Source organism: Streptomyces sp. NPDC107562, assembly GCF_055657325.1.
This window is the reverse complement of sequence record NZ_JBVKBE010000002.1, coordinates 1-55,001: the sequence shown is the minus strand read 5'-3', so window position 1 is coordinate 55,001 and position 55,001 is coordinate 1. Positions and strand designations below refer to the sequence as shown.

The window sequence follows — 55,001 nt, the reverse complement described above, 5'->3', positions numbered from 1 at the left end:
GCTCGGCGGCCCCGTCCGCGTCGCCCCCTACGCGACCTACGGCACGGACGAGTTGGCCGAGAACATGCTCCGCGCGCTGGCCGGCCGCTCCGGCTGCCTCCTCCAGAACCACGGCACCGTCACCTACGGCGCCTCCCTCGCCCAGGCCTACGACCGCACGGCCCAGCTGGAATGGATGTGCCGCCTGTGGCTGACGGCGTCCGCCGTGCCGGGCCGCACGCCGTCCCTGCTGTCCCAGGAGCAGCTGGCGGAAGCGACCGCGCGGCTGCGGGCATACGGTCAGCGCGGCTGACGGAACCCGGGGCGCTCGCCCGTACCACCCGGGGCGCTCCCTTGCGTGCGCCACGTCGCCTCACCCCGTCCCGCCGTTCCGCTGGCCGCCGGACGGGCGGGACAGGACACTGGACGCGTGCGCACTGTCAGAGCTACGGCCGCTGCCGTCACCGCCGTGACGGTGGCCGGGGCCGCAGCGGTGGCCGCCGGCCGGTTCGCCAGTGACGCGGCGCTGAAGGCGCCGCCCGGCCGACCGCTGCCCACCGAGCCCCGGCTCACCGTGCACGGCACGGCCGCGGGCCGCGTCACCCTCACCCGCACCCTCGCCTCGCTGCGCCCCGGCAGCTACGGCCTCGCGGGCAACGGCTCCCACGCGGTGGTCGGCCCCGTCCTGGACCAGGTCCCGCACCCGCCCGACTCCGTCGTACGCCGCCTGGAACGCGTCACCCACGGCACCCTGGAGCCCGGCGACAAGGTCCGGCTCACCCCGAGCCTGCACATCGGCGACCCCCGCACCGCGCTCGGCCTGGACTGCACCGACGTCGAGATCCCCGGCGAACTCGGGTCGCTGCCCGCCTGGTTCGTGCCAGGAGCCCGGGACACCTGGATCATCACGGTGCACGGCCTGGGCGCCGGCCGGGAACTCCCTATGAACATCATGGCGTTCCTGCACGGCCTGCGCTTCCCGGTGCTCGACCTCGCCTACCGCGGAGACCCCGGCGCTCCCCGCCCCCCGGACGGCCTGAACCATCTCGGCGAGACCGAGTGGCGCGACCTGGACGCCGCCGTCCGCCACGCGACGGCCCACGGCGCCGAGCGCGTCGTCCTGTACGGCTGGTCCACCGGCGCCACCATGGCCCTGCGTGCCGCCGCGCACTCCTCGGCACGGGACCGCGTCAGCGGGCTCGTCCTGGACTCCCCGGTGCTCAACTGGGAGGCGACCCTGCGCGCCCTCGCCGCCGCCCGGCGCACCCCGAGCCCCCTCCTGCCGCTGGCGGTCCGCGCCGCCCAGGGCCGCACCGGTCTCTACGGCGACCGTATCGACGAGGCCGCCCACCCCGAGCGCCTGACGCTCCCGGCCCTGATCCTGCACGGTCCCGACGACCTGGTGGCTCCCTGGGCCTACTCCCGCCGCCTCGCCGAGCACCGTCCCGACCTGGTCACCCTCCACACCGCCGAGCAGGCCCCGCACAACGCCATGTGGAACGTGGACCCCAGCGGCTACGAAGAGGCGCTGCGCCGCTTCCTGACCCCCCTGATGTGACGCCGCGGCACCGTCCCGGCGGGCCGGTGGGCCGGACCGCCCCACCGGCCCGGCCCGCGGTTCCGTTTAACGCCGTACCACTGTCCGGATTCCGGCCGGCACCCCCTCCTCGGTGCCGTCCCTTGGCCACTCCCGTCGCCGCCCGTGACATTCCGTTTGGGTTTTCGGACCGTCAACCGGAAGACTGCACCCGTGACGTCCCGTATCCCGCGCGACTCCAGGCTCCGACTCGTCCGCCCGCGACCCCTGGCCGCCGCCCCCCGAGCGATGAACCAGCAGCGCTCGCGCCGCCCCGCCCCCCGCCCGCCGGAGGGCACCCCGGCCCCCGCGGAGCTGGCCGGAATGGCACGCTCCCGGTTGGCGGGCGCGGCCCGCGTCGCCCTCTGGGCCGATGCCGCCCTGCGCCCCGGCAACGCGACCTCCGACGGCAAGGCCACCCTCGCCGACGCGACCGCCCAACGGGCCGCGCACGAACTGGGCCTGACGCCGGCCCAGATCCGCGCGGAGTGGGACACCGCCCGACTCGCCGGGCTCGTCGAGGTGCACGGCGACAGCGCCCGCCCCGGCTGGCGGCTGCGCGCCTGGAACCGCGACGACACCGCGGTCCTGCGCGGCTGGGTCGCCTTCTTCGACGCCTGGTCGCTCGCCCACCCGGAACCCGCCCACCAGGAGCCGGCCTCGGTCGCCGAGGTCGTCTCGGCGATGCCGCAGGTGCTCTCCTTCCTCCAGCTCTCGGCCGGCCCGGTCCCCGTCGAGCAGCTCCTCGACCTGCTCCAGCAGCGGGTCACGGAACTGCGCACCGAACGCTGCGAGGTCCCCTACGGCCCCCAGCGCGAACCGGCGAGCCCCCCACCCCCCGGCACGGCGGACGTCGACGCCGCGCCCGAGGACACCGAGCTCGCCCCCCTCCTCGACTGGGCCCTGCACGCCCTCGCCTCGGTCGGCGCCCTCACCTACGGAGAAGGGCAGGCCACCCTCACCCCCCTGGGCAGCTGGGCGGTCTGGGTCAAGCTGGAGCAGATCTGCGTCGCCGCGCAGAGCCCCGCCGGGAACATCGAGGCCGTCGCCGAGGACATGCTGCGCGGCTGCGCCCAGCTGCGGCCCAACGCCGCCCGCGCCGAGTACCGCGCATGGCTCGCGGCCCGGCCCGTCGGCAGCGCCGTCACCGAACTCCTCGACGCCGCCCGCGGCGAGGACGCCCTGCTGCGCGGCCTGGCCTTCGAGGCGCTGCGCGTCGTCGGCGCGCCCGCCGAGCCCGACGTGCGCGGGGTGGTCGACGAGCCGACGCTGCGGCCGTACGCGCTGCTCTGGCTCGCCGAGCACGACGGCGCCGATCCCGAGGACGCCCACGAGGTGCTCACCCGGGAGGAGGCCACCTGGCTGTGGGTCGACACGGCCGCCGCCGTCGCCGACCACGGCGAGGCGCCCCTCCTGGTACGGCACCTGGAGTCCGCCGTGCAGCCGACCGTGCCCGCCCTGCTCGACGAGGTGCGCGCCGTGGGCCATCCGCGCACCGTGCAGGTCCTGGTCGCGCTGGCCGCCGCGCACCCCGACCCCGCGCTGGCCAAGGCCGTGCGCCGCGCGGCCTTCCAGGTGCACACCGGGGGCAGCTGAGGCCGCGCGGTCAGTCGGTCGTGCGCGGCGCGTAGGTGCCGAAGCTCCAGACGTTGCCCTCGGCGTCCCGGGCCATGTAGTCCCGTGAGCCGTAGTCCTGGTCCGTCGGGGGCATCAGGATCTCCACGCCGTGGTCCACGGCCTGCTGATGGTGCGCGTCGACGTCGTCCACGACGACGTACACCCCGGCGGGGCCCGCGTCCTTCATCACCGTGTCGAAGAGGCCGCCGCGGCCCTTGGAGCCGATCATCACCCCGCCGTTGCCCTGCACCAGCTCGGCGTGCGTCACCGTGCCGCCCTCGCCCTCGTACACGGCAAGCTCCGTGAAACCGAGGCCCTCCGTGAGCTGTCGGATCGCCGCTTTCGCGTCCGCGTACAGCAAGGTCGGGTAGATGCTCGGACCGCCACCGCTCGTGCCTGCCATGCCGATCACTCCTTCGTGCGTCGGGGCTGTGCGCCGGTGCCGCGGTCGCCGTACGGGGACCGCGGCCGGTGCCCTCATCCTGGCACCCGCCACCGACAACGCCGCCCGGTACGCCCGAAAGCCGCCGTCCTGTGGCCGGTCACGGCGAGACCGGCCGAAATCGCCCCGTGCCGCGCCGAGTCGGCGGGCACGGCTCAGCCGAAGGTGTTGCACCGGGCCATGTCCCCGGTCCGGTAGCCCTGCTCGAACCACGCCTGCCGCTGCTGCGCCGACCCGTGCGTCCACGTCTCCGGCGTCACCCGTCCCTGGTACCGCTCCTGGATCCGGTCGTCGCCGACGGCCGCCGCCGCGTCCAGGCCGTCCCGGATGTCGGCCTCGGTGAGGCTGGTGATCAGCGGCCGCCCGGTCGACTCGTCCGGGGTCGTCGTGGCGTGGTGCGCCCAGACCCCGGCGTAGCAGTCCGCCTGGAGCTCCACCTTCACCGCGTTGCTGTTCGCGCCCGTGCCGCCGTCCTGCGCGCGGCCGAGGGTGCCCATCAGGTCCTGCACGTGGTGCCCGTACTCGTGGGCCACGACGTACGCCTGCGCGAACGGCCCGCCGCTGGAGCCGAACTTCGTCCGCAGCTCGTCGAAGAACCCCAGGTCCAAGTAGACCTTCCGGTCGCCGGGGCAGTAGAACGGCCCGACCGCCGAGGTCGCCGCGCCGCACGCGGTGCCGACCCGCTGGCTGAAGAAGACGGTGGGGGAGCGCGAGTAGGTGCCCCTGCGCCGCTGGAACTCCTCGTCCCAGAAGTCCTGCACGCTGTTGACGACGGCCACCATCCGGCAGTCGTCCTTGGTGTTCGCGTCCTGCCCGGTACGGCAGTTCTGCTGCACCTGCGCCAGCGAGGACGACGTGGGCACCGGCTGCGCGCTCCCGTCGGTCAGGCCCAGCTGGTCCGGCCCGACACCGAAGAAGAGGCCGAGGAGCAGCGCCAGCAGACCGGCGAGGCCACCGCCGACGGTCGCCCTGCCACCGGGGATCCGGCTGCCGCGCACGTCCTGCACCTCGGACGTGTCCAGCCTGGCGTCGTCGTCGAACTGCATGAACGCACCACCCTCTGCCGCGCAGTCCCCCTGACGCCATCCTCACGGGCCCCGGGCCTCCCGGCGCCGGACGGACGTCCGAACGGGCGACGTGCCCACCGCGGGCCCGGCACCTCCCGGGGGCACCCGGCACCCCTGGTTACGCTTTTGCGCCTGTCCGCGAGCACGGCCGACGAAGGGAGCCCGGTGGCCGTCCTGCCGGCCGTGGCGAAGCCGACCGATCCCCTCACCCCGGACACGGCACCCTCCCCACCCCCGCCCCCGCGACGCGCACCCCGCCGCCTCCCGGCAGCCGTCGCCGCCCTCCTGCTCACGGCCCCGCTCCTGGCGGCCGCCCACCAGGCCCGACCGGCCCCCTACGGCGACCGCCTCGTCGTGCACGCGCGCGTGCAGCACCCTCCGGCGGAGCTGCGGCTGCGCGGGGGAGCCGTCGAGGCGTACGAGCGGGCCACGGAGCGGGTGCGCTGGCGCTACACCCGTGACGGAGCCCGGCCCCTGACCGTGCTGCCCGCGCGCGGGGAGGCGATCACGCTGTGGGACGACGGACTCGTCACCGACACCCGCACCGACGGCACCGGCGTCCGCTGGCACCGCGCGCTCCCGGCCGCCGCCGGGTGGCTCTCCGCACACGGCGGCGGAGGCGTCCTGCGTCCGCTGGGCCGCGGCATCCTCGCCGTCGTCACCCCGGGCCGCGTCGCGGCGTACCGCACCGCCGACGGCGACCTGCGCTGGGTACTGCCCGCCCGCCCAGGGTGCGCGTTCCGGCCGGAACGCGCGCTGCGCCGGGGCGGCGCCCTGCTGCTCGCCCAGCCCTGCGCCCGCGCCGCCTGGACCACCCAGCTCGTCGCCGTCGACGACCTCGGCCGGATCGCCCCCGAGGGCCCGGGACGGTGAGGAGGAGACCCCGCACCCGCCGCGGGAACGGACGCAGCCGCCGAAACGGGTTGCATCGCCCCGTTAGACTGGCCCCATGGCCATTCTCCTCGCGCATTAGACGGCGGGAAACGTCCTCAGCCGCCCATCCCGCCAACCACCCGCCCCAGGAGTCTGTCCGTGATCTCCGCCTCCGGCATCGAGCTGCGCGCCGGCGCTCGCGTCCTCATCGAATCCGCCACCTTCCGTGTCGCCAAGGGCGACCGCATCGGCCTGGTCGGCCGCAACGGCGCCGGCAAGACCACCCTGACCAAGGTCCTCGCAGGCGAGGGCCAGCCCGCCGGCGGCACGGTCACCCGCTCCGGCGAGGTGGGCTACCTCCCCCAGGACCCGCGCACCGGCGACCTCGACGTGCTCGCCCGCGACCGCGTCCTGTCCGCGCGCGGCCTCGACGTGCTGATCCGCAAGATGCGCGACAACGAGCAGCGCATCGCCAACGGCAAGGGCGCCACCCGCGACAAGGCGATGAAGCAGTACGAGCGCCAGGAGACGGAGTTCCTGACCAAGGGCGGGTACGCCGCCGAGGCCGAGGCCGCCACCATCGCCGCCGCGCTGAACCTGCCCGACCGGGTGCTCGGGCAGCCCCTGCACACGCTCTCCGGCGGTCAGCGCCGCCGGATCGAGCTCGCCAGGATCCTGTTCTCGGACGCCGACACCCTGCTGCTCGACGAGCCCACCAACCACCTCGACGCGGACTCGATCATCTGGCTGCGGGACTACCTCAAGACCTACCGCGGCGGCTTCATCGTCATCTCCCACGACGTCGACCTGGTCGAAACGGTCGTCAACAAGGTGTTCTACCTGGACGCCAACCGCTCCCAGATCGACGTCTACAACATGGGCTGGAAGCTCTACCAGCAGCAGCGCGAGGCCGACGAGAAGCGCCGCAAGCGCGAGCGGCAGAACGCGGAGAAGAAGGCCGCCGCGCTGCACTCGCAGGCCGACAAGATGCGCGCCAAGGCCACCAAGACGGTCGCCGCGCAGAACATGGCCCGCCGCGCGGACAAGCTGCTCAGCGGCCTGGAGGCCGTCCGGCAGTCCGACAAGGTCGCCAAGCTCCGCTTCCCCGAGCCCTCGCCGTGCGGCAAGACGCCGCTCACTGCCGAGGGACTGTCGAAGTCGTACGGCTCGCTGGAGATCTTCACCGACGTCGACCTGGCGATCGACAAGGGCTCCCGGGTCGTCATCCTCGGCCTCAACGGCGCCGGCAAGACCACCCTGCTGCGGCTCCTCGGCGGGGTGGAGAAGCCGGACACCGGACAGGTGATCGAGGGACACGGCCTGAAGCTCGGCTACTACGCGCAGGAGCACGAGACCCTCGACCCCGAGCGCACGGTCCTGGAGAACATGCGCTCCGCCAACCCCGACCTCGACCTCGTCGAGGTCCGCAAGACGCTCGGCTCCTTCCTGTTCTCCGGCGACGACGTCGACAAGCCGGCCGGGGTCCTCTCCGGCGGCGAGAAGACCCGTCTCGCCCTGGCGACCCTCGTGGTGTCCTCGGCGAACGTGCTGCTCCTCGACGAGCCCACCAACAACCTCGACCCGGCCAGCCGCGAGGAGATCCTCGGCGCGCTGCGCACCTACAAGGGCGCGGTCGTGCTCGTCACCCACGACGAGGGCGCCGTCGAGGCGCTCCAGCCGGAGCGGATCATCCTGCTGCCCGACGGCGTGGAGGACCTGTGGGGCGCGGACTACGCGGATCTGGTCGCCCTCGCCTGACCGCCCCGCCCGTTCGATGACCGATCGGTCGCTCGACCGATCGGTCAGTTCCGCTTGACCGAATGGTTGATCCACTGCCTATGGATCATTCGGCCTAGCCGTGATCCATCATCTGTGTGAGATCTCCTCGTACCCCGGTGTGTCCTACACCGATTTCCCGCCGCATCCCTTTATCGACAAGGGCTTGGCGGCGCCGCGGGCCTGACCTGGCACTTCACGGAACAACCCGTTCGGCTGCATGCGCACCGCGCGGCGGAACCATGAATTCCTCTTGTGGGGATGTGCTCCTGTCGTCACCACCCTCATCCACGGACCTTGCCGAATGGGTGGCCATGAGGGCCCGGAGGGGTGATCATGAGGGGACCAGAGCGCACTTCCCATGAGGAGGCACGGGTGGCCGAGACTCTGAAGAAGGGCAGCCGGGTGACCGGCGCCGCGCGCGACAAGCTCGCGGCAGACCTGAAGAAGAAGTACGACGCCGGTGCGAGCATCCGGGCATTGGCCGAGGAGACCGGCCGCTCGTATGGCTTTGTGCACCGCATGCTCAGCGAGTCGGGCGTCACGCTTCGTGGGCGTGGCGGGGCGACCCGGGGCAAGAAGGCCGCTTCGGCCTGACGCCCGGGTGTTCCCTCGACTTCGATGGTGACCACCCGGTCGGTCCGGTGATCGGCCGGGTGGTTACTGTGCAGTCACTTAGGAGTGCCTCGGTACGGCACTCACGATGACCGCATCCATCGGAGGCGCCCCATGGCTTCGCTCGACCCGGTACTCGACAAGGACGGCGTACGGCTCACCGTCGACGACGCGCTCGCGACGGTGACGCTGACCAACCCGGCCAAGCGCAACGCGCAGAGCCCCGCTCTGTGGCGGGCGTTGGCCGAGGCGGGCCGGCTGCTGCCGGGCACCGTCCGCGTGGTCGTGCTGCGCGCCGAGGGCAAGTCGTTCTCGGCGGGCCTCGACCGGCAGGCCTTCACTCCCGAGGGCTTCGACGGCGAGCCGTCCTTCATCGACCTCGCGCGCGGCGACGACGCGGAGCTGGACGCGACCATCGCCGAGTACCAGGACGGGTTCACCTGGTGGCGGCGCAGTGACATCATCTCCGTCGCCGCCGTGCAGGGGCACGCCATCGGCGCGGGTTTCCAACTCGCCCTCGCCTGTGACCTGCGCGTCGTCGCCGACGACGTGCAGTTCGCCATGCGCGAGACCAGCCTGGGCCTGGTCCCCGACCTGACCGGCACGCATCCGCTCGTCGGGCTCGTCGGGTACGCCCGCGCGCTCGAGATCTGCGTCACGGGACGCTCCGTGCAGGCGGACGAGGCCGTGCAGACGGGCCTGGCGAACGTCGCCGTGCCGGGGGCCGAGCTCGATGGCGCCGTCCGTGACCTGGCGGCGGCGCTCCTGGCTGCGCCGCGCGACGCGGTGATCGAGACCAAGGCGCTGCTGCGGGCCGCGGGCGGCCGGAGCTACGAGGAGCAGCGCGTCGCCGAACGCGCGGCGCAGGCACGGAGGTTGCGCGACCTCGCGGGGCTCGGCGAGTGACGCCTCAGCCGAGCACGACCGCCGTGACCAGCACGGCCACCGTCGGATGATCCGACAGGGCGATGCCCACCCTGGTGCGGACCTTCCGGGCCACCTCCAGGGCCCGGTGGTCCGCGTCGACGGCCAGTTCCACGCGGACGTGCCGGCGCGCTGACGCGGCATCCCCCGGACCGTCGCCGATGTGCACCGCACGGCCCGTCCCGCCCAGCACGCCGGTCAGGCAGGACACCCCCGGCACCGCCAGCGCCGCGGCGGCCGCGGCCCCTGCCTCGCCGTCCACGGGCAGGCGGGCCCGCTGCGGCTGCGGCTGCGGTGGCGGTGCCTCGGATTCCGTCTCCTCGTCGACCAGGGCGTCGACGAGCCCGGTGACCCGCAGGTCGACCTCCGCCACCGTCAGCCCGAGCCGCTGCTCCGCCGCCGCCGACAGGGCCGTGCGCAACCGGTCGGCCGTGGTCGGCAGCGGCTCGGCGGCCGTGGCCGCGAAGTCGGCCGTCACCCGGAGCGGTCCGGGCGGCAGGGCGCTCGGCGGCGCGGGAACGGAGGGCGCGGGCGCGGCGTCCGGATCCCCGAGCGTGAGCCGGAGCGCCCCCGGACGTACCCCCGGCACCGCGTTCGCCGCGCGGCGCAGGACCGCCCCGGCCGCGTCCTCCGTGATCCACGCGCCGTCGCTCGGCCCGCCCAGCGGGAGCAGTCTGCCGAGGTTCAGCTGCTGTCGTACTGCCTGCGTCCATCGGTCCGCCGTCATTGCTCCAGCCTGCCGTATTCCCGGCGCGGGCCGGTGAAGCCTCACTTACGGTGGCCGCATGACTACGGAAGGACGCGCGGCGATGACCGACATGGACCGGGACCGGACGCAGACCTCCGAAGGGGAGGTCGAGTCGACGGCGCAGACCCGCAGGCCCGTCAGGCGCGGCGGCGGGGACCCCGGGAGCCGGGGCAGGACCACCATCGCCGACGGCGTCGTGGAGAAGATCGCCGGACTCGCCGCCCGGGACGTCGTGGGCGTCCACGCGATGGGCAGCGGACTGAGCCGCACGCTGGGGGCCGTGCGGGACCGGGTGCCCGGCGGGTCGAAGTCGGTGACGCGGGGCGTGAAGGCCGAGGTCGGCGAGGTGCAGACCGCGCTCGACCTGGAGATCGTCGTCGACTACGGGGTGTCGATCGCGGACGTCGCGCGCGCCGTCCGGGAGAACGTGGTCGCGGCCGTGGAGCGGATGACGGGCCTGGAGGTCGTCGAGGTCAACATCGCGGTGAGCGACGTCAAGCTGCCGGACGAGGAGGACGAGGAACCGGAGCCACGGATCCAGTGACGTACCGTCACGCCGCGACCGGAATGCACCACAATGGCAGGGAAAGCATCTCTACGGGCCCGAACGACCCGCACGGCTACGAGCTGAGGAGCGCACGATGAGCAGGGCCGTGGTCGGCATGATCGCCGGAATGGCGCTGGGCTTCGCCGGATACTTCGGCGGGTTCGGCGCGTTCGTGCTGGTGGCGGCGCTGGGCGCCGTCGGGTTCGTCGTCGGCCGGTTCCTGGAAGGGGATCTGGAAGTCGGCGACTTCTTCCGTACTCGCGACCGGCGGCGGTGACGTCCGTGAGCGGCGGGCCGGACGAACCCCGCGGGGCGAGCGGCGTCACCCCGGCGGGTGAACGCGGGCAGACGACGATCGCCGACCGGGTGGTCGCGAAGATCGCCGCCCAGGCCGCCCGCGAGGCGCTCGGGCCGCTGCCGCAGGAGGCCGCCCGTCCACAGGCGACGGTCGTGGTGCGCCCCCAGCCCCACGGCGCCGCCGGACCGGCGGGAACGCCCGCCGACACCGCCCGGGTCCGGGTCCATCTCGAACTGGACTACCCGAGCGACATCGGTTCCCGGTGCGCCGGGGTGCGTCGTCATGTGGTCGAGCGGGTAGGCGCGTTGGTGGGAATGGAGGTTCCGGAGGTCGCGGTCCAGGTGGAGCGGCTGCACCTGGCGGCGGCACACGCGGCGCAGGGGAGGACCCGATGAGCGAGCCCGAGGGCTCCGAGGGCACCACACAGAGACTGCCGGTCATCGAGAAGGCCGAGCCGGCGCTGGGCCAGTCCGCGTCGGCCGCCGCCTACGAACCCCGGCCCGGCGCCGACGGCGAGGACGGCAGGACGCGCCGCTTCTGGTCGGCCCGCCGTGTCCCCGCGGCCCTCACCGCCACCCTGATCCTGGTCCTGGCGGGCGCCTTCCTCTACGACGTCGCGGCCGTACGGGCCGGACGGCAGGCCATGTGGTGGCGTCGCGAACTGGCCCGGCAGCTCGCCGCACGCCCCCTCGACGACATCTGGGTCCTGGTCGGCGCGGGTGTCGCCGCCGCCCTCGGCCTCTGGCTGCTCGTGCTCGCGGCGACACCCGGACTGCGCGCCGTCCTGCCCATGCGGCGCACCCATCCCGACGTCCGCGCCGTGCTGGACCGCGCCGCCGCCGCGACCGTCCTGCGTGACCGGGCCCTGGAGGTCTCCGGCGTGCAGTCGGCGCGGGTGCGGATGGGCCGCAGGCGCGCCGACGTCCGCGCGGTGTCGCACTTCCGTGAACTCGACGACGTACGCGCCGACCTGGACGCCGTGCTCGCCGACGCGATCCGGGCCCTGGGCCTGTCCCGGAGCCCCGCGCTGTCGGTGCACGTCCGCCGGCCCGGCCGGAAGGGGTGAGGGGAATGCTCGGGACCGTCAACCGGGTACTGCTCGGCGTCGTGGGACTCGTGCTGCTCGTGCTGGGCGGTGCGGTGCTGGCCGTCGGGCTCGGGGTGGAGGCACCGTCCTGGTGGATCCACACCGGCCGGGACGACGTACTGCTGGCCGACGCCGAACGGACCCGCTGGCGGGAGGCGGGCTGGTGGTGGCCGGCCGTCCTCGCCGCGCTCGCGGTGCTGTTCCTGCTCGCCCTGTGGTGGCTGGTCGCGGCGGTGCGAAGGCGCCGGCTCGCCGAGGTGCTCGTGGACACCGGCGACGGGGAGGGCGCCCTGCTGCGCGGGCGGGCCCTGGAGGACGTGCTCGCCGCCGAGGCGACCACCCTGGACGGTGTGGCCCGCGCGCACGTCCGCCTCAGGGGCCGTCGCACCGCTCCCGAGGCCCGCGCCAGGCTCCTGCTGGAACCCGACGTGGACCCGGGGGAGGCGCTGCACCACCTGACGACCCGTGCGCTCACCCACGCCCGGAACTCGGCGGGGCTGGCGTCGCTGCCGGCGAAGGTCCGGCTGAAGGGCGTCAGGCACCGTGCGGAAAGGGTCAGTTGACGGCCTCAGAAGCCGTGCCGGGCGCCGCCGTCCACCGACACCATGACCCCGGTCACGTACGACGCGGCCGGCGACAGCAGGAAGGCCGCCGTCCGTCCGAACTCCTGCGGGGTTCCGTAGCGCCGCAGCGGAATCCGCGACTCCGCGGCCGCCCGGGTGGCCTCCGGGTCGGCCGACAGCGAGTCCAGCTCCCGCACCCGGTCGGTGTCGATCCGCCCCGGCAGCACGCCCACCACCCGCACGCCCCGCGGCCCCAGCTCGTCCGACAGCGACTTGGCGAACCCGGCCAGCCCCGGCCGCAGGGCGTTCGAGATCGTCAGCGCCGGAATCGGCTCGTACACCGAGCCCGAGAGCACGAACCCGACGACACCCCCGCCCTCCAGCTCCGCCGCCGCCGCGCGGGCCAGCCGCACCGCCCCGAGGAACACCGACTCGAAAGCGGTCTGCCACTGCTCGTCGGTGACGTCGGCGGCGAACCCCGCGGGCGGACCGCCCACGCTGACGAGAATCCCGTCGAACCCGCCGAACCGCTCCCGCGCCGCGCCGATCAGCCGTGCCGCCGCCTGCGGGTCGGCGTTGTCCACGGCCACGCCGTGGGCGTTCGGCCCCAGCTCGGCCGCCGCGTCGGCGACGCGCTTCTCGTCCCGCCCCGTCACGACGACCTTCGCACCCTCGGCCACCAGTTCACGCGCGGAGGCGTTGCCCAGTCCGCGGGTGGCCCCGGTGACGACGTACACCCGGTCCTTCAGTCCAAGATCCATGCGCCCTATCCTGCCTCCTCGTCCCCGAACAGGGCGAGGGCCGTGTTCACCAGACCGATGTGGCTGAACGCCTGCGGGAAGTTGCCGAGCTGGCGGCCGGCCACGGGGTCGTACTCCTCCGCCAGCAGCCCCACGTCGTTGGTCAGCCCCACCAGTTGCTCGAACAACTCCCGGGCCTCCTGTGTGCGGCCCGTCATGTGCAGCGCGTCCGCGAGCCAGAACGAGCACACCAGGAAGGTGCCCTCACCGCCGGGCAGCCCGTCGACGGCCGTGCGCTCGGCGCTGTAGCGGTGCAGGAAGCCGCCCTGGCACAGCTCGGCGCGGACCGCGTCGATAGTGCCCGTCACCCGCGGATCGTCCGGCGGCAGGAAGCCCACGCGCGGGATGAGCAGCGTGGCGGCGTCCAGTTCGCGCGAGCCGTAGTACTGCGTGAAGGTGTTGCGCTCCGGGTCGTAGCCCTGCTCGCACACCTCCCGGTGCACCTCCTCGCGGAACTCCCGCCAGCCCTCCAGATCACCCTTCAGCTCAGGATCGCGCTCCATGGTGCGCACCGCGCGGTCCGCGGCCACCCACACCATCACCTTGGAGTGCACGAACTGCTTGCGGCCGCCGCGCACCTCCCACAGGCCCTCGTCCGGCTGCCGCCACGCGGAGCGCAGGAACTCCATCAGGGCGCACTCCAGTTGCCACATGTGCGGCTTGACGGTCATTCCCGAGATCCGTGCCAGCGACAGCGAGTCCATCACCTGGCCGTACACGTCCAGCTGCAACTGCAGCACGGCGTCGTTGCCGATGCGCACCGGGGCGGAACCGGCGAATCCGGCGAGCCAGGGCAGCTCGGCCTCGGGAAGGCGTCGCTCACCCGCCAGCCCGTACATGATCTGCATGTCCGCGGGGGCGCCCGCCACCGCGCGCACCAGCCAGTCGCGCCACGCCTCCGCCTCCTCGTGGTACCCGGCGGCCAGCAGCGCGCCCAGGGTGAGGGTGGAGTCGCGCAGCCAGCAGTACCGGTAGTCCCAGTTGCGCACGCCGCCGAGCTCCTCGGGGAGGGAGGTGGTGGCGGCGGCGACGATGCCACCGGTCGGCGCGTAGGTGAGGGCCTTCAGAGTGATCAGCGAGCGGAGCACGGCGTCCCGGTGCGGGCCCCGGTAGCGGCAGCGGGCCGACCACGCCTCCCAGTCCGCGACGCTGTGGCGCAGCGACTCGTAGGGGTCGACGAGGGGCGGGCGCGGCTCGTGCGAGGGGTGCCAGGTGAGCACGAACGCGACCTTCTCGCCCGCGCCGATGGTGAACTCCGAGTGCGTGCCGAAGTCCTCGCCCCAGGTGGGCACATGCGGCTCGCTGCGCAGCCACGCCGAGTCCGGGCCCGCGACGGCGACCCGGTGCCCGTCCGTGCGGCGCATCCACGGCACGATCGAGCCGTAGTCGAAGCGCAGCCGCAGGGTGCTGCGGACGGTCACCCGGCCGCTGAGCCCCTCCACGATCCGGACGACGTCGGGGGCTCGGTCGCGCTGCGGCATCAGGTCGGTGACACGGATCGATCCCTCGGGGGTGTCCCATTCGGTGTCCAGCACCAGCGTGCCGGGGCGGTAGGCGCGGCGGGCGCAGGTGGGCCGCGTGCTGGCGGTGCCGTCGGATTCCGCGGCGGCGACGGGGGCGATGCGCCAGTGGCCGTTGTCCTCGTCGCCGAGCAGCCGGGCGAAGCAGGCGGCCGAGTCGAAGCGGGGCAGGCACAGCCAGTCGATGGAGCCGTCCGTGCCGACGAGCGCGGCGGTCTGTTCGTCACCGATGAGGGCGTAGTCCTCGATGCGGCGGTCGGTGATGTCCTCGGCGGGTTCTCTGGTGGGCGGGTGCACGGAGTGCGGGTTCCCGGGGGAACCGCGGGGCAATCCGGGTCCTCGCGGGCCACGGCCGGGCAGGGCGGTGCGCGCCGGCGCGGACCGCTCGGGCGCGGGTCACACCGGCGCGGGCACGGTCTCCTCCTGCCGCTCCCCGGCCGCCGCCTGCGCGCGGTCCCGGGCCTCGCGGCGGGCGAGGATCACCCAGCCGACGGGGACGCCCGCCGAGAACAGCCACCACTGGACGGCGTACGCCATGTGGTTGCCGATGCCGTCGTGGTCCGGGGCGGGGATCAGCTCGGGTGTGTCGCCCTTCGGCTCGGGCGCGGTCAGTTCGACGTAACCGCCGAGGACCTGCTTGCCGAGGCGCTCGGCCTCCCGCGCGCTGTCGATCAGCATGATCTGGCGGTCCGGCAGGCCCCGCACGTTCTTGATGCCGCTCTCGGCGGTGGTCTGGTCGGGCATCAGGCGCCCGGTGACCGTCGTCTCACCCGCCGGGGGCGCGGGAAGCTTCGGGAACGCCGTCTGGCTCAGCCCGTCCGTGGGCACCCAGCCCCGGTTGACGAGCAGCACCTTGCCGTCGTCCAGGACGAAGGGGGTGAGGACGTGGTAGCCGACCTCGTCGTCCGCGTTGGTGCGGCGGCGTACGACGACCTCGTGCGCGGTGTCGAACTGTCCCCGCGCGGTGACGCGCCGGTACAGGTCGGCGTCGTCGACCTCGGCTCCGGGCGCGGTCAGGGACTCGACGGGGACCGGTGCGGCGGCCAGCGACGCGGCGATCACACCGTTCAGCGCCACCCTGCGCTCGTGCCGGTGCAGCTGCCAGAAGCCCAGCTCGATCATCGTCGGGATGAGGGCGAGGGCGACAAGGGTGAGGATCACCCACTGCCGGGACAACAGGAAGCGGTACACCCCACGACCGTACATCTCGGGCCGTGGGGTGCGGTGCGTGGGGTGCGGGGAGGCGGGGTGGAGGTGGGCGCGGGAGGGCTCCCGGGGCTCAGACGCGGTCGACGATGCCCACCCTCCCCTCCGCGCGGGCGCAGTGCGCACCGCAGTACCAGTGGCCCTCGACCTCGACGCCCTGGCCGATGATCTGTACCCGGCAGTGCTCGCAGATGGGTGCCATGCGGTGGATCGCGCAGGCGAAGCAGTCGAAGACGTGCACCGCGCCCTGCGCGTGGACCTCGAAGGTCATTCCGTAGCTGTTGCCGCAAACTTCGCAATTCGCCATGCGCCACAGGGTGAGCCGTCCCCGGGGCACGGGCGAGCGGGCGCCGGGCGAGTCGCCCACTAATCACCCGTCCGTACGGTCACCCCTCCGGGGCCGCTTCCACGTCCCCGAGAAGCTGCCCGAAGGCCGCCTCGTCGACCACGGGTGTGCCGTACTGCCGGGCCTTGACGACCTTCGACGTGCCCGAGTCCGGGTCGTTGGTGACGAGCAGGCTGGTCAGCCGGGACAGGCTCGTGGCGACGTGCAGCCCCGCTTCGACGGCGCGGTCCTCCAGCAGCTCGCGCTCGACCGAGGTGTCCCCGGAGAAGGCGATGCGCATGCCCTGCTGGAGGCGCTTGCCCTCCTCGTACCGCCCCGGGTTGGGGTAGGGGCAGGCGGGCCGTTTGCGGGACGGGCGCCAACTGCCCGGCCGGTAGCCGCCGTAGCCGCCCCCTCCGGTCGCCTGCTGCCCGATGAGGGCCGAGGGCCGCTCGACCCACTCCGTCAGTGGCCGGCACTCGTGCAGCGGCAGCCGTACGCCGCCCTCGGCCGCGGCCCGCAGGCTCGGCCGGAACGCCTCCGCGAGCACGCGGGCGTCGTCCAGCGCGTGGTGCGCCCGCTGCTGCACGACGCCGTAGTGCGCGGCCAGCGACTCCAGCTTGTGGTTGGGCAGCGGAAGCTCCAGCGCCTTGGACAGGGCGATGGTGCACAGCCGCTGACGCACCGGCGCCTCGCGCCGCACGCGCGCGTACTCGCGGGCGATCATCTGCCAGTCGAAGACGGCGTTGTGCGCGACGAGCACCCGGCCCTCCAGCCGGCTCGCGAACTCCTCGGCGATGTCACCGAAGAGCGGCGCCCCTTCGAGCGCCTCGCTCGTCAGGCCGTGGATCCACACGGGGCCGGGGTCGCGCTCCGGGTTGACCGTCGTGTACCAGTGGTCCTCGACCTCGCCGCGCCCGTCCAGCCGGTAGACGGCCGCGGAGATGATCCGGTCGTCCCGGGCCAGGCCGGTGGTCTCCACGTCAACGACCGCGTATCCCAGGGGATACGCGGTCGGCCAGACTGCCGGGGAGGACGCTGCGGTCGCACGGTCTTCGAGCATGGTCATTGAGGATACGGGCCCGGACCGACATCCCTGTCCGTCAGGACTCCGGCCCCGGCGGCCCGTTGGCGGTACTTGTGGGTAACAACCCCTAGCCGTGCCCCTCCCGGGGTCCTACGGTGCACCCATGCCGAACCTGCCCGACGTCGTGCTCTGGTCCATACCGGCCTTCGTGCTGCTCGCCCTCGTCGAGATGATCAGCGTCCGTCTCCATCCCGACGAGGACGCGGCCGGATACGAGGCCAAGGACGCCGCCACGAGCGTCACCATGGGACTCGGCAGCCTGTTCTTCGACCTGATCTGGAAGATCCCGGTCGTCGCCCTCTACACCGCCCTGTACGAGCTGACGCCGCTCCGGGTGCCCGTGCTGTGGTGGACCGTCGTGCTGATGCTGCTCACGCAGGACTTCTTCTACTACTGGTCGCACCGCGGCCACCACGTCATCCGCGTCCTGTGGGCCTGTCACGTGGTGCACCACTCGAGCGAGAAGTTCAACCTCACCACCGCGCTGCGCCAGCCGTGGACGTCCTTGACCGGCTGGCCGTTCTACGTCCCCCTGATCGTCGCCGGGGTGCACCCGGCCGCGCTGGCCTTCTGCTCGTCCGCGAACCTCGTCTACCAGTTCTGGATCCACACCGAGCGGATCGACAAGATGCCCCGCTGGTTCGAGTACGCCCTCAACACGCCGTCCCACCACCGGGTGCACCACGCGTCCCAAGGCGGCTACCTCGACCGCAACTTCGGCGGCATCCTCATCGTCTGGGACCGCCTCTTCGGCACCTTCGTCGCCGAGACGGAACGGCCGGTGTACGGGCTGACCAAGAACATCGGCACGTACAACCCGCTGCGGGTCGCCACCCACGAGTACGCCGCCATCGCCAGGGACCTGAAGGCGGCGCGCGGTTGGCGCGAGCGCGCCGGTCGGCTCTTCCGCGGCCCCGGCTGGCAGCCGGCCCCGGCCCCAGCACCCGCGGCGACGGAACCGGCCGGCGAGAGCGCCACCGCGTGAGCACCTCGCGTGCCCGCCCCGCCCCATCCGTCCCGCCGGTCGCCGTGCTCGCCGTCGTCGCCGCCGTCGACCTCGTCTCGCTCGCCGTCGGCTTCGAGCCCGGCCACACCGTCGCCAAGCCGCTCCTGATGCCGCTGCTCGCCGTCCGGGCCCACCTGAGCGGTGCGCCCCGGCTGCTCGTCGCGGCCCTGCTGTGCGGCTGGGGCGGGGACGTGCTACTGCTGTCGGACGCGGAGCCCGCCTTCCTGGCAGGCATGGGCTCCTTCGCCCTGGGACACGTGTGCTACCTCGCCCTGTTCGCTGCGCACGGCCGGCCGCACCCCGTCCCACGCGCGCGTGCGGGCCTCGTCGCCCTCGGCTACGCCGCCGTCCTCACCGGCGCCGCCGTCCTGCTCCTGCCCGATCTGCCGGCCGGACTGCGCCTGCCCGTGGCCGCCTACAGCGCGCTGCTCACCGCCATGGCGTACGGCGCCCGCACCCGGCTCGGTCCCGTCGCCGGGTGCGGCGGCGCGCTGTTCCTGCTGTCCGACACGCTCATCGCCTCCGGCCTCGCCGACTGGCCGCAGCCGCCCGCGGCGGACTTCTGGATCATGCTCACGTACCTCGCGGCGCAGTCCCTGCTGACGTGGGGCACGCTCGCCGCGGGGCGCGCACCGACGTCGGACGGCAGTGGCGGGGGCCCCGGCTGGGGCGCCCGCCACTCGGCTCCGCTCGACCGGGCCTGAGCCCTACCGGGTCACCGCGTCCAGCGCGTCCGCGGTGCCCCAGCCGTAGAAGCCGTTGTAGTTCTTCGGCCCCTCGCACACCGCGTCGACCTTGCCGTCACCGTTGATGTCGTACGGGTCCGTGCACGCCGTGCCGTCCGCCTCGGCGTACAGCAGCGCCTTCACCAGCGCCGGCGGGGCGTACGGGTGCGTCGACTTGATCAGGGCGGCGACACCCGCGACGTGCGGCGACGCCATCGACGTACCCGCCATGTAGCCCCACTTGCCGCCGGGCAGCGTGCCCAGGATCAGACCGCTGGTCGCGGGCGGCGCCGGCGTCTGATAGGCCGTCGAGTCGCCGCCGGGCGCGGCGATGTCGATGACGCCCAGACCGTGGTTCGAGAAGGACGACTTCAGACCCTTGGCGCCGGTGGCGGCGACCGTCACGATGCCCGGCAGCTGGGTCGGTATGTCATAGCACTCGGACGGGTCGATCACCCGCTCCGTGGGCGTGGAGTCGTTGGGGGAGACCGGGTCGGTGATCTCGTCGGCCGCGAGGTCGTAGTTCTCGTTGCCGGCCGCGGCGACGTTGACCGCGCCCTTCCTCTCCGCGTACTTCGACGCCCGGGTGATGGCCTCCACGAGCGCCTTCTGGTCCGGGTCGTTCTTGCAGTTGAAGTACCAGGGGTCGGTGTAATAGCTGTTGTTCGTGACGTCCACGCCGTGCTCGGCCGCCCAGACGAAGCCGCAGACGACGGCCTCGGTGTAGAAGAAGCCGGCGGTCGTGGAGACCTTGATGCCGGACACCTTCACGCCCGGCGCCACGCCCGTCATGCCGACGCCGTTCTTGGCGGCCGCGATCTCCCCGGCCACGTGCGTCCCGTGCGGGCTCTCCGCCGCGCTCGGCCGCCAGGCGCCGTCGGTGGTGTCCGGCTTGCCGGTGACGCAGTTGACCGAGGCCTTGCGGTCGAAGTTCGGCGCGATGTCCGGGTGGGTGTCGTCCACACCGGTGTCGATCACGGCGACGGTCACCCTGTCGCTGCCGAGCGACTTCTCGTGCGCCTTGTCCGCCTTGATCGCCGGCAGGTCCCACTGCAGCGGCTGGAGCGGGTCCTGGCCCTGGACGGCCTCGACGTCGGCGAGGTCGTCGGCCGTGAGCACCTTCGGCGTGCCGACGTCGGTGGTCGACTGCGCGGGCAGCGGCGCCGTCCGGGTGGCGCCGGCCGACTGCACGCCGCGTACCTTGCGGATCGTCGGGGCGAAGTCGGCGTTCGCCGAGTGCACCACGATCACGCCGATCTGCTGGTACGACATGACGACCGTGCCGCCGGCCTTGGCGATCGCCTTCTTCACCTGCCCCGAGTCGCTTCCGGGGCGGACGTTGACGACATAGCTGAGCGAGGTCGCGTCGGCCGTGACCGGCGCGGGGGCGGGGGCCGCGGACGCGGTGGCGCCCGGCAGGAAGGCGAGAGAGGTCGCCATGGCCATCCCGACCGGGATCACCAGGGCACGGCGGTAACGGGGGTGAGGCACTGTCATGGTGAGCATGTCTCCAGTTCGTTCGCGAGAGAGGCGGTACGAGCGGACGTGCGGGGAGTTCGACGTGGGGGAGTCCGACGTGCGGGGACGACCGCGGCGGCGCCCGGCTGCCCGGCCGCCGCCGCGACAGATGCGGCTACTTGACCGCGCGCAGCGCGTCGACGATGCCGTGTCCGTAGAAACCGTTGACGCGTGTGCCGCCCTCGCACACCGCGTCCTGCGTGCCGTCACCGTTCTGGTCGTACGACTCGGGACAGGCCGTCTTGTCCGCCTGGGCCTTGAGCAGCCACTGCAGCTGCGCCGGGCTCGCCCAGGGGTGCTCGGACTTCAGCAGCGCGGCGACGCCCGCGGCGTGCGGCGAGGCCATCGAGGTGCCCTGCAGGAAGCCGTACTGGTTGTTCGGCATGGTGGACAGGATGCGGCCGTTCTTCGACGGCGTGTCCGGGATCTGGTAGAGCCGGTCGCCGCCGGGCGCCGCGACGTCGACGACGCCCTCGCCGTACGAGGAGTAGTACGACTTGAGGTTCTGCACGCCCGTGGCGCTGACCGTGACGATCCCCGGGAGCTGCGTCGGCACGTCGAAGCACTCGTGCGGGTCGACGGTGCGCTCGACCGGGGTGGAGTCGTCAGGGCTGCTGCTGTCGACGATGGCGTCCGAGTCCAGGTCGTGGTTCGAGTTGCCGGCCGACGCCAGGTGCAGGGTGCCCTTCTTCTGGGCGTACAGCTGGGCCCGGTTGACCGCGTCGACGATCGCGCGCTGGTCCGGGTCGTCCATGCAGTTGTAGAGCCAGGGGTCGACGTAGTAGCTGTTGTTCGTGATCTCGACGCCGTGGTCGGCGGCGAACACGAACGCGCACACGACGTTCTCCGGGTAGAAGAGCCCGTTGTGCGGGTCGCTCACCTTGATGCCGGCGACCTTCACACCCGGCGCCACGCCGGCCACGCCGATCCCGTTGCGGGCCGCCGCGATCTCACCGGCGACATGCGTGCCGTGGTAGTCGTCCGCGGTGTAGGGCCGCCAGGCGCCCTCGCTGGTGTCCGCGACACCGCCGACACAGTTGGCGGACTGGCTCGCCGAGAAGTTGGGGGCGAGGTCGGGGTGGGTGTCGTCGACGCCGGTGTCGATCACGGCGACGGTGACCCGGCTGCTGCCCGGGTTGATCCGCGCGGCCTTGTCGGCGCCTATCGCGCGCAGGTCCCACTGGTCGGCCTCCAGGGGCTCGCTCCCGGGCGTGGCGGCCGCCTTCACCTTCGCCGCCTCCGCGCCGGTCAGGTAGTCCGCGGCGCCCTCGTCGGTGGTGCCCGCGGCGACGAGCGGGGCGGTACGGGTGGCACCCGCCGACTGCACGCCGCGGGCCTTGCGTATCTGCGCGCCGAAGTCCGGGTTCGCCGAGTGCGCGACGATGACGCCGATCTTGTCGTACGTGGTGACGACGGTTCCGCCGGCCGCGGCGATGGCCCTGCGTACCGACGCGAGCGTGTGACGGTCCGTCTTGGTGTTGACGACGTACGCCAGCTGGGGCGAGTCCGCGGCCTGCACGGCGGGCTCCGCGCGCGGGGCGGCCGTGGCGGACGCGGGCAGGAAGCCGAGCGAGGCGGTCAGCGACAGCACGACGGGCACGGCGAGGGCGAGCCGGCGTCTGGAACGCAGATGAGCCATGGGGTCTCCACATCATCCGGAAACGAAACCGGCCCGAGACACAGGTGGCGCTCGGGCAGGTACATGACGGGTGGTGCAGGGTGAAGCTATCTCCCGACCTCGCTGGCCAGCAATCACTTCCGGGGATGACTTCGGAGTTTTCCGCCGATGACTTCCGAAAGAACGCAGGGCGGTTGAACCGGTTCTCGCGTGGCGCCGTGACGTTGAACAGGGAGCCCGAGCACGATCGAGGCGGCCCCCTGTCGGATCACGCACCCGGCCACTACCATCGCCGCCCGGTTCACGTGATCCACATCACTGGCAACAGCACAGCAGCCGCAACACGAGGAGACTCCGTGTCTACCGAAGCACCGCCACCCTCGAAGGAAACAGAACATCGACTCCCCTCGACCGAGGAGTTCGTCGAGGTGCAAAGCAGCGCGGAGTTCGGCGATCTGCGCCGCTCCTACCGTTCCTTCGCCTTCCCGCTGACCGTCGGCTTCATCGCCTGGTACCTGCTGTACGTCCTGCTGTCCAACTACGCGGGCGGCTTCATGGGCACCGAGCTGTTCGGCAACATCAACGTCGCCTTCGTCTTCGGTATCGCCCAGTTCGTCACCACGTTCCTCATCGCCTGGTGGTACTCGCGGCACGCCGCCGCGAAGCTCGACCCCAAGGCCGAGGCCATCAAGACCCGGATGGAGGGCGGCGCGTGAGCCCCGTTCAGCAGACCGTTCTCGCGGCCAACGAGGCCAGCGAACACCGCCCGCTCATCATCACGCTGTTCGGACTGTTCGTCGTCGCGACCCTCGTCATCACCATCTGGGCGGGCCGCCAGACCAAGGACGCGGCCGACTTCTACGCGGGCGGCCGCCAGTTCAGCGCCTTCCAGAACGGCCTCGCCGTCTCCGGCGACTACATGTCCGCCGCGTCGTTCCTCGGCATCGCCGGCGCGATCGCCCTGTTCGGCTACGACGGCTTCCTGTACTCCATCGGCTTCCTGGTGGCCTGGCTGGTCGCCCTGCTCCTGGTGGCCGAGCCGCTGCGGAACTCCGGCCGCTACACCATGGGTGACGTGCTCGCGTACCGCATGCGCCAGCGCCCGGTCCGCACCGCGGCCGGTACCTCGACGATCGTCGTGTCGATCTTCTACCTGCTGGCCCAGATGGCGGGCGCCGGCGTCCTTGTCTCCCTGCTCCTCGGCATCACCTCGGACGCGGGCAAGGTCGCCATCGTGGCGCTGGTCGGCATCCTGATGATCGTCTACGTCTCCATCGGCGGCATGAAGGGCACCACCTGGGTCCAGATGATCAAGGCCGTGCTGCTGATCGGCGGCACGCTCCTGATCACCTTCCTGGTACTGCTGAAGTTCAACTTCAACATCTCCGACCTGCTGGGCTCGGCCGCCGAGAACAGCGGCAAGGGCGCCGCCTTCCTGGAGCCGGGCCTCCAGTACGGCGCCACAAGCACCTCCAAGCTGGACTTCGTCTCCCTCGGCATCGCGCTCGTCCTCGGCACCGCCGGCCTGCCGCACATCCTGATCCGCTTCTACACGGTCCCGAACGCCAAGGCCGCCCGTAAGTCCGTGAACTGGGCGATCGGCATCATCGGCGGCTTCTACCTGATGACCATCGCGCTCGGCTTCGGTGCCGCCGCGCTGATCTCCCAGGACGAGATCATCGAGTCCAACCCGTCCGGCAACACGGCGGCCCCGCTGCTCGCCCTGCACCTCGGCGGCGTCGACTCGGCATGGGGCGCGATCCTGCTGGCCACGATCTCGGCGGTGGCCTTCGCCACGATCCTCGCCGTGGTCGCCGGTCTGACCCTGGCGTCCTCGTCGTCCTTCGCGCACGACATCTACGCCAACGTCATCCGCAAGGGCAAGGCCACCGGCGCGGAGGAGGTCCGCGCGGCCCGCTGGGCGACCGTCTTCATCGGCATCGTCTCCATCGGCCTCGGCGCCCTCGCCCGCGACCTGAACGTCGCGGGACTGGTCGCCCTCGCCTTCGCGGTCGCCGCCTCCGCCAACCTGCCGACCATCCTCTACAGCCTGTTCTGGAAGCGCTTCACCACCCAGGGCGCGCTGTGGTCGATCTACGGCGGTCTGATCGTCGCCGTCGGCCTGGTGCTGTTCTCGCCCGTGGTCTCCGGCGACCCCAAGGCGATGTTCCCCGACGTCGACTTCGCCTGGTTCCCGCTGAAGAACCCCGGCATCATCTCGATCCCGTTCGGCTTCCTGATGGGCTGGCTCGGCACCGTCCTGTCGAAGGAGGGGCCGGACACCGGCAAGTACGCGGAGCTGGAGGTCAGGTCCCTGACCGGCACCGGCGCCCACTGAGCGAGCGCCTCACAGCGGCCGCGTCGCGGTGCCCCCTGTGGGTCCCTACGACGCGGCCGCGTCCCACCTCGTGGGATCAGGCCTTAGCCGTTGTCGGTGAGGTCACGTAGGCTCACAGGTGTCGGAGAAAGTTGTGCTTGTGCTCCGCTGCGTGTGATCCACCACGAGGGAGGGGGCCACGTGCTCATCGACACCTACGGCCGGGTGGCCACCGATCTGAGGGTCTCGCTGACCGACCGCTGCAACCTGCGTTGCACGTACTGCATGCCCGAGGAGGGCCTGCAGTGGCTGGCGAAACCCGATCTGCTCACCGACGACGAGATCGTCCGGCTCATCGACATCGCGGTCACCACCCTCGGTGTCGACGAGGTCCGCTTCACCGGCGGCGAGCCCCTGCTGCGCCCCGGCCTGGTCGGGATCGTGGAGCGCGTGGCCGCCCTCGAACCCCGCCCGCAGATGTCCCTCACCACCAACGGCATCGGCCTCAAGCGCACGGCCGCGGCCCTGAAGTCCGCGGGCCTGGACCGGGTCAACGTCTCCCTGGACACCCTGCGCCCCGAGGTCTTCAAGACCCTCACCCGGCGCGACCGCCACCACGACGTCATAGCGGGCCTGGACGCCGCCCGTGAGGCCGGCCTGACCCCGGTGAAGGTCAATTCGGTGCTGATGCCGGGCCTGAACGACGACGAGGCGCCCGACCTGCTGGCCTGGGCCGTCGAGCACGACTACGAGCTGCGCTTCATCGAGCAGATGCCCCTGGACGCCCAGCACGGCTGGAAACGCGACGGCATGATCACCGCGGGCGACATCCTGACCTCCCTGCGCACCCGCTTCGACCTCACCCCCGAGGGCGACGAGGCGCGCGGCTCGGCCCCCGCCGAGCGCTGGCTGGTCGACGGCGGCCCGCACCGCGTGGGCGTCATCGCCTCCGTCACCCGCCCGTTCTGCGCCGCCTGCGACCGCACCCGTCTGACGGCCGACGGGCAGGTGCGCACCTGCCTGTTCGCCCGTGAGGAGACCGACCTGCGCGCGGCCCTGCGCTCGGGCGCCCCGGACGAGGAGATCGCCCGTATCTGGCGCCTGGCGATGTGGGGCAAGAAGGCGGGCGCCGGTCTCGACGACCCGACGTTCGTCCAGCCGGACCGCCCGATGTCCGCCATCGGCGGCTGACAGCCAGGGGGTGGGAGGCCTGATCAGGCCTCCTGCTCCTGCCACTCCTGGAGGAGGACGACGTCCTTCAGGAACCCGCGCACCCCGAGGAACTGCGACAGATGCTCCCGATGCTCCTCGCACGCGAGCCAGGTCTTGCGCCGCTCCGGCGTGTGGATCTTCGGGTTGTTCCACGCCAGCACCCACACGGCGGCGACGCGGCAGCCCTTGGCGGAGCAGATCGGGGTCTCGTCACTCACAGGTTCGTCTCACCACTGCACGGAAAAGGCGACGCCGAGCAGCCACGGGGGGAGCTGCCCGGCGTCGGTCTGTCGCTCCGACGGGGGATGCGGAGCGCCTACGAAGTATGTCACGCGTAACCCGTCACCGGGCACCGGAACAACATGATTGATCCGGGCTTTTCCGCAGTCTGTACAGGGCCTTGATGCGGAGGACCGACGTCCTATTCGGACCGCCCCTTCGCATGATCACCCACCCTGTCCTCCGGTACGGATTCCGTGAAACGGTCACCCTCCGCACGCGGTGGCGCGATCTCCCGCACCGGGGGCGGTGCGACCACGAAGGTCGACGGGAGCGACGGCACGTTCTCCCGGCCCGCGTTGGCGATCACCACCGCGATGTAGGGAAGCAGCACGCCCAGCACCAGCGCCACGATCGCGACGTGCCGTTCCACGTTCCACAAGGTCGCCGCGAGGATCACCGAGAGCGTGCGGACCGACATCGAGATGACATAGCGGCGCTGCCGGCCGCGGACGTCGTCCTGAAGGCCCTGCCGGGCTCCGGTGATCCGGAAAACCTGGCCGTTGCCGTCACCGTGCCTGTTCCGCATCGCATTCCACCATCCGCCCGCCTCGGGACCCTCCCGGCCCTTCCAGCTCCACACCCGGCCCCACCGGTACCGGACACCGTCCACGGTACGCCGCCGTGGCTCCGCCCACGAGACCGGGTCCGCGTCCTGCCTGGGCGAACGCCGTCGGACGTAGCGCGTACGGCGGCACCCGACATGCGCCGTACGGGGTACGCCCCGACACTGGGCGTAATGCTCACGTCGAGCCGTACGAGGAGGCAGCCATGGGCTGGTTGTGGGCGATCATCGTGGGATTCGTGCTGGGCCTGATCGCCAAGGCGATCATCCCCGGCAAGCAGCACATGCCCCTCTGGCTGACCACCATCCTGGGCATGATCGGCGCCATCGCCGGCAACGCCATCGCCCGGGGCTTCGGGGTCGCCGAGACGCCCGGCATCGACTGGAGCCGCCACATCTTCCAGCTGGTGGCCGCGATCATCCTCGTCTTCCTGGGCGACATGGCCTACATGCAGCTCAGGGGCCACAAGCGACGCGCCTGACGCACGGCGGACGGGGCGGCCCCGCGCTGCCCGCAGTGCCGCCCCGCCCGTGCGCGTCACCCCTCAGGCGCTCGTGACCTCGACCGCCGCCAGGTTCTTCTTCCCCCGCCGCAGCACCAGCCAGCGCCCGTGCAGCAGGTCCTCCGCGGCCGGAACCGCGTCCTCGGAGTCGACCTTCGTGTTGTTCACGTAGGCGCCGCCCTCCTTGACCGTGCGGCGCGCGGCCGACTTGCTGGGCACCAGACCGACCTCGGCGAACAGGTCCACCACCGGACCCGGCTCGGCGACCCGGATGTGCGGCACCTCGGACAGCGCCGCGGCCAGCGTCCGCTCGTCCAGACCGGCCAGCTCGCCCTGTCCGAACAGGGCCTTGGACGCGGCGATCACGGCCGCCGTCTGGTCGGCGCCGTGCACCAGCGTCGTCAGCTCCTCGGCCAGCGCGCGCTGCGCCGCCCGCGCCTGCGGACGCTCCTGCGTCTGCGCCTCCAGCTCCTCCAGCTCGGCACGCGACTTGAAGGACAGGATCCGCAGGTAGGTCGAGATGTCCCGGTCGTCCACGTTCAGCCAGAACTGGTAGAACGCGTACGGCGTCGTCATCTCCGGGTCGAGCCAGACGGCGCCGCCCTCGGTCTTGCCGAACTTGGTGCCGTCCGCCTTGGTCATCAGCGGGGTCGCCAGCGCGTGCGCGTCGGCGTCCGGCTCCAGCCGGTGGATCAGGTCCAGTCCGGCCGTGAGGTTGCCCCACTGGTCGCTGCCGCCCTGCTGGAGGGTGCAGCCGTACCTCCGGTAGAGCTGGAGGAAGTCCATGCCCTGCAGGAGCTGGTAGCTGAACTCGGTGTAGCTGATGCCCTCCGAGGACTCCAGACGCCGGGCCACGGAGTCCTTCGTCAGCATCTTGTTGACGCGGAAGTGCTTGCCGATGTCCCGGAGGAACTCGATCGCGGAGAGGTGCTGCGTCCAGTCGAGGTTGTTGACCATCACGGCCGCGTTCTCGCCCTCGAACGACAGGAACGGCTCGATCTGGCGGCGCAGCCGGTCCACCCAGCCGGCGACCGTCTCGGGGTCGTTCAGCGTGCGCTCGGCCGTCGGCCGCGGGTCGCCGATCAGCCCCGTCGCGCCGCCCACCAGCGCCAGCGGCCGGTGTCCGGCCTGCTGGAGCCGGCGCACGGTGAGCACCTGCACGAGGTGGCCCACGTGCAGGGACGGCGCGGTCGGGTCGAAGCCGCAATAGAACGTGACGGGACCGTCCGCGAGCGCCTTGCGCAGTGCTTCCTCGTCGGTGGAGAGGGCGAACAGCCCCCGCCACTTGAGCTCGTCGACGATGTCCGTCACGGTTCTCGTGTCTCCTAGAATGATCTTCGGGCAGTCGGGTGACCGCCGCCTACGAGGTTATACGCCCCGGCTGACCGAGCTCATGTTGAAATCGGGGATCCGCAGCGGCGGCATCGCGGCCCGGGTGAACCAGTCGCTCCACTCCCGGGGCAGGGTCTTCTCGGTGCGGCCGGCCTCGACGGCCCGGCCCAGCAGGCCGACCGGCGACTCGTTGAAGCGGAAGTTGTTCACCTCGCCGGTCACCTCGCCGTTCTCGACGAGGTAGACGCCGTCCCGGGTCAGGCCGGTGAGCAGCAGGGTGGCCGGGTCGACCTCGCGGATGTACCACAGGCAGGTCAGCAGCAGCCCGCGCCCGGTGCTCGCGACCATCTCCTCAAGGGAGCGGTCCTCGCCGCCGTCCAGGATCACGTTGTCGATGTGCGGGGCGAGCGGCAGCCCGGTCATGCCCGCGCTGTGCCTGCTGGTGAGCAGATGCCTCAGCTCGCCCTCGGCCACCCACTCGGTGGGCGACAGCGGCAGACCGTTGTCGAACACCGACGAGTCGCCCCCGGAGGAGTGCGCGAGCACGAACGGGGCGGACTCCAGGCCCGGCTCGTTCGGGTCGCTGCGCAGGGTCAGCGGCAGGTCGGTGAGGCGCTCGCCCACGCGCGTGCCGCCACCCGGCTTGGAGAACACCGTCCGGCCCTCCGCCGCGTCCCGGCCCGACGCCGACCACATCTGGTAGATCAGCAGGTCCGCGACGGCGGTCGGCGGCAGCAGCGTCTCGTAGCGCCCGGCGGGCAGCTCCACGCGCCGCCCGGCCCAGCCCAGGCGTACGGCCAGCTCGGCGTCGAGCGTCGCCGGGTCCACGTCCTTGAAGTCCCGGGTGGAGCGGCCCGCCCACGCCGAGCGGGTCCGGTCGGGGGACTTGGCGTTCAGTTCCAGCGTGCCGTTCGGCTGGTCGTGCCGCAGCCGCAGCCCCGCGGACGTGCCCAGGTAGCTGGACGTCCGCTCGTGGTTGGCGAAGCCGTACAGTTCACGGCCGCCCGCACGCGCGCGGGCGAACGCCTCGCCCAGGGCCGGGGCGAAGTCGGCGAACACGGCGGACGACGTCTCGGCCGGCGCGTCCGTGAAGTCGGGCGACGCGGGCACGTCCCTCACCAGCGGCTGGGCGTCCTCGGCCGGGCCCGCGCCCCGCGCGGCGGCCTCCGCGGCCCGCACCAGCGGTTCCAGCTCATCCACGGTCACCGCGGACCGGGACACCACGCCGGACGCCGTTCCCTGACCGCCGTCGACGGTCGCGACGACCGTGAGCGTCCGTCCGCGCGTGACGCCGTTGGTGGTCAGCGCGTTGCCCGCCCAGCGCAGGTTGGCGGTCGAGTGCTCGTCCGCGATCACGACACATCCGTCGGCCCTGGACAGCTCCAGGGCCCGCTCGACGATCTCGTGCGGCTTGTTCGTCGCGGCGCTCATCGACCGGCCTCCTGCGTCGTGTTGAGGATGTTGACGCCCCGGAAGAGGGCGGAGGGGCAGCCGTGGGACACGGCCGCGACCTGGCCGGGCTGGGCCTTGCCGCAGTTGAAGGCGCCGCCGAGGACATAGGTCTGGGGACCGCCGACGGCGGCCATCGAGCCCCAGAAGTCGGTCGTCGTCGCCTGGTAGGCGACGTCCCGCAGCTGGCCGGCGAGCCGTCCGTTCTCGATCCGGAAGAAGCGCTGCCCGGTGAACTGGAAGTTGTAGCGCTGCATGTCGATCGACCAGGACCGGTCCCCGACGACGTAGATGCCCCGCTCCACACCCCCGATGAGATCCTCGGTCGACATGCCGGCCGGATCGGGCTGCAGGGACACGTTGGCCATCCGCTGCACCGGCACATGCGCGGGGGAGTCGGCGTAGGCGCAGCCGTTGGAACGCTCGAACCCGGTCAGCCGGGCGATGCGGCGGTCGAGCTGGTAGCCGACGAGGGTGCCGTCCTTGACGAGGTCCCAGGACTGCGCCTCGACGCCCTCGTCGTCGTACCCGATGGTGGCGAGCCCGTGCTCGGCGGTGCGGTCGCCGGTGACGTTCATCAGCTCGGAGCCGTACCTCAGCTTGCCGAGCTGGTCGAAGGTGGCGAAGGAGGTGCCTGCGTAGGCGGCCTCGTAGCCGAGCGCGCGGTCCAGCTCGGTGGCGTGCCCGATGGACTCGTGGATGGTCAGCCACAGGTTCGACGGGTCGACGACGAGGTCGTACAGACCCGCCCGCACGCTCGGCGCGCGCATCTTCTCGGCGAGCAGCCCCGGCAACCGGTCGAGTTCGTCGTCCCAGTCCCAGCCGGTGCCCCGGAGGTACTCCCAGCCGCGGCCCACCGGCGGTGCCACGGTGCGCATGGAGTCGAACTCGCCGGTCGACTCGTCGACCGACACGGCCGTCAGCTGCGGGTGCAGCCGTACGCGCTGCTGCGTGGTCACGGTCCCGGCGGTGTCGGCGTAGAACTTGTTCTCGTGCACCGTGAGCAGCGAGGCGTCGACGTGGTCGACCCCGTCGGCCGCGAGCAGCCGCCCGCTCCACTCGGCCAGCAGCCCCGTCTTCTCCTCGTCGGGCACGGTGAAGGGGTCGATCTCGTACGACGAGATCCACGTCCGGTCCGCGTGGACGGGCTCGCCGGCGAGCTCCACCCTCTCGTCCGACCCGGCGGCCTTGATCACCTGTGCGGACAGCTTCGCCATCGCGACGGCCTGCCCCGCCACTCTGGCGGCGGCGTCCATGGTCAGGTCCACACCGGACGCGAACCCCCACGTCCCGCCGTGCACGACCCGTACCGCGTACCCGAGGTCGGTGGTGTCCGAGGACCCGGACGGCTTTCCGTCCCTGAGCCGCCAGGACGCGCTGCGCACCCGCTCCAGCCGGAAGTCGGCATGCTCCGCCCCCAGCGCCCGCGCGCGGGCGAGCGCGGCGTCGGCGAGGGCGCGGAGCGGAAGTGCCGTGAAGGCTTCGTCGATGGTATGAGGCACCGAGGGTCTCCCTGCTGTCGTCGCCTGTCGGGTCCGATCATGTCGCGGGAGCGGTCCCGCGGACCACACGTTTCCAGGCCGCGAACGCAACTTTCTGTAGGGATTCGACAGTGCGGCTCCCTTGCCACTGTCGGTGCCCGAATGTCCCGGGAAGCGTGCCGACCGATAGGTTTTCGGTGTAGCCGCCTGTCATCGCCGCCTGTGAACCGGTGTTCGGGCGGGCGTACCAGACCGCTATCGAAAGGGTGATCCGTTGAGCCGCTCGGTTCTCGTCACCGGAGGCAACCGGGGCATCGGCCTCGCCATCGCCCGCGCTTTCGCCGACGCCGGCGACAAGGTCGCGATCACGTACCGCTCGGGTGAGCCGCCGACGGGTTTCCTCGCCGTCAAGTGCGACATCACCGACACCGAACAGGTGGAGCAGGCCTACAAGGAGATCGAGGCCGAGCACGGCCCCGTGGAGATCCTGGTCGCCAACGCCGGCGTCACCAAGGACCAGCTCCTGATGCGGATGTCCGAGGAGGACTTCACCTCGGTCATCGACACCAACCTCACCGGCACCTTCCGGGTCGTCAAGCGCGCCAACCGCGGCATGCTGCGCGCCAAGAAGGGCCGCGTCGTCCTGATCTCGTCGGTGGTCGGACTGCTCGGCTCGGCGGGTCAGGCCAACTACGCCGCCTCCAAGGCCGCGCTGGTCGGCTTCGCGCGGTCCCTCGCGCGTGAGCTGGGCTCGCGCAACATCACCTTCAACGTCGTCGCCCCCGGTTTCGTCGACACCGACATGACCCGGGTGCTCACCGACGAGCAGCGCGCCGAGTACGTGGCGCAGGTACCGCTGCGCCGCTACGCGCAGCCGGAGGAGATCGCCGCGGCGGTGCGGTTCCTCGCGTCGGACGACGCCTCGTACATCACTGGAGCCGTCATCCCCGTAGACGGCGGACTGGGAATGGGTCACTGATCACCATGAGCGGAATTCTCGAGGGCAAGCGCATCCTGATCACCGGTGTGCTGACGGAGTCCTCCATCGCCTTCCACACCGCCAAGCTCGCCCAGGAGCAGGGCGCGGAGATCATCCTCACCGCGTTCCCCCGCCCCACCCTGACCGAGCGCATCGCCAAGAAGCTGCCGAAGCCCACCAAGGTCATCGAGCTGGACGTGACCAACGGCGAGCACCTCGGCCGTCTCGCCGACGTGGTCGGCGAGGAGCTGGGCGGCCTGGACGGCGTCGTGCACTCCATCGGCTTCGCGCCGCAGGACGCGCTCGGCGGGAACTTCCTGAACACGCCGTTCGAGTCCGTCGCCACCGCCATGCACGTCTCGGCGTACTCGCTGAAGTCGCTGACCATGGCCTGCCTGCCGCTGATGCAGAACGGCGGCTCGGTCGTCGGTCTGACCTTCGACGCCCAGTTCGCGTGGCCGCAGTACGACTGGATGGGCCCGGCCAAGGCCGCCCTGGAGGCCACGAGCCGCTACATGGCACGTGACCTCGGCAAGCAGAACATCCGCTGCAACCTGATCTCGGCCGGCCCCCTCGGCTCCATGGCCGCCAAGTCCATCCCGGGCTTCTCCGAGCTGGCCTCCGTGTGGGACGACCGCTCCCCGCTGGAGTGGGACCTGAAGGACCCGGAGCCGGCCGGCCGCGGCGTGGTCGCCCTGCTGAGCGACTGGTTCCCGAAGACCACCGGCGAGATCATCCACGTCGACGGCGGGCTGCACGCCATCGGCGCCTGACCGGCCGCCCGGTGATCGGCCGATCACCGCTGTTCGAGGGCTCGCACCCGGCGCCGGGTGCGAGCCCTCCGCATGCCGTCTCGCACGCCGTCCCGCATGGCGCCCCGCATGCCGCTCGGTTGTCGCCCGTACGGGCTATCCGGCCGGGCGGTGGCAGGGGGCGGCCGGGCATTCTGAAGAGGCGTTCACCACGCACCCCTCCCCAGCCCGGCCGAGGAGGTTTCCCTTGTGCGCCTGTACCGCTGCCTGGCCTCGATGACCGTCGCCGCGGCCCTCGTCCTGTCCACGCCCTACGACGCGCTGCCGCAGGCACGCGCGGCGGACGGCGAACCGCGGGACGCGCCGCCGTTCGGCGCCACGTGCCGCACCGGCGTCGAGGGCTCCCAGGTGGTCGCCCACTGCCACAACCCCTACGTGGACGTCGACCGGGTCCGGCTGCACATCGAGTGCGAACGATGGTGGGACCTCGACACGGACAGCGCGCCCGTGGACACCGAGCCCGCGATGACCGTGCGCCTGACCGGCCGCTGCTGGAAGGAAGTCCGCTCGGTGTGGGTCAGTCACCAGAACCGGGGGAGCTGAACCGGCCCGGGCGGCACTGGAACGGATAGCCCGCCGCCTCCGAGGCCGCCGTCCCGGCGTCGCCCACGCGGATGGCGTCCAGCAGCCGGCCGTGGTCCATGTACGTCTCCGGGGTCAGCTCCTGCCCGACGTCCTCGCGCAGCCAGTCCCGCATCACCTCGCCGAGGTCGGCGTACATCGTGGTCATCACGTCGTTGTGCGAGGCGGCCACGACGGCCAGGTGGAAGGTGGCGTCCGCCGTCACGAACGCCTCCGCGTCCCCCGACTCCCAGGCCTCCTCGCGCCGCCGCAGCAAGGCGTCGAGCTGCTTGAGGTCCTTCTCCGTGCGCCGCTCGGCGGCCAGCTTCGCGGCGGCCGACTCCAGCGTCGAGCGCACTTCCGCGATGTCCCGGGGGTCGGCCCCGGTGAACCGGCGGTGCATCACTCCGGCCAGCTCGCTGGTGGCCACGACGTACGTGCCGGAGCCCTGGCGGATGTCCAGCAGACCGTTGTGCGCCAGTGCCCGGACGGCCTCTCGCACCGTGTTGCGGGCGACTCCGAGCTGCTCGACCAGCTCGGGCTCCGTGGGGATGCGGGAGCCGACCGGCCACTCGCCCGACGCGATCTGGTTGCGCAGTGCGGCGATGACCTGCTCGGACAGCGCCGAACGGCGGGGATGGCTCAGGGGCATGGCACACCTTCGCACGGGAACGGCGGCCTCGGACCGCACCGGGATGGACAACCAATCATCCCATGATTCTATGATGGGCGGCATGGCTGGTGAGGAAACCCGGACACAGGACCACCCGGGCATGGGCACGACGACCACGGACGGGCACCGCAGCGCGACGGAAGGCTCACCCATGCGCACCTGGAGCGATGCGAGCGGAGCGAGCGACGCGAACTCCACGGCCGCCGCGTCGCCCGCGCGCGCGTGGGCCGTGCGGCTGGTCGTCGTGGGCATCGTGCTGTCCGCCCTGAACCTCCGTCCCGCCATCACCAGCCTCGGCGCGCTCCTGGAGGAGGTCCGCGACGGGCTCGGCATGAGCGGCAGCGTGGCCGGCCTGCTCACCTCCGTGCCGCCCCTCTGCTTCGCCGTCTTCGGTGTCATGGCGCCGCGGCTGGCCCGCCGCTTCGGGCTCGGCGCGGTCGTGTGCGCCGGCATGGCGGCCATCGCCGCCGGCCTGCTCGTCCGGCCGTACGCGGGCGGCACGGCCGGGTTCCTGGCCGCCAGCGCCCTCGCTTTGATGGGCATCGCGGTCAGCAACGTCCTGATGCCGGTCATCGTCAAGCGCTGGTTCCCGGACCGGGTCGGGTCCATGACCGGCCTGTACTCCATGGCGCTGGCCCTCGGCACCTCCCTCGCGGCCGCGGTGACCGTGCCGATGACGGCGGCCATGGGTGGCGGTTGGCAGACGGGCCTCGCCGTGTGGGCGGCGCTCGCGGCGGTGGCCGTGGTGCCGTGGATTCCCTTCGTCCGCAACCGGGACGGCATACGCACCGGGCAGTCCGAGCCCGCCCCGCGGGTGCCGCGCCCGCGCGCGGAGGCCGGCCAGGCCCCCGCCCTGCGGATCACCCGGAGCCGTACCGCCTGGGCTCTCGCCGTCTTCTTCGGGCTCCAGGCCACCGCCGCGTACATCACGATGGGCTGGATGGCGCAGATCTTCCGCGACGCCGGCGTCGCCCCCGGCACCGCCGGGCTGCTCCTGGCCGTCACGATGGTCATGGGCGTCCCGCTGGCCTTCGTCATCCCGCGGCTCGCCACCCGGCTGCCCCAGCAGGGCCCGATCGCGCTGGCGCTGGGCGTCTGCGGGCTCGCCGGATACGCGGGGCTCTACCTCGCGCCCGCCCAGGGCGCCTGGGCCTGGGCGCTGCTGCTCGGCGTCTCGAACTGCGCCTTCCCGCTGGCCCTCACCATGGTCGGGATGCGTGCCCGCACGGGCGCGGGCGTCGCCCAGCTGTCGGCGTTCGCGCAGAGCACCGGCTATCTGATCTCCATCCCCGGACCCCTGCTGGTGGGTGTCCTCTACCAGCACAGCGGGGGCTGGGGCCTGCCGCTCGCGCTGATGGCCGCGCTGATGGTCCCGCAGATGGCCGTGGGCGTCCTGGCGGGCCGCAACCGCACGGTGGAGGACGAGGCGGCCGGCTGACCCCCGAGGGATCCGGCCCGGGAGCGGGGTGCGAGACTTGTCGGTATGCCAGTGCTCGACCCGAATCCCCCCAACGGCCAGAAGAAGATGCTGCTCGTCTTCGGCTCGTTCCTCGCCATCTTCGTGATCATCGCCGTCGTCGCGTCGATCGCCTCTCCCTGACGGCGACCGTCCCTCCTGGACCGGGATGGTGGGGCTAGCCCCCCCATCCCCTAGGGGGTGAGGGTCAGGGTCAAGTGGGTGGATCACCGGATGGGTTGGCGACTCCACATTCCGTAGCTTCGAAGTGTGGCCGGGGGACCCGGGCCACCTCTCGTCGAGGACGGACCACGGAGGCAGCATGTCGGCCAGCACGCACACCCGGCCCCGCCCGGCGAACCCGGGCCGTGCCGACATCCGGCTGCCCTGGTGGGCGCTCGCCCTGCCGACACTGGCGTTCGTCGCCCTGCTGACGCTGATCCTGAACCCCGCCGAGGCCCACGCGGCGGGCGGCGAGCCGGCGATCACCCACCTCGTGGAGCGCGCTCATCAGCTGATATCGCGCTGAGCACGCCGTGAGTGGCCCGTCAACTCCTGGCGCCCCGTGGCCTGTTTCATGCGAAGCTGGATCTCATGAGCGTCGCTGAACCCCGCAGGATTGTCCTCTTCCGGCATGCGAAAGCCGACTGGCCACAGGTGAACGATCACGAGCGGCCGCTCGCCGAGCGGGGCCGCAAGGACGCCCCTGTCGCCGGCCGCAAGCTGGCCGACTCCGGCATCTCCTTCGACCTGGCCCTCTGCTCCACGGCGACCCGGACCCGCGAGACCTGGAAGCTCGCCGTCCACGAGTTCCCGCACCGCCCGAGGACGGTCTACGAGGAGCGGATCTACGAGGCCTCGCCCGGCGAGCTGATCGCGGTGCTCAACGAGACCCCCGACGACGCGCAGAACGTCGTACTGATCGGCCACAACCCCGGCGTCCAGGGCCTCGCCGAGGTGCTGTCCGGCTCGGCCGACGCGGGCGCGCGCGAGCGGATGAGCCGCCGCGGCTTCCCGGCCGCCGCCTTCGCCGTGCTGTCCTTCACCGGCACCTGGAAGTCCCTGGAGCCGGGCGCGGCCACCCTGGTGGACTACTGGGCCCCGTCCGAGTGATCCCCCGCGCACACCGGAGGCCCGGCACCACGCGGCGCCGGGCCCCTCGGAGGCGTACGCAGGGCCGGTCCCGCGCCCGCGGACCTCAGTCCTCCTCGTGCGCGTCCGCCGCCTCGACCTCTTCGCGGGTGACCCCCAGCAGATAGAGGACCGTGTCCAGGAAGGGCACGTTCACCGCGGTGTGCGCCGCCTCGCGGACCACCGGCTTGGCGTTGAAGGCGACCCCGAGGCCGGCCGAGTTCAGCATGTCGAGGTCGTTGGCGCCGTCACCGATCGCCACCGTCTGTGACAGCGGCACGCCCGCCTCCGCGGCGAACCGGCGCAGCAGCCGCGCCTTGCCCGCCCGGTCCACGATCTCGCCGGTGACCCGGCCGGTCAGCCGGCCGTCGACGATCTCCAGCGTGTTGGCCTGCGCGAAGTCGAGACCCAGGCGCTCCTTGAGGTCGTCCGTGACCTGCGTGAACCCGCCCGAGACGACACCCACTTGGTAACCGAGCCGCTTCAGGGTGCGGATCAGCGTGCGCGCGCCCGGCGTCAGCCGTACCTCGCTGCGCACCTTTTCCACCACGGAGGCGTCCAGCCCCTTCAGCAGCGCCACGCGCGCGTGCAGCGACTGCTCGAAGTCCAGCTCCCCGCGCATCGCGGCCGCCGTCACCTCGGCGACCTCGGCCTCGCAGCCGGCGTGCGCGGCGAAGAGCTCGATCACCTCGTCCTGGATGAGGGTCGAGTCCACGTCCATCACGACCAGCCGCTGAGCCCGCCGGTGCAGGCCCGCGGCCACGACGGCCACGTCCACGCCGAGTGCCGCGGCCTCGACGGCGAGGGCGGTGCGCAGCGGCTCGGTCTCCACGCCGGACACCGCGAACTCGACGGCCGTGACCGGGTACTTGGCGAGCCGGAAGATACGGTCGATGTTGCCGCCCACCTTGGTGATCCGGGCGGCGATCGCGGCAGTGGCCTCGGCGGTGAGGGGATGCCCGAGCACCGTCACCAGGGACCGGCCGTGACCGCGAGGGCGGTTGTCGCCGAGGCCCGAGATGATCTCGGCCTGCATCCTCATCGAGTCGGCCCAGCTGTGCACCGTCGCCCGCAGCTCGCCTTCCAGGCCCTGGGGCGGCTCGGTCACGAGCGCGCACAGCACCATCCGGCCTCGCGTCACGACCTGCTCGATGTCGACCACGTCGACGGAGAAGGCGGCGAGGGTGTCGAAGAGTCCGGCCGTGATGCCCGGCCTGTCCTTGCCGAAGATCTTGACGAGGAGAGTCGGGACGTCAGAGGTCTGCGAAGCGCTCATGGTGTTCCCAAGGTAACCGGCACGCAGTGCCCGTCGCCCGCGAGGTCCGCCTGACGGACACGGAACACTCGATAACCCTGGGTGGCGCTCCGGTGGCGGGCGCCTGACGGGCCGACCACGGCTCCCGCCCCGCGACCCGTCTCACCGGCCACGCCTCGGCCGTCCCGGCGGTGGTGGACCTGGTGGCGGGCGGTCAGGTGGCGGAGCGCCGGGTGGCGGGGGACCGGGTGCCGGGGGGCCGGGCGGCGAGGGGCCCTCGTCCGGCCCGGGTGCCGTCGGTGTTCCCCGAGGCGGCGGCTCGAACGGCCGGTACCGGGCCACGGTGGGTGCCCCGTACACGTCGTCCTCGGACTCGGCGGCGCCCGCCGACGCGTCCGCTCGCCGGGCCTCCGCCGGCCGCCCGTCCGTCCGTCGCGCCTCCGCCAGCCGGGCCTCCGCCGGCCGCCCGTCCGTCCGTCGCGCCTCCGCCTGCCGCGCGTCCTCCGCCTGCCGCGCGTCCTCCGCCTGCCGCGCGTCCTCCGCCGGCCGCGCGTCCTCCGGCTCCCGCAGCCCCTCCGGCAGCCGCAGATACGGATTCGTGTCGGGGTTCGGCGGCCGGTACGGCGCACCGACCACGTAGGGCCCCGGGGCCGCCCCGACCCCCCGCGCCCGCACCGCCACGTCACCCAGTGCCAGGGGCGCCGCCCGCTGCCCCGCGGCCCCGGTCGCGCACGCCAGCAGCCCCCCGGCACCCCCCGCGCCGGCCCCCCACAGCGCCCCGAGCAGCAGCGCCATGCCCGGATTCCCGCGCAGCTCCACCCCCGCCCCGAACGTGTCGAAGCCCAGCACGGACAGCGAGGCGTCCACGGACACCTCGGTCAGCCACCCCAGCAAGGGCAACGTCACCGCGGTCACGCACCCCAGCCGCAGCGCGCACCGGCCGGCGAATCCCAGGGCACCGGAACCCCGTACGCCCCCGGCGTCCGCCTCCGGCGGTGTCCGCACCGCCACCAGGACCCCGGCGAGCAGCATCATGACCGCCGTCGCGACGCCCAGCAGCCACACCCGTCCGTCCAGCTCCGCGAGCCGCGCCAGTGTCACCGGCTGGTCGGAGTCGACGAGCAGTTCGCCCAGCGGATCCGGCAGGAAGCGGGTGAGCGCCCCCGACGCCTCCCCGTGCGAGGGCACGAACAGCCCCACGGGGAGGCCCAGCCACACGCCGTTCGGCGCGCCCAGCAGCGCCGCCCCGGCGATCCGCCGGGGGTGGTCGTCGCCGACCGCCGCCCAGGCCGCCGCCGCGAGTCCCGCAGCCACCGCCACCAGCACCACCGTGACCAGCGCGGACACGGCCGGCCGCACGACCCGGTGCACCACGCCCCAGCCACGTGGCAGGGGGGTGCGGCGGGAGGCCAGCAGCGCGATCAGCAGCACACCGGCGGCCCAGCACGCCCCGCCCAGCAGCGTCGGCGCGGTCTCGACGTGGAATCCCACCGCGGCCTCCGCGTCGATCAGGTCCCCGACCCGGTCCGGCAGCAGCCCGCCGATGTCCCCGACGTCACCGAGCCCGGGAATCTCGACGCCCCCGGAGCCCGAGCCGCCGGGCAGCTCGTCCAGGCCGAGGGCGCCCCCGTCGATCGTGACGACATCGTGCCCGGCCCAGGCCAACCCGCCCAGGGTGGCCACGAACAGCGCGACCACCGCACCCGCCCGCGCGAGGAGTTCGGACGGGGCGATCACAACTCCGGCCGTGCGCAGGGTCCGTAGGAAGAACCACGACAGGAGCAGCGCGCCCACCAGGCTCACGCCCAGTGGCGTGATGTCGATGGCCGTGGTGGCCTCGGCACCGCTCAGGCCGAAGGCGGACACGTCACCGGAGGGCGTGACCGAACCACCCGCCCCGAGGGCCACCGCCGCCGCGGTCATCGGTCCCAGCGAACCGGCCGAGTCGGCCTCCAGCAGCCGCAGTCCGAGCGCGGCCGTGCCGGCCATGCCGATCAGTGCCCAGCTCACGGACGCGATCGCGGACAGCAGGATGTCGGCCCACGGCAGCCTCGCGCCGTTCCCGTCCTTGTCGCCTCTCACGGCAGACCCCCCGATCCGCGGCACGGCGTCGCCGCCGTCGCTGTCCCCCTCGCGGGGGATTACCACTCTCCGGGCCGGTTTCCACCCCGTCAACGGCGCACGGGGACACGGACGTAGGCGGTCTTCACAAGGCCCGACTTTCGGTCAGGGGGCCGCTACTGAAATAGTTCCCCCCGATGTTCGACATCCCTAGACTCCCTGCGACGGGGGTAACTCGGGGGACAACTCAGTGGGGCATGGAGTGCCGGAACTCGTACTGCAAACCAATGGACGGACCTGGACGCTCGACCCGTCCAGGGCATACACACTCGGACGCGATCCACAAGGCGACATCGTGTTCGACGACGCCAGGGTCTCCTGGCGGCACGCCACGGTCAGCTTCAACGGCCGTAGTTGGGTCATGGAGGACCACGGCAGCACCAACGGCACGTTCGTGCAGGGCCAGCGGATCCATCAGGTGGAGATCGGCCCCGGCTCGGCCGTCCACCTCGGCAACGCGACCGACGGGCCGCAGCTGAACCTCTCCGGAGCCGCGGCCACGGTCGCGCCCGAGGGGCAGCAGCAGCCGCTCGCGGCGCAGGGCGCGAATCAGGGCTGGTCGCAGCAGGCGCCGCAGCAGCAGGCGCCGCAGGCGGGGTGGCAGCAGCCGCAGCAGCAGGCGCCGCACATTCCGCAGCAGCAGGGCGCCGGCGGTGCGGCGGGGGCACCACCGGTCTACGGCGATCGCAGCCCGACCACGTTCCACCAGTTCTCGCTCGGCCGCGTGATGCGCATCGGCCGTGCCCTGGAGAACGACCTGGTCGTCTCCGACCTGCAGGTCTCGCGCCACCACGCCGAGTTCCACGCCACGCCCGACGGGCGCATGGAGATCCGCGACCTCGGCTCGCACAACGGCACGTACGTCAACGGCCAGCCGATCGCCAAGGGCGGCTCCCAACTGCTGGGCCCGACCGACATCGTGGGCGTCGGCCACTCGACGTTCCGGATCGTCGGCGACCGGCTGGAGGAGTTCGTCGACACCGGTGAGGTGTCCTTCTCCGCCCGCCACCTCACCGTCACGGTCGACGGCGGCAAGCAGATCCTCAAGGACGTCTCCTTCGGCGTCCCGGAGAAGTCGCTGATCGCGGTCATCGGCCCCTCCGGCTCCGGCAAGTCGACGCTGCTGAAGGCGCTGACCGGCTACCGGCCCGCCAACCAGGGCGATGTGCTCTACGACAACCGCAACCTCTACAAGCAGTTCGCCGAGCTGCGCCAGCGCATCGGTCTGGTCCCGCAGGACGACATCCTGCACAAGGAGCTGACCGTCAAGAAGGCCCTCAAGTACGCGGCCAAGCTGCGCTTCCCGGCCGACACCACGGCCGCCGAGCGCGAGGCCCGCATCGACGAGGTGCTGCGCGAGCTCAAGCTCGACATCCACAAGGACAAGAGGGTCACCTCCCTCTCCGGCGGCCAGCGCAAGCGCGTGTCCGTCGCCCTGGAGCTGCTGACCAAGCCGTCGCTGATCTTCCTCGACGAGCCGACCTCCGGCCTCGACCCGGGCATGGACCGCGACGTCATGCAGCTGCTGCGCGGCCTCGCCGACGACGGCCGCACCGTCCTCGTGGTCACCCACTCCGTGGCCGAGCTGGCACTGTGCGACAAGCTCCTGGTGATGGCCCCGGGCGGCTCGGTCGCCTACTTCGGACCTCCCGAGGAGGCGCTGAACTTCTTCGGCTACGACACCTGGGCCGACGTCTTCTCCGCCTTCGAGAACTACCGCGACTACGACTGGGCGGGCCGCTGGAAGGGCTCGCAGCACTACCAGATGTACGCCGCGGACATCGACGCCGTCGCCCCGCAGGCCGTAGCGATGCCGGCCATGCAGGCGATGAAGCCGCCCAAGCCGCAGGGCTGGATGTCGCAGTTCGTCACGCTGGTGCGCCGCTATGTCTCGGTGATCGCCTCGGACAAGGGCTTCCTGGCCCTGTCGATCATCCTGCCGCTCGTCCTCGGCTCGGTGAGCCTGCTCATCGACTCCGGCAAGGACCTGCTGGTCAACACGGAGATCAACCCGAACACCGGCAAGCCGGTCGCCAACGGAACCGCCCTCACCGTCCTGCTGATCCTCGCGGTGGGCGCCTGCTTCGCCGGCGCCGCGAACTCCGTCCGTGAGCTGATCAAGGAACGGGTCATCTACGAGCGGGAGCGCGCGACCGGCCTGTCCCGGTCCGCGTACCTGATGTCCAAGGTGTTCGTGCTCGGCCTGATCACCGTGCTCCAGGGCCTGATGGTCGGCGTCATCGGCTTCTCCAGCCGCACGATCCCGGACGAGGGCCTGATCCTCGGCAGCCAGATCCTGCTGGAGCTGTGCATCCCGATCATGGCGCTGGGCTTCACCGCGATGATGTTCGGCCTGATCATCTCGGCCCTGGTGAAGACCGCCGAGAAGACCATGCCGCTGCTGGTCATGTTCGCGATCGTCCAGGTCGTCTTCACCGGCTGTCTGTTCCCGCTGGCCAACTCGGTCGGCGTGAACGAGCTCTCGTACCTGATGCCGTCGCGCTGGGCGGTCGCCGCGGCGGGCGCCACGCTCGACTTCAACAACATCAGCCCGCCCGCCAAGGGCGACAGCGACGACCCGCTCTGGGAGCACACGGTCGGCGCGTGGGGCCTGGACATGGCCGCCCTGCTCGTGCTCGGCGTGATCTGCGGCATCTTCGTGGCCCGCTTCCTGCGCCGCCACGAGCCCGAGGTCATGCGCAAGTAACCGGTTCCGTGAACACGCCGAAGGGCGGCACCCCGTCAGGAGGGTGCCGCCCTTCGCGTCGTATGGCCGGCGTCGTACGGCGGGCAGAGGCCCGCGCTTGCCTTTGCACGCGCCGCGTGCGTCGGTCAGTACGCGCTGTTGACGTTGTCGATCGAGCCGTACCGGTCGGCCGCGTAGTTGGCGGCGGCGGTGATGTTGGCGACCGGGTCGTAGATGTTCCAGGAGGTGCCCGACACGTGGTACGCCTGGAACGTCGGCGGGATCACCTGGAGCAGGCCCTTGGACGGGATGCCGTTCTGGGCGTTGATGTCCCAGTTGTTGATCGCGTTCGGGTTGCCCGAGGACTCCCGCATGATGTTCTTGTGCAGGCCGTGGTACGAGCCCGGGATGCCCTTGGCCTTCATGATCGACAGCGCCTCGCGGATCCAGCCGTCGAGGTTGTTGCCGTAGGCCTTCTTCGCGGCGACGGGCTGGAACGAGATGCGCTCGACCGAGCGGCTCGCCGCGGCCTTCGCCTCGCGCTGACGCTCCGCCTTCTTGGCGGCGGCGGCCCGCGCGGCGGCCTGCTTCTTGGCGGCGGTCTCGGCGGCGGCCTTCTTCGCCTCGATCGCCTGGACCTTCAGGCCGGCGCCGGCGAGCTGGTCGGTGACACTGGCCTTGACGCCCTTGACCGGCTCGGAGCTGTAGGCGACGTTCGCCGGGGCGGCGGCGTCGGTGGTGGTGGTCTGCCCGCCCGAGGGCACCGCGGAGAACGCGACGGCAGCGGCGCCGAACGTGGCTACACCGGCGAGGGCGATCTTGTTCGTCTTCGTCAGGGCGCGACTGCGGTCGCGAAGGGTGTTCTTGGGCATGGCAGGTGGACCTCTTCGAATAGCGCGGAGGTCGCTCACTTCGGTGCGGGGCCAGGTGCTTCCCGCGTGAACGCCGCGGGCAGAACCCACGGCGCTGAGCGACGGCTGCCATTCTTAGCGGCCGCAAAATCCACTGGCAAAGGTGTGACCTACGATGCCGGGTAGTGGATCAGGTAGGGGCAAATCGGGACAGACCAGAGCGTCCTTCCCGCTAGCTCTGGGTGTATTTATCTCCTATTGACCTTCGTACGTGACTTGCGCCCTATGTGCGGCCTCACATCGGAGGCGCGCCATTCTCACCGGGAGTTGCGGGAGCAATGCCTACCGTCACGGACTCCTGCGGGAGGAGGAGATGCACGTCCCCGAACTCGTGCCACAGGTAGCGCCGGCGCAGCGCCTCCTCGTACCCGCGGTCGATCGCCGCGCCCCCGGCCACCGCCTCCAGCATCAGCAGATGCGAGGCCTCCGGCTCGTGCAGCCCGGTCACCAGACCGTCCACCACCCGCACACCGCGCCGCGGCGTGACCACCAGATCCGTCCACCCCTCGGCGGCCCGGACGACCCCGTCCGGCCCCGCGGCCGACTCCACGGCGCGCACGGCGGTCGTGCCGACCGCGATCACCCTGCCGTCGCCGGCCCGCACCGCGTTGATCAGCCGCGCCGACGCCTCCGGCACCGCGAACCGCTCCGGATACGGCGGCTCGTGCGCCTCCGCTGAGGCCACCCCCGTGTGCAGCGTGACCGGCGCGAACTGGACACCCCGGCTCACCAGCTCGGCCACCATCCGGTGCGTGAAGGGCCGCGCCGCACTCGGCATCTCCGCGCTGCCCGACCCGCAGGCCGAGGGGTCGGGCAGCGCGAACACCGTCTGGTACACGGACAGCGGCTGATCGCGCTCCGTGTAGGAGTAACGGATGGGCCGCCCGTACTCACGCAGCAGCTCGCACACCCCCGTCCCGTCCGCCCGTGCCCACCACAGCCGCTCGCCCCGGTCGCTCAGCGGTGCCTCCAGCACCAGCCGCCCGCCCCCGGGCAGCCGCACCCGCGTCCCCGCCGGACCGCCCGCACGCGCGCGCGTGGTGCCCGTCCCGTCCGGTTCCCGCAGCTCGACGGCCCACCGCCCGTCGTCGCCGAGCGTCGAGAAGTGCACCACCACCCGCGTCCGCCCGCTCCACCCGTCCACCGCCGCGGCCAGCGTCGCCGAGGTGTTCACCACCAGCAGGTCGCCCGCCCGCAGCAGCCGCGGCAGCTCCGCGAACGCGTGGTGCGACACCTCCGTGCCGCGCGACACCAGCAGCCGTACGGCATCCCGCTCCAGACCCGGCCCGCGCTGCTCCGCCGGCACGCGCGCGGACAGCTCCCGCGGCACCCGCCCCCAGCGGCGGACCGGCCCGACCGGCGTCACCCCCGGCGCCGGCGTCATCGCGCCCCCTCCAGCAGGGCGGGCGCCCCGTAGCGGCCGCTCGCGGGCCGTTCGTCCAGCAGCCGCAGGAACGCCGGCGCCACACTCGCCGGCTCCGGCCGCGGATCGTCGTCCTCCGGGACGGCCGCCGCGTACAGCTCCGTCGCCATGTCCCCGGGGTCGACCGCCCACACCCGCAGCCGGGGCTCCTCGGTGGCGAGCACCGCCGCCAGATGGTCCAGGGCCGCCTTCGACGCCCCGTAGCCGCCCCATGTCGCGTAGGCCTCGGCGGCCGCGTCCGAGCTGACCGTGATCACCGCGGCCTGCCGGGAGACCCGCAGCAGGGGGAGCGCCTCCTGGACCAGGCCCAGCGCGGCCACCACGTTCACCTCCAGCGCCCGCCGCAGCCCGTCCAGGGGAAGGTGGTCGAGCCGCACCAGGGGCTCGGCGCCCAGCGCGCTCGCGTTGCTCACCACGAGATCGACGCCGCCCAGCTTCCAGGCCGCGGCCACCAGCCCGGCCCGGTGCCCCGCGTCCGTGACGTCCCCGGCGAGCGCCTCCACCCGCGTCCCGTACGTCGCGAGCGCCGCCGCCGCCTCCTTCAGCGCCCGCTCGCCCCTGGCGTCCAGCACCAGGTCCCAGCCGCGCGTGGCCAGGGCCTCGGCGAGCGCCCGTCCCAGCCCCTTCGACGCCCCCGTGATGATCGCTACCGGCATGACAGGTTCCCCTCGTCCTCGACGCCGTCGATCGGCGTGCCCTCAACGTAGGAACCGCGGGCCCCGCTCCGCCTCGTACGTCGGCCGCAGAGCGGCGGGGTCCTTCGACCTACGCCGGCGGGCCGGGACCTCGGGCCTAGGCCCAGCGGCCTAGGCGGCGGCCGTCACCGGTCCGATCCGCGCTGTCACACCCCGCCGGTAGCGTGGAAGGCATGAGTCAAGGTCCTCGGTCCGGCCTCGCCGCGGTGAGCACCGCGCTGCTGGCCATGAGCAGGCATCTGGAGGTGCGCGACGTCCTCAAGACGATCGTCGCCTCGGCCCGCGAGCTGCTCGACGCGCAGTACGCGGCGCTGGGCGTCCCGGACGACCACGGCGGCTTCGCGCAGTTCGTGGTCGACGGGGTGAGCGAGGAACAGTGGAAGCGGATCGGTCCGCTGCCCCGCCAGCACGGCGTCCTCGCCGCGATGCTCCGCGAGGCGAAGCCGCAGCGCCTGGCCGATGTCCGCACGGACGCCCGCTTCGAGGGCTGGCCCGCCGCCCACCCCGACCTGGCCGACTTCCTGGGCCTGCCCATCCGCGACGGCGACGAGGTGATCGGCGCCCTCTTCCTCGCCAACAAGAACTGCCCCAAACCGGAGGGCACCTGCGGCTTCGACGCCGACGACGAGGAACTGCTGGCCATCCTCGCCCAGCACGCCGCGATCGCCCTCACCAACGCCCGGCTCTACGAACGCAGCCGCGAGCTCACCATCGCCGAGGAACGCTCCCGCCTGGCCCACGAGCTGCACGACGCGGTCAGCCAGAAGCTGTTCTCCCTGCGCCTGACCGCCCAGGCCGCGGCCGCCCTCGTCGACCGGGACCCGGCCCGCGCCAAGGGCGAACTCCAGCAGGTGGCCGTGCTCGCCGCCGAGGCCGCCGACGAACTGCGCGCAGCGGTCGTCGAGCTGCGGCCCGCTGCCCTCGACGAGGACGGCCTCGTGGCCACCCTGCGCACCCAGGTGCACGTCCTCGACCGCGCCCACAGCGCACGCGTCACGTTCACCGCCGAGGGCGTGCGCGCCCTGCCCGCCGCGCAGGAGGAGGCCCTGCTGCGCGTCGCTCAGGAGGCCCTGCACAACGCGCTGCGGCACTCCGGTGCGCAGCGCGTCGGCGTGACGCTGTGCAGGCGCGACGGCGGAGTGGTCCTGCGGGTCACGGACGACGGCGGCGGTTTCGACCCGCGCGCGACCCGCCGTGCCGGACGCCACCTCGGCCTGGTCTCCATGCGGGACCGGGCGGGCGGCGTGGGCGGCACGCTCACCGTGGAGTCGGCGCCCGGCAAGGGCACCACGATCGAGATGGAGGTCCCCGGTGGCTGACGCAATCAGGGTGCTGCTCGTCGACGACCACCAGGTGGTCCGCCGCGGGCTGCGCACGTTCCTCGAGGTGCAGGACGACATCGAGGTCGTGGGCGAGGCCGCGGACGGCGCCGAGGGTGTCGCCCAGGCCGAGGAACTGAAGCCGGACGTCGTCCTGATGGACGTCAAGATGCCCGGCATGGACGGCGTCGAGGCGCTGCGCAGACTGCGCGAGCTGGGCAACACCGCGCGCGTGCTCATCGTCACCAGCTTCACCGAGCAGCGCACGGTCGTCCCGGCCCTGCGCGCTGGCGCCGCCGGGTACGTGTACAAGGACGTCGACCCCGACGCCCTCGCCGGCGCCATCCGCTCGGTGCACGCCGGGCACATCCTGCTCCAGCCCGAGGTGGCGGGCGCCCTGCTGTCCCAGGAGGAGACGAGCCCCAACCAGGGCCGGGCAGGTTCGCTCACCGACCGGGAGCGCGAGGTGCTCGGCCTGATAGCGGACGGCCGCTCCAACCGCGAGATCGCCCGCGCGCTGGTGCTCTCCGAGAAGACCGTCAAGACCCATGTGTCGAACATCCTGATGAAGCTCGACCTGGCGGACCGCACCCAGGCGGCCCTGTGGGCCGTTCGCCATGGCGTGACTGGCTGAAACAGGCAGAAAAGCACTCCGTACGGCAATACGGAGGGTCTAGCTCCGAGCTGAGATTCATACCGTCGTGGGAATGTCCCCCGGATGGCGCATCCTCCGGGCGGCGGCGGCGTTCTTCAGTGCGTGCTACGGCGACTGGCCGTGGCGATCGCATCAGAAGGGCTTACGAAGTGAAGAACCTGAAGAAGGCAGCGGCCGTGACGATGGTGGCCGGGGGTCTGATGGCCGCCGGCGCCGGTATGGCCTCCGCCACCGACGGATCGCTGGCCACCGGCAAGGCCGAGGGCTCGCCGGGCGTCGTCTCGGGCAACCTCGTCCAGGCCCCGGTGCACATCCCGGTGAACGCCGTCGGCAACAGCGTGAACGTCGTCGGCGTGCTGAACCCCGCCTTCGGCAACCTCGGCATCAACCGCTGAGCTTCCGTCGTGTCGGCCGTCGGCCCGAAGGACGCGGGCAAGCTCCCACCCCACGTCCGCACCGTCTGACGCCGGCCGCATCGAAGGGCTCCGCGAGTCACGGGACGACTCGCGGGGCCCTTCGCCGTACGAGCCCCGCCCCGCCCCGTGCGCCACCCTGGCGGGGGCCGCCGGGGCCAGGAGTGGTTCACCGTCGCTCCCGTTCCTCCACCACCGAGTTGTACGCCGCGACCTGCGCGCGCCGGGCCGTCCGCTCCACCGGCCGCAGCACCTCCGCGCGCGTGGCCATCTCCGAGGCGCTCACCGCACCCCCGTGCCCGTTCTCGTACGCGACCGAGACCAGCATCCCGATCCGCTGTGCCAGCTCCAGCACCCGCACCGCCCGTCCCGGATACCCCGGAGCGAGCACCTCCCGCCCCCGCTCGGCCCGCGCCCGGTACGCGTCGATCGCCGCCTCGGCCACCGGCCCCGACGCGGCGACGTCCAGCCGCGTCAGCACCTCGGTCGCCTCCCTCAGCGCCTCGGCCAGCTCCCGCTCCGCCTCCCCGAGGGAGGGCACGTCCGCCGGCGGGGCCTCGCGCACCGGAAGGCAGTGCCACACCACCTCGACATGTACATCACCGGCGGGCCCGGCCTCGCGCACCTCCGGGACCAGCCCCAGCGCTCCGCCGTGGCAGACCACCGCCTCCTCGGCCTCCAGGGCGCGCGCGTTGAACTCCGGCGGCCCGCTCAGCCCCAGCGGATGCCCCGGCGCCGGCAGCGCGACCCGCAGACCGGTCACGCCGAGCGCCCGCAGCCGCCCCAGCGCGAGCGTGAGCCCGACGGGTGCCGACTCACCCGGGAGCCCCTCGACCCGGTGCACGGCGTCCTCACCGACGACGGCGAGCACGGCGTCGTCCGGCGAAACGAGTCCGGCGAAAAGGGCATTTCCCCAAGCGGCGAGGCGTCCAGAGCGCGGTTCCGAGAGCATGCCCCCAGCCTAAGTACCGGACCGAGGGAATGGACCGGCCGACCGGTGGCGTAGATTTCCTTGAAGGCTCGCCCACCGGCGCGGCGGACCGAGCCACAGGCGTACGCGACAGCCGAGACCGGCCACACTGCAAGGGGAGACAACGCGCTCATGAGCGATGTTCTGGAGCTTCAGGACGTATCCGTGGTCCGTGAGGGCCGGGCTCTGGTGGACCAGGTCTCCTGGTCGGTGAAGGAGGGCGAGCGCTGGGTCATCCTCGGCCCCAACGGCGCCGGCAAGACCACCCTCCTCAATGTCGCGTCCAGCTACCTCTACCCCAGCAAGGGCACCGCCACCATCCTCGGCGAGACCCTCGGCACGCCCGGCACCGACGTCTTCGAGCTGCGCCCCCGCATCGGCATCGCCGGCATCGCCATGGCCGACAAGCTCCCCAAGCGCCAGACGGTCCTGGAGACCGTGCTGACCGCCGCCTACGGCATGACCGCGGGCTGGCAGGAGGAGTACGAGGAGATCGACGAGCAGCGCGCCCGCGCCTTCCTCGACCGCCTCGGCATGTCCGACTACCTGGACCGCAGGTTCGGCACCCTCTCCGAGGGCGAGCGCAAGCGCACCCTGATCGCCCGCGCCCTGATGACCGACCCCGAGCTGCTCCTGCTCGACGAGCCCGCCGCCGGCCTGGACCTCGGCGGCCGCGAGGACCTCGTGCGCCGCCTCGGCCGCCTCGCCCGCGACCCGATCGCCCCCTCGATGATCATGGTCACGCACCACGTCGAGGAGATCGCCCCCGGCTTCACCCACGTGCTCATGATCCGCCAGGGCAAGGTGCTCGCCGCCGGACCGCTGGAACTCGAACTCACCTCCCGCAACCTCTCCCTCTGCTTCGGTCTCCCGCTCGTCGTCGAGCAGGTCGGTGACCGCTGGACCGCGCAGGGCCTTCCCATGGCGTGAGCCGGTGAAGTCCCGCGCGGGGGAGCAGCCCGCGCAAACCGGATCGCGCCCTGTCCGCGCACGTGCCGCGGTCCTACGATGACCGTGTGGAAATCGACGCGTGGGTATGGTGGTTGATCGCGGCGGCAGGGCTCGGCATCGGGTTGGTGATCACCGCGATGCCCGAACTCGGCATGCTCGGGGTGGGCGCCGTCGCGGCCGCGGCGACCGACGGCATCTTCGGCGGTGACGCCGTCCCCCAGGTCGTGGTCTTCGCCGTCGTCTCCACCGCCCTCATCGCGGTGGTACGTCCCATCGCCAACCGGCACCGTGCCCAACGGCCCCAACTCGTCACCGGGGTGGACGCCTTGAAGGGCAGACAAGCCGTCGTCCTGGAACGCGTCGACGGATCGGGCGGACGCATCAAACTGGCCGGCGAGGTCTGGTCGGCCCGCGCCCTCGACGGCGGCCACGTCTTCGAAGTGGGCCAGCAGGTCGACGTCGTGGACATCGAAGGAGCCACGGCGATCGTCATGTGACCTCGCCCGCCCCCCAAGGTGGCCGAAGACCGCACCTGTTGTGCGACGGTCTGTCAGACTCGACCAGCAAGATCTTCAACAACCATAAGATCTGCACCAGTAGGATCCGCGCAGCGCGGATCCACCGAAAGCGCCGAGGCGGAGAAGGGTACGGGGAGCGACGATGGAACCGGTCATCATCGTCCTGATCATTCTGGTGGTGTTGGTCTTCATCGCCCTGATCAAGACGATCCAGGTCATCCCACAGGCCAGCGCCGCCATCGTGGAGCGCTTCGGCCGCTACACGCGCACGCTGAACGCGGGCCTCAACATCGTCGTGCCGTTCATAGACACCATCCGCAACCGCATCGACCTGCGCGAACAGGTCGTGCCGTTCCCGCCGCAACCGGTGATCACCCAGGACAACCTGGTCGTCAACATCGACACGGTCATCTACTACCAGGTCACCGACGCGCGGGCCGCGACCTACGAGGTCGCCAGCTACATCCAGGCCATCGAGCAGCTGACCGTCACCACCCTGCGCAACATCATCGGTGGCATGGACCTGGAGCGCACCCTCACCTCCCGCGAGGAGATCAACGCGGCCCTGCGCGGCGTCCTCGACGAGGCCACCGGCAAGTGGGGCATCCGCGTCAACCGCGTCGAGCTCAAGGCGATCGAACCGCCCACCTCCATCCAGGACTCGATGGAGAAGCAGATGCGCGCCGACCGCGACAAGCGCGCCGCGATCCTCCAGGCCGAGGGCGTCCGGCAGTCCGAGATCCTGCGCGCCGAAGGCGAGAAGCAGTCCCAGATCCTGCGCGCCGAGGGTGAGGCCAAGGCCGCCGCACTGCGCGCCGAAGGCGAGGCGCAGGCCGTGCGTACGGTCTTCGAGGCCATCCACGCCGGCGACCCGGACCAGAAGCTCCTCAGCTACCAGTACCTCCAGATGCTGCCGAAGATCGCCGAGGGCGACGCCAACAAGCTCTGGATCGTCCCCAGCGAGATCGGCGACGCCCTCAAGGGCCTGTCCGGCGCCATGGGCAACTTCGGCTCGGGCCTCGGCGGTTCGGGCAACGGCACGGGTTCCGGTACGGAACGCCGGGAGAAGCCGTCGATCGACTGACGGCGCCGGGAGCTTCCGGGCACCCCCCGCGCCCTCGTCCTCCAAGGGCGCGGGGATCCGCGCGACAAGCCACACAGCACCTGCGGACGACGGAACAGGCCCGCGCCCGACGGCCTAGGCCGCGGCGGACACCAGCCACTCGGGCAGCGCCTCGTGGTCGTCCAGGGCCAGGGCCAGCAGCATCGCGTCCGCCGGCGTCGGCTCGAACGGCTCCCGCAGCAGCGGCATCCCCGCCTCGTCCGGCGTCCGATTCGCCTTGCGGTGGTTGTCCTCCGCACACGAGGCCACCGTGTTCAGCCAGGTGTCCTGACCCCCTTGGGACCGCGGCAGCACGTGGTCCACGGTCGTCGCCCGACGACCGCAGTACGCGCACCTGTGCCGGTCCCGCACCAGCACACCCCGCCGCGACCACGGCGCTTGTCTTCGGAACGGCACCCGTACGTATCGGCACAACCTGATGACCCGGGGCGCCGGTATGTCGACCGCGGCTCCGCGCATACGCAGTTCGGGGTGGGCCTGCTCGACGACGGCCTTGTCCTGAAGCACCAGAACGACGGCTCGGTTCAACGTCACCGTCGACAGCGGCTCGAAGCTCGCGTTCAGTACCAGCGTGTCCCGCATACCAGCCCACCTCCCGTGTGCACCGGCCCACCCCTTGGCGGGCTGGGATCAACTCTGGCCGTGCACGCCGAGATGGACAACGCAATATCCGCTGCTCGATGGGGTCGAACCCCGTGTCCCCCTGGCGACAAAAATGCCCGCCTCCGATCACTCCCAGACCAGAGACGGGCAAACGTTCGGTGAACGTCAGGATTCCGCGGGCACCTCGTACTCACCGACGAGCTGGGCGCGACCCAGCGTGTGGAACCGCAGATTGAAGCCCACGACGGCCGGACTGGCGTCCGCGTCCGGACCGAGCTTCTCCTGGTCCACGGCGTACACCGTGAACACATAGCGGTGCGGCCCGTCCCCGGGCGGCGGCGCGGCACCGCCGAAGTCCTTCGTGCCGTAGTCGTTGCGCGCGTGCACCGCGCCCTCCGGCAGGCCCTCGAACTTGCCGCTGCCCGCACCCTCCGGCAGCTCCGTCACCGAGACCGGGATGTCGAACAGGACCCAGTGCCAGAACCCGCTCCCCGTGGGAGCGTCCGGGTCGTAACAGGTCACCGCGAAACTCCTGGTCCCGGCCGGGAACCCCGCCCACCGCAACTGCGGTGAGGTGTTCCCGGCCGCCTGGACCTGAGCGTCCTTGAGGGTCGCACCCTCCTGCACGTCCTCGCTCGTGACCGTGAACGACGGCACGGGCGGATGGAAGTCGTGGGGGAGCGGCCGCCTCTTGAGCTCGGTCACCTCGGTACCTCCTGATCGGATGGTTCAGTGGGTTCCGAGCCTAGAACCAGTTGCGCTTGCTGCCGACCTCGGACAGCCACTGGTTCAGGTAGGCCACCCAGTCGGTGCCCTGGTAGTCGTGCAGCCCCACCTGGAACGAGCGGAAGGTGTCGCTGCCCTCGCTGAACAGGCCCGGCTTCTTGTCCATCTCCAGCACGACGTCCATCGTCTGCGCGTCGGCCACGAAGCTCAACTCGACCTGGTTCAGCCCCCGGTACTGCTGCGGCGGCAGGAACTCGATCTCCTGGTAGAACGGCAGCTTCTGGCGCGTGCCCCGGATATGACCGCGCTCCATGTCCGCGTTCTTGAAGCGGAAGCCCAGCTGGATGAAGGCGTCCAGGATCGCCTTCTGCGCCGGCAACGGGTGGACGTTGATCGGGTCCAGGTCACCGGAGTCCACCGCGCGCGCGATCTCCAGCTCGGTGGTCACCCCGATGTGCATCCCGCGCAGCGCATGACCGTCGATCATCGTGATCGGCGTCTCCCACGGGATCTCCAGCCCGAAGGGCACCGCGTGCACGGCGTTCGCCTGGAGCTCGAAGGCGCCGCCGAGGCGCACCTTCGTGAACTCGATGTCCTGCTTGTACTCGGTGTCCTGCCCCTCGACCTCGACCTTGGCCTGCAGCCCGACGGACAGCGCCTCGATCCGCTGGTTCACCGACCCGCCCTGGATGCGCACCTCGCCCTGGACGACGCCACCCGGAACGACGTTGACCTCGGTCAGCACGGTCTCGACCGAGGCCCCACCGGCCCCCAGACTCGCGAGCAGCTTCTTGAACGGCATGTCTCTCCCTCGTTCACTACGTCTCTGATCACTACCAACGCGATCCGGCCGTGGCCGGTTCCGGGAACCCACCCTGGCAAGACGAACGTCCCGTGACCACCCCGTCCGCGCCCACCGTGTCCGTTACCCTCGGACGGCATGATCGCGACCTCCGACCGTACGCCCCTGCCCCGGAAGTTCTTCGACCGGCCCGTACTGGAAGTGGCCCCCGACCTCCTCGGCCGCATCCTCGTACGCACGACGCCGGACGGTCCGATCGCGCTGCGCCTGACAGAGGTCGAGGCCTACGACGGCCCGAACGATCCCGGCTCCCACGCCTACCGCGGACGCACTCCCCGCAACGACGTGATGTTCGGTCCGCCCGGTCATGTGTACGTCTACTTCACCTATGGCATGTGGCACTGCATGAATCTGGTGTGCGGTCCCGAGGGCACGGCGAGCGCCGTCCTGCTCCGCGCCGGCGAGATCGTCGAGGGCGCCGAGCCGGCCCGTGTACGTCGACTCTCGGCCCGCAATGACAAGGAACTGGCCAAAGGCCCGGCCCGTCTGGCCACGGCCCTGGGGGTGGACCGCGCCCTGGACGGCACCGACGCGTGCGCCGGAGGGGACACACCCTTGCGCATGCTGAGCGGCACCCCGGCCCCCTCTGACCAGGTACGCAACGGCCCCCGCACGGGAGTGTCCGGTGACGGAGGCGACGGCGAGGCCCACCCCTGGCGCTTCTGGATCGCCAACGACCCGACGGTGAGCCCGTATCGGGCCCACGTGCCGAGGCGCCGCCGAAGTTGACGCGCCCTGGGAAGGTGCGTAATGTGGCCCGAGCCGCTGAACCGGGTACTGCGATCGTCAGCAGCCGGAGCGGCCAAACCACTACTTACATGAGCACCCCTCAGCGGGGTCGTTTCCGGTGTGTTCGTATGCCTGAATTCGAATCCGCAGCCCCCGATTATGAATCGGGCGGGGGAATCGGTTAACGTAGTGAATGTCGAAAGGCCGCGAGGCCGAAAGACAAACCCCGCCGACCGGGAATCGGATCGAGAAAAGATCTGATAGAGTCGGAAACGCAAGACCGAAGGGAAGCGCCCGGAGGAAAGCCGCGAGAGAGATTCTCGGGTGAGTACAAAGGAAGCGTCCGTTCCTTGAGAACTCAACAGCGTGCCAAA

Annotated in this window: 58 protein-coding genes (1 of these 58 running past the window's edge); 33 read left to right on the top strand and 25 right to left on the bottom strand. The window is 71.9% G+C overall.

The annotated features are described in order from the left end of the window. From ACZ7LV_RS06090 to ACZ7LV_RS06080, 3 genes are all read left to right on the top strand, one after another. A protein-coding gene (locus ACZ7LV_RS06090) for a class II aldolase/adducin family protein (protein WP_471936272.1) crosses the window boundary here: on the top strand, positions 1–292 show its final stretch. The gene continues 440 nt to the left of window position 1, outside the view; the window shows 292 of its 732 coding nt (coding positions 441–732); the start codon falls outside the window, past its left edge; the stop codon is at positions 290–292. A gap of 117 nt (positions 293–409) precedes the next feature. Next, on the top strand, positions 410–1,537 hold the full coding sequence (locus ACZ7LV_RS06085) for an alpha/beta hydrolase family protein (protein ID WP_471936270.1): 1,128 nt from the start codon (positions 410–412) through the stop codon (positions 1,535–1,537). Between the two features lie 192 nt (positions 1,538–1,729). Next, positions 1,730–3,151, top strand: coding sequence for a hypothetical protein (locus ACZ7LV_RS06080; RefSeq protein WP_471936268.1), 1,422 nt, complete (start codon positions 1,730–1,732; stop codon positions 3,149–3,151). Positions 3,152–3,161: 10 nt separating this feature from the next. Here ACZ7LV_RS06080 and ACZ7LV_RS06075 read toward each other — a convergent pair whose 3' ends face one another. Further along, positions 3,162–3,575, bottom strand: a complete 414-nt coding sequence (locus tag ACZ7LV_RS06075; RefSeq protein ID WP_471936266.1) for a VOC family protein — start codon at positions 3,573–3,575, stop codon at positions 3,162–3,164. A 194-nt stretch (positions 3,576–3,769) separates the two neighbouring features. Next, positions 3,770–4,660 carry a KPN_02809 family neutral zinc metallopeptidase gene (ypfJ, locus tag ACZ7LV_RS06070; protein WP_401675951.1) on the bottom strand — a complete coding sequence of 297 codons (891 nt, stop codon included), beginning with the start codon at positions 4,658–4,660 and terminating at the stop codon, positions 3,770–3,772. Positions 4,661–4,846: 186 nt separating this feature from the next. Between ypfJ and ACZ7LV_RS06065 the strand changes: the two genes are divergently transcribed. The 4 genes from ACZ7LV_RS06065 to ACZ7LV_RS06050 all read left to right on the top strand — a co-directional run bounded on the left by ACZ7LV_RS06065 (position 4,847) and on the right by ACZ7LV_RS06050 (position 8,851). Continuing rightward, positions 4,847–5,554, top strand: a complete 708-nt coding sequence (locus tag ACZ7LV_RS06065) for a hypothetical protein (protein WP_471936263.1) — start codon at positions 4,847–4,849, stop codon at positions 5,552–5,554. Positions 5,555–5,713: 159 nt separating this feature from the next. After that, positions 5,714–7,312, top strand: coding sequence for an ABC-F family ATP-binding cassette domain-containing protein (locus ACZ7LV_RS06060; protein ID WP_471936260.1), 1,599 nt, complete (start codon positions 5,714–5,716; stop codon positions 7,310–7,312). A 393-nt stretch (positions 7,313–7,705) separates the two neighbouring features. Continuing rightward, on the top strand, positions 7,706–7,927 hold the full coding sequence (locus ACZ7LV_RS06055) for a helix-turn-helix domain-containing protein (protein WP_018567695.1): 222 nt from the start codon (positions 7,706–7,708) through the stop codon (positions 7,925–7,927). 132 nt (positions 7,928–8,059) lie between these two features. Beyond that, positions 8,060–8,851 carry an enoyl-CoA hydratase/isomerase family protein gene (locus ACZ7LV_RS06050; RefSeq protein WP_471936257.1) on the top strand — a complete coding sequence of 264 codons (792 nt, stop codon included), beginning with the start codon at positions 8,060–8,062 and terminating at the stop codon, positions 8,849–8,851. A gap of 4 nt (positions 8,852–8,855) precedes the next feature. Here the strand turns inward: ACZ7LV_RS06050 and ACZ7LV_RS06045 are convergent, their stop codons facing one another. Beyond that, positions 8,856–9,596 (bottom strand): nucleopolyhedrovirus P10 family protein, encoded by a 741-nt coding sequence (locus ACZ7LV_RS06045; RefSeq protein WP_471936255.1) that lies wholly within the window; start codon positions 9,594–9,596, stop codon positions 8,856–8,858. 82 nt (positions 9,597–9,678) lie between these two features. Between ACZ7LV_RS06045 and ACZ7LV_RS06040 the strand changes: the two genes are divergently transcribed. The 5 genes from ACZ7LV_RS06040 to amaP all read left to right on the top strand — a co-directional run bounded on the left by ACZ7LV_RS06040 (position 9,679) and on the right by amaP (position 12,112). Then, complete coding sequence (locus tag ACZ7LV_RS06040; RefSeq protein ID WP_471937750.1) at positions 9,679–10,161, top strand: Asp23/Gls24 family envelope stress response protein; 483 nt, start codon at positions 9,679–9,681, stop codon at positions 10,159–10,161. 97 nt (positions 10,162–10,258) lie between these two features. After that, positions 10,259–10,441, top strand: coding sequence for a hypothetical protein (locus tag ACZ7LV_RS06035; RefSeq protein WP_189701844.1), 183 nt, complete (start codon positions 10,259–10,261; stop codon positions 10,439–10,441). Beyond that, positions 10,438–10,857, top strand: a complete 420-nt coding sequence (locus ACZ7LV_RS06030) for an Asp23/Gls24 family envelope stress response protein (RefSeq protein ID WP_471936252.1) — start codon at positions 10,438–10,440, stop codon at positions 10,855–10,857. Before ACZ7LV_RS06035 ends, ACZ7LV_RS06030 begins: the two co-directional genes overlap by 4 nt. Continuing rightward, entirely contained in the window at positions 10,854–11,528 is a 675-nt protein-coding gene (locus ACZ7LV_RS06025) for a DUF6286 domain-containing protein (protein WP_471936250.1), read from the top strand. The genes ACZ7LV_RS06030 and ACZ7LV_RS06025 overlap by 4 nt, the downstream gene beginning before the upstream one ends. A gap of 5 nt (positions 11,529–11,533) precedes the next feature. Further along, a complete protein-coding gene (amaP, locus tag ACZ7LV_RS06020; RefSeq protein ID WP_471936248.1) occupies positions 11,534–12,112 on the top strand; it encodes an alkaline shock response membrane anchor protein AmaP in 579 nt (192 codons plus the stop codon). Positions 12,113–12,117: 5 nt separating this feature from the next. Here the strand turns inward: amaP and ACZ7LV_RS06015 are convergent, their stop codons facing one another. The 5 genes from ACZ7LV_RS06015 to ACZ7LV_RS05995 all read right to left on the bottom strand — a co-directional run bounded on the left by ACZ7LV_RS06015 (position 12,118) and on the right by ACZ7LV_RS05995 (position 17,026). Then, on the bottom strand, positions 12,118–12,873 hold the full coding sequence (locus ACZ7LV_RS06015) for an SDR family oxidoreductase (protein WP_471936245.1): 756 nt from the start codon (positions 12,871–12,873) through the stop codon (positions 12,118–12,120). Between the two features lie 5 nt (positions 12,874–12,878). After that, complete coding sequence (locus ACZ7LV_RS06010) at positions 12,879–14,729, bottom strand: glycoside hydrolase family 15 protein (RefSeq protein ID WP_471936243.1); 1,851 nt, start codon at positions 14,727–14,729, stop codon at positions 12,879–12,881. 99 nt (positions 14,730–14,828) lie between these two features. After that, entirely contained in the window at positions 14,829–15,623 is a 795-nt protein-coding gene (locus ACZ7LV_RS06005; protein ID WP_471936241.1) for an SURF1 family cytochrome oxidase biogenesis protein, read from the bottom strand. Positions 15,624–15,711: 88 nt separating this feature from the next. Continuing rightward, the gene (locus ACZ7LV_RS06000) at positions 15,712–15,945 is read right to left on the bottom strand and encodes a hypothetical protein (RefSeq protein ID WP_385388440.1); all 234 of its coding nucleotides are present in this window, start codon (positions 15,943–15,945) and stop codon (positions 15,712–15,714) included. A gap of 79 nt (positions 15,946–16,024) precedes the next feature. Next, a complete protein-coding gene (locus ACZ7LV_RS05995) occupies positions 16,025–17,026 on the bottom strand; it encodes a DEDDh family exonuclease (protein WP_471936238.1) in 1,002 nt (333 codons plus the stop codon). Between the two features lie 127 nt (positions 17,027–17,153). Between ACZ7LV_RS05995 and ACZ7LV_RS05990 the strand changes: the two genes are divergently transcribed. Both ACZ7LV_RS05990 and ACZ7LV_RS05985 read left to right on the top strand, forming a co-directional pair. Beyond that, positions 17,154–18,035 (top strand): sterol desaturase family protein, encoded by an 882-nt coding sequence (locus ACZ7LV_RS05990; protein ID WP_471936236.1) that lies wholly within the window; start codon positions 17,154–17,156, stop codon positions 18,033–18,035. After that, positions 18,032–18,760, top strand: a complete 729-nt coding sequence (locus ACZ7LV_RS05985) for a lysoplasmalogenase (RefSeq protein ID WP_471936234.1) — start codon at positions 18,032–18,034, stop codon at positions 18,758–18,760. The genes ACZ7LV_RS05990 and ACZ7LV_RS05985 overlap by 4 nt, the downstream gene beginning before the upstream one ends. Before the next feature lie 3 nt (positions 18,761–18,763). Here the strand turns inward: ACZ7LV_RS05985 and ACZ7LV_RS05980 are convergent, their stop codons facing one another. Together ACZ7LV_RS05980 and ACZ7LV_RS05975 are read right to left on the bottom strand one after the other, a co-directional pair. Next, complete coding sequence (locus ACZ7LV_RS05980; RefSeq protein WP_471936232.1) at positions 18,764–20,278, bottom strand: S8 family peptidase; 1,515 nt, start codon at positions 20,276–20,278, stop codon at positions 18,764–18,766. A gap of 136 nt (positions 20,279–20,414) precedes the next feature. Further along, on the bottom strand, positions 20,415–21,938 hold the full coding sequence (locus tag ACZ7LV_RS05975) for a S8 family peptidase (RefSeq protein ID WP_471936230.1): 1,524 nt from the start codon (positions 21,936–21,938) through the stop codon (positions 20,415–20,417). 335 nt (positions 21,939–22,273) lie between these two features. Between ACZ7LV_RS05975 and ACZ7LV_RS05970 the strand changes: the two genes are divergently transcribed. The 3 genes from ACZ7LV_RS05970 (at position 22,274) to moaA (ending at position 25,425) form a co-directional block, all read left to right on the top strand. Next, positions 22,274–22,633, top strand: coding sequence for a DUF485 domain-containing protein (locus ACZ7LV_RS05970; RefSeq protein WP_471936228.1), 360 nt, complete (start codon positions 22,274–22,276; stop codon positions 22,631–22,633). Beyond that, complete coding sequence (locus ACZ7LV_RS05965; protein ID WP_471936226.1) at positions 22,630–24,255, top strand: solute symporter family protein; 1,626 nt, start codon at positions 22,630–22,632, stop codon at positions 24,253–24,255. Before ACZ7LV_RS05970 ends, ACZ7LV_RS05965 begins: the two co-directional genes overlap by 4 nt. 180 nt (positions 24,256–24,435) lie before the next feature. Next, a complete protein-coding gene (gene moaA, locus ACZ7LV_RS05960; RefSeq protein ID WP_471936224.1) occupies positions 24,436–25,425 on the top strand; it encodes a GTP 3',8-cyclase MoaA in 990 nt (329 codons plus the stop codon). 23 nt (positions 25,426–25,448) lie between these two features. On the opposite strand, the gene ACZ7LV_RS05955 is transcribed toward moaA, so the two are convergent. Both ACZ7LV_RS05955 and ACZ7LV_RS05950 read right to left on the bottom strand, forming a co-directional pair. Further along, a complete protein-coding gene (locus ACZ7LV_RS05955) occupies positions 25,449–25,664 on the bottom strand; it encodes a hypothetical protein (RefSeq protein WP_401675908.1) in 216 nt (71 codons plus the stop codon). Positions 25,665–25,867: 203 nt separating this feature from the next. After that, on the bottom strand, positions 25,868–26,254 hold the full coding sequence (locus ACZ7LV_RS05950; protein ID WP_471936221.1) for a DUF3099 domain-containing protein: 387 nt from the start codon (positions 26,252–26,254) through the stop codon (positions 25,868–25,870). Positions 26,255–26,496: 242 nt separating this feature from the next. Between ACZ7LV_RS05950 and ACZ7LV_RS05945 the strand changes: the two genes are divergently transcribed. Then, complete coding sequence (locus ACZ7LV_RS05945) at positions 26,497–26,772, top strand: GlsB/YeaQ/YmgE family stress response membrane protein (protein WP_471936219.1); 276 nt, start codon at positions 26,497–26,499, stop codon at positions 26,770–26,772. A 63-nt stretch (positions 26,773–26,835) separates the two neighbouring features. Here ACZ7LV_RS05945 and tyrS read toward each other — a convergent pair whose 3' ends face one another. The 3 genes from tyrS to ACZ7LV_RS05930 are packed head-to-tail and all read right to left on the bottom strand — an operon-like array spanning position 26,836 to position 31,076. After that, positions 26,836–28,104: a tyrosine--tRNA ligase gene (tyrS, locus tag ACZ7LV_RS05940; RefSeq protein WP_471936217.1), complete on the bottom strand. Its 1,269-nt coding sequence runs from the start codon at positions 28,102–28,104 to the stop codon at positions 26,836–26,838. A gap of 57 nt (positions 28,105–28,161) precedes the next feature. Continuing rightward, positions 28,162–29,556 (bottom strand): metallopeptidase TldD-related protein, encoded by a 1,395-nt coding sequence (locus ACZ7LV_RS05935; protein ID WP_471936215.1) that lies wholly within the window; start codon positions 29,554–29,556, stop codon positions 28,162–28,164. Continuing rightward, complete coding sequence (locus tag ACZ7LV_RS05930; RefSeq protein WP_471936213.1) at positions 29,553–31,076, bottom strand: TldD/PmbA family protein; 1,524 nt, start codon at positions 31,074–31,076, stop codon at positions 29,553–29,555. Before ACZ7LV_RS05930 ends, ACZ7LV_RS05935 begins: the two co-directional genes overlap by 4 nt. Before the next feature lie 253 nt (positions 31,077–31,329). Here ACZ7LV_RS05930 and fabG point away from each other — a divergent pair, with 253 nt between their 5' ends. From fabG to ACZ7LV_RS05915, 3 genes are all read left to right on the top strand, one after another. Then, positions 31,330–32,034 (top strand): 3-oxoacyl-[acyl-carrier-protein] reductase, encoded by a 705-nt coding sequence (gene fabG / locus ACZ7LV_RS05925; protein ID WP_401675896.1) that lies wholly within the window; start codon positions 31,330–31,332, stop codon positions 32,032–32,034. Between the two features lie 5 nt (positions 32,035–32,039). Next, the gene (gene fabI, locus ACZ7LV_RS05920) at positions 32,040–32,807 is read left to right on the top strand and encodes an enoyl-ACP reductase FabI (protein ID WP_471936212.1); all 768 of its coding nucleotides are present in this window, start codon (positions 32,040–32,042) and stop codon (positions 32,805–32,807) included. Between the two features lie 228 nt (positions 32,808–33,035). Next, entirely contained in the window at positions 33,036–33,389 is a 354-nt protein-coding gene (locus tag ACZ7LV_RS05915; RefSeq protein ID WP_471936210.1) for a hypothetical protein, read from the top strand. Here the strand turns inward: ACZ7LV_RS05915 and ACZ7LV_RS05910 are convergent. After that, complete coding sequence (locus ACZ7LV_RS05910; protein WP_471936208.1) at positions 33,364–34,059, bottom strand: FadR/GntR family transcriptional regulator; 696 nt, start codon at positions 34,057–34,059, stop codon at positions 33,364–33,366. The two genes, ACZ7LV_RS05915 and ACZ7LV_RS05910, sit on opposite strands and share 26 nt — an antisense overlap. Positions 34,060–34,132: 73 nt before the next feature. Here ACZ7LV_RS05910 and ACZ7LV_RS05905 point away from each other — a divergent pair, with 73 nt between their 5' ends. The 4 genes from ACZ7LV_RS05905 to ACZ7LV_RS05890 all read left to right on the top strand — a co-directional run bounded on the left by ACZ7LV_RS05905 (position 34,133) and on the right by ACZ7LV_RS05890 (position 36,649). Further along, on the top strand, positions 34,133–35,518 hold the full coding sequence (locus ACZ7LV_RS05905; RefSeq protein WP_471936206.1) for a CynX/NimT family MFS transporter: 1,386 nt from the start codon (positions 34,133–34,135) through the stop codon (positions 35,516–35,518). A gap of 45 nt (positions 35,519–35,563) precedes the next feature. Further along, a complete protein-coding gene (locus ACZ7LV_RS05900; protein WP_471936204.1) occupies positions 35,564–35,680 on the top strand; it encodes an SGM_5486 family transporter-associated protein in 117 nt (38 codons plus the stop codon). A 178-nt stretch (positions 35,681–35,858) separates the two neighbouring features. Then, a complete protein-coding gene (locus ACZ7LV_RS05895; RefSeq protein ID WP_401675884.1) occupies positions 35,859–36,065 on the top strand; it encodes a hypothetical protein in 207 nt (68 codons plus the stop codon). A 65-nt stretch (positions 36,066–36,130) separates the two neighbouring features. Then, positions 36,131–36,649 (top strand): SixA phosphatase family protein, encoded by a 519-nt coding sequence (locus ACZ7LV_RS05890; RefSeq protein WP_471936200.1) that lies wholly within the window; start codon positions 36,131–36,133, stop codon positions 36,647–36,649. 85 nt (positions 36,650–36,734) lie between these two features. On the opposite strand, the gene serB is transcribed toward ACZ7LV_RS05890, so the two are convergent. Both serB and ACZ7LV_RS05880 read right to left on the bottom strand, forming a co-directional pair. After that, complete coding sequence (serB, locus tag ACZ7LV_RS05885) at positions 36,735–37,943, bottom strand: phosphoserine phosphatase SerB (protein WP_471936197.1); 1,209 nt, start codon at positions 37,941–37,943, stop codon at positions 36,735–36,737. 141 nt (positions 37,944–38,084) lie between these two features. Then, positions 38,085–39,911 (bottom strand): streptophobe family protein, encoded by a 1,827-nt coding sequence (locus ACZ7LV_RS05880; RefSeq protein ID WP_471937747.1) that lies wholly within the window; start codon positions 39,909–39,911, stop codon positions 38,085–38,087. A gap of 334 nt (positions 39,912–40,245) precedes the next feature. Between ACZ7LV_RS05880 and ACZ7LV_RS05875 the strand changes: the two genes are divergently transcribed. After that, on the top strand, positions 40,246–42,750 hold the full coding sequence (locus ACZ7LV_RS05875; protein WP_471936195.1) for an ABC transporter ATP-binding protein/permease: 2,505 nt from the start codon (positions 40,246–40,248) through the stop codon (positions 42,748–42,750). A gap of 125 nt (positions 42,751–42,875) precedes the next feature. Here the strand turns inward: ACZ7LV_RS05875 and ACZ7LV_RS05870 are convergent, their stop codons facing one another. From ACZ7LV_RS05870 to ACZ7LV_RS05860, 3 genes are all read right to left on the bottom strand, one after another. Next, positions 42,876–43,601, bottom strand: a complete 726-nt coding sequence (locus ACZ7LV_RS05870) for a transglycosylase SLT domain-containing protein (protein WP_471936193.1) — start codon at positions 43,599–43,601, stop codon at positions 42,876–42,878. A gap of 274 nt (positions 43,602–43,875) precedes the next feature. After that, complete coding sequence (locus tag ACZ7LV_RS05865; RefSeq protein WP_471936192.1) at positions 43,876–45,024, bottom strand: S-adenosylmethionine:tRNA ribosyltransferase-isomerase; 1,149 nt, start codon at positions 45,022–45,024, stop codon at positions 43,876–43,878. Further along, entirely contained in the window at positions 45,021–45,719 is a 699-nt protein-coding gene (locus tag ACZ7LV_RS05860) for an SDR family NAD(P)-dependent oxidoreductase (protein WP_471936188.1), read from the bottom strand. The genes ACZ7LV_RS05865 and ACZ7LV_RS05860 overlap by 4 nt, the downstream gene beginning before the upstream one ends. Positions 45,720–45,931: 212 nt before the next feature. On the opposite strand from ACZ7LV_RS05860, the gene ACZ7LV_RS05855 reads away from it, so the two are divergent. The 3 genes from ACZ7LV_RS05855 to chpE all read left to right on the top strand — a co-directional run bounded on the left by ACZ7LV_RS05855 (position 45,932) and on the right by chpE (position 48,127). Next, positions 45,932–47,077, top strand: coding sequence for a GAF domain-containing sensor histidine kinase (locus ACZ7LV_RS05855; protein ID WP_471936185.1), 1,146 nt, complete (start codon positions 45,932–45,934; stop codon positions 47,075–47,077). After that, positions 47,070–47,711: a response regulator gene (locus ACZ7LV_RS05850; RefSeq protein ID WP_471936183.1), complete on the top strand. Its 642-nt coding sequence runs from the start codon at positions 47,070–47,072 to the stop codon at positions 47,709–47,711. The genes ACZ7LV_RS05855 and ACZ7LV_RS05850 overlap by 8 nt, the downstream gene beginning before the upstream one ends. A 170-nt stretch (positions 47,712–47,881) precedes the next feature. Next, positions 47,882–48,127: a chaplin ChpE gene (gene chpE, locus ACZ7LV_RS05845; RefSeq protein WP_401675866.1), complete on the top strand. Its 246-nt coding sequence runs from the start codon at positions 47,882–47,884 to the stop codon at positions 48,125–48,127. Between the two features lie 187 nt (positions 48,128–48,314). Here chpE and ACZ7LV_RS05840 read toward each other — a convergent pair whose 3' ends face one another. After that, positions 48,315–49,097 carry a hypothetical protein gene (locus ACZ7LV_RS05840; protein WP_471936180.1) on the bottom strand — a complete coding sequence of 261 codons (783 nt, stop codon included), beginning with the start codon at positions 49,095–49,097 and terminating at the stop codon, positions 48,315–48,317. A gap of 150 nt (positions 49,098–49,247) precedes the next feature. Between ACZ7LV_RS05840 and ACZ7LV_RS05835 the strand changes: the two genes are divergently transcribed. From ACZ7LV_RS05835 to ACZ7LV_RS05825, 3 genes are all read left to right on the top strand, one after another. After that, positions 49,248–50,045, top strand: coding sequence for an ABC transporter ATP-binding protein (locus ACZ7LV_RS05835; protein ID WP_365452280.1), 798 nt, complete (start codon positions 49,248–49,250; stop codon positions 50,043–50,045). An 86-nt stretch (positions 50,046–50,131) separates the two neighbouring features. Further along, complete coding sequence (locus ACZ7LV_RS05830) at positions 50,132–50,563, top strand: NfeD family protein (RefSeq protein WP_471936177.1); 432 nt, start codon at positions 50,132–50,134, stop codon at positions 50,561–50,563. Positions 50,564–50,726: 163 nt separating this feature from the next. Then, positions 50,727–51,668, top strand: a complete 942-nt coding sequence (locus ACZ7LV_RS05825; RefSeq protein ID WP_401675858.1) for an SPFH domain-containing protein — start codon at positions 50,727–50,729, stop codon at positions 51,666–51,668. A 114-nt stretch (positions 51,669–51,782) separates the two neighbouring features. Here ACZ7LV_RS05825 and ACZ7LV_RS05820 read toward each other — a convergent pair whose 3' ends face one another. The 3 genes from ACZ7LV_RS05820 to ACZ7LV_RS05810 all read right to left on the bottom strand — a co-directional run bounded on the left by ACZ7LV_RS05820 (position 51,783) and on the right by ACZ7LV_RS05810 (position 53,838). Further along, a complete protein-coding gene (locus ACZ7LV_RS05820; RefSeq protein WP_401675856.1) occupies positions 51,783–52,289 on the bottom strand; it encodes an HNH endonuclease in 507 nt (168 codons plus the stop codon). 186 nt (positions 52,290–52,475) lie between these two features. Next, positions 52,476–53,015: a YbhB/YbcL family Raf kinase inhibitor-like protein gene (locus ACZ7LV_RS05815; protein WP_471936173.1), complete on the bottom strand. Its 540-nt coding sequence runs from the start codon at positions 53,013–53,015 to the stop codon at positions 52,476–52,478. A gap of 40 nt (positions 53,016–53,055) precedes the next feature. After that, positions 53,056–53,838, bottom strand: coding sequence for a sporulation protein (locus tag ACZ7LV_RS05810; RefSeq protein WP_471936171.1), 783 nt, complete (start codon positions 53,836–53,838; stop codon positions 53,056–53,058). Positions 53,839–53,976: 138 nt separating this feature from the next. Here ACZ7LV_RS05810 and ACZ7LV_RS05805 point away from each other — a divergent pair, with 138 nt between their 5' ends. Continuing rightward, entirely contained in the window at positions 53,977–54,627 is a 651-nt protein-coding gene (locus ACZ7LV_RS05805; protein WP_471936169.1) for a DNA-3-methyladenine glycosylase, read from the top strand. Positions 54,628–55,001 lie beyond the last annotated feature (374 nt).

Coding starts and splice junctions, on each gene's coding strand:
- ACZ7LV_RS05890 (WP_471936200.1), top strand. CDS start 36,131: ATGAGCGTCGCTGAACCCCGCAGGATTGTCCTCTTCCGGCATGCGAAA.
- ACZ7LV_RS05855 (WP_471936185.1), top strand. CDS start 45,932: ATGAGTCAAGGTCCTCGGTCCGGCCTCGCCGCGGTGAGCACCGCGCTG.
- amaP (WP_471936248.1), top strand. CDS start 11,534: ATGCTCGGGACCGTCAACCGGGTACTGCTCGGCGTCGTGGGACTCGTG.
- ACZ7LV_RS05945 (WP_471936219.1), top strand. CDS start 26,497: ATGGGCTGGTTGTGGGCGATCATCGTGGGATTCGTGCTGGGCCTGATC.
- ACZ7LV_RS06000 (WP_385388440.1), bottom strand. CDS start 15,945: ATGGCGAATTGCGAAGTTTGCGGCAACAGCTACGGAATGACCTTCGAG.
- serB (WP_471936197.1), bottom strand. CDS start 37,943: ATGAGCGCTTCGCAGACCTCTGACGTCCCGACTCTCCTCGTCAAGATC.
- ACZ7LV_RS05860 (WP_471936188.1), bottom strand. CDS start 45,719: ATGCCGGTAGCGATCATCACGGGGGCGTCGAAGGGGCTGGGACGGGCG.
- ACZ7LV_RS05810 (WP_471936171.1), bottom strand. CDS start 53,838: ATGCCGTTCAAGAAGCTGCTCGCGAGTCTGGGGGCCGGTGGGGCCTCG.
- ACZ7LV_RS05840 (WP_471936180.1), bottom strand. CDS start 49,097: ATGCTCTCGGAACCGCGCTCTGGACGCCTCGCCGCTTGGGGAAATGCC.
- ACZ7LV_RS05805 (WP_471936169.1), top strand. CDS start 53,977: ATGATCGCGACCTCCGACCGTACGCCCCTGCCCCGGAAGTTCTTCGAC.
- ACZ7LV_RS05820 (WP_401675856.1), bottom strand. CDS start 52,289: ATGCGGGACACGCTGGTACTGAACGCGAGCTTCGAGCCGCTGTCGACG.
- ACZ7LV_RS06025 (WP_471936250.1), top strand. CDS start 10,854: ATGAGCGAGCCCGAGGGCTCCGAGGGCACCACACAGAGACTGCCGGTC.
- ACZ7LV_RS05870 (WP_471936193.1), bottom strand. CDS start 43,601: ATGCCCAAGAACACCCTTCGCGACCGCAGTCGCGCCCTGACGAAGACG.
- ACZ7LV_RS05995 (WP_471936238.1), bottom strand. CDS start 17,026: ATGCTCGAAGACCGTGCGACCGCAGCGTCCTCCCCGGCAGTCTGGCCG.
- ACZ7LV_RS05895 (WP_401675884.1), top strand. CDS start 35,859: ATGTCGGCCAGCACGCACACCCGGCCCCGCCCGGCGAACCCGGGCCGT.
- ACZ7LV_RS06075 (WP_471936266.1), bottom strand. CDS start 3,575: ATGGCAGGCACGAGCGGTGGCGGTCCGAGCATCTACCCGACCTTGCTG.
- ACZ7LV_RS05950 (WP_471936221.1), bottom strand. CDS start 26,254: ATGCGGAACAGGCACGGTGACGGCAACGGCCAGGTTTTCCGGATCACC.
- ACZ7LV_RS06045 (WP_471936255.1), bottom strand. CDS start 9,596: ATGACGGCGGACCGATGGACGCAGGCAGTACGACAGCAGCTGAACCTC.
- ACZ7LV_RS05975 (WP_471936230.1), bottom strand. CDS start 21,938: ATGGCTCATCTGCGTTCCAGACGCCGGCTCGCCCTCGCCGTGCCCGTC.
- ACZ7LV_RS05980 (WP_471936232.1), bottom strand. CDS start 20,278: ATGACAGTGCCTCACCCCCGTTACCGCCGTGCCCTGGTGATCCCGGTC.
- ACZ7LV_RS06040 (WP_471937750.1), top strand. CDS start 9,679: ATGACCGACATGGACCGGGACCGGACGCAGACCTCCGAAGGGGAGGTC.
- ACZ7LV_RS05880 (WP_471937747.1), bottom strand. CDS start 39,911: ATGGCCGGCACGGCCGCGCTCGGACTGCGGCTGCTGGAGGCCGACTCG.
- ACZ7LV_RS06035 (WP_189701844.1), top strand. CDS start 10,259: ATGAGCAGGGCCGTGGTCGGCATGATCGCCGGAATGGCGCTGGGCTTC.
- ACZ7LV_RS05825 (WP_401675858.1), top strand. CDS start 50,727: ATGGAACCGGTCATCATCGTCCTGATCATTCTGGTGGTGTTGGTCTTC.
- ACZ7LV_RS05900 (WP_471936204.1), top strand. CDS start 35,564: ATGCCAGTGCTCGACCCGAATCCCCCCAACGGCCAGAAGAAGATGCTG.
- ACZ7LV_RS06015 (WP_471936245.1), bottom strand. CDS start 12,873: ATGGATCTTGGACTGAAGGACCGGGTGTACGTCGTCACCGGGGCCACC.
- ACZ7LV_RS06050 (WP_471936257.1), top strand. CDS start 8,060: ATGGCTTCGCTCGACCCGGTACTCGACAAGGACGGCGTACGGCTCACC.
- ACZ7LV_RS05910 (WP_471936208.1), bottom strand. CDS start 34,059: ATGCCCCTGAGCCATCCCCGCCGTTCGGCGCTGTCCGAGCAGGTCATC.
- fabI (WP_471936212.1), top strand. CDS start 32,040: ATGAGCGGAATTCTCGAGGGCAAGCGCATCCTGATCACCGGTGTGCTG.
- ACZ7LV_RS05935 (WP_471936215.1), bottom strand. CDS start 29,556: ATGAGCGCCGCGACGAACAAGCCGCACGAGATCGTCGAGCGGGCCCTG.
- ACZ7LV_RS05835 (WP_365452280.1), top strand. CDS start 49,248: ATGAGCGATGTTCTGGAGCTTCAGGACGTATCCGTGGTCCGTGAGGGC.
- ypfJ (WP_401675951.1), bottom strand. CDS start 4,660: ATGCAGTTCGACGACGACGCCAGGCTGGACACGTCCGAGGTGCAGGAC.
- ACZ7LV_RS05905 (WP_471936206.1), top strand. CDS start 34,133: ATGGGCGGCATGGCTGGTGAGGAAACCCGGACACAGGACCACCCGGGC.
- ACZ7LV_RS05865 (WP_471936192.1), bottom strand. CDS start 45,024: ATGACGCCGGCGCCGGGGGTGACGCCGGTCGGGCCGGTCCGCCGCTGG.
- ACZ7LV_RS05990 (WP_471936236.1), top strand. CDS start 17,154: ATGCCGAACCTGCCCGACGTCGTGCTCTGGTCCATACCGGCCTTCGTG.